54 protein-coding genes, 1 pseudogene and 1 riboswitch (2 of these 56 cut by a window edge) are annotated in these 56,550 nt (G+C 61.0%); of the genes and pseudogenes, 16 read left to right on the forward strand and 39 right to left on the reverse strand.

Annotation, left to right across the window (positions count from 1 at the left end; genetic code table 11):
* From KI617_RS18720 to thiC, 4 genes are all read right to left on the reverse strand, one after another.
* Positions 1-552 carry the beginning of an efflux transporter outer membrane subunit gene (locus KI617_RS18720; protein WP_226448906.1) on the reverse strand. It extends 930 nt beyond the left edge of the window, so the window shows 552 of its 1,482 coding nt (coding positions 1-552); the start codon lies at positions 550-552; its stop codon lies off the left edge, out of view.
* Positions 553-690: 138 nt separating this feature from the next.
* Positions 691-1,218 carry a Spy/CpxP family protein refolding chaperone gene (locus tag KI617_RS18725; protein WP_226448908.1) on the reverse strand — a complete coding sequence of 176 codons (528 nt, stop codon included), beginning with the start codon at positions 1,216-1,218 and terminating at the stop codon, positions 691-693.
* Positions 1,219-1,362: 144 nt separating this feature from the next.
* Positions 1,363-3,333 (reverse strand): DUF2075 domain-containing protein, encoded by a 1,971-nt coding sequence (locus KI617_RS18730; RefSeq protein ID WP_226448909.1) that lies wholly within the window; start codon positions 3,331-3,333, stop codon positions 1,363-1,365.
* A 93-nt stretch (positions 3,334-3,426) separates the two neighbouring features.
* Positions 3,427-5,343: a phosphomethylpyrimidine synthase ThiC gene (thiC, locus tag KI617_RS18735; protein ID WP_226448911.1), complete on the reverse strand. Its 1,917-nt coding sequence runs from the start codon at positions 5,341-5,343 to the stop codon at positions 3,427-3,429.
* A gap of 54 nt (positions 5,344-5,397) precedes the next feature.
* Positions 5,398-5,493: riboswitch (TPP riboswitch) on the reverse strand.
* A gap of 123 nt (positions 5,494-5,616) precedes the next feature.
* On the opposite strand from thiC, the gene KI617_RS18740 reads away from it, so the two are divergent.
* Genes KI617_RS18740 through KI617_RS18760 form a run of 5 tightly spaced genes read left to right on the forward strand, consistent with a single transcriptional unit; the run spans position 5,617 to position 10,145 of the window.
* Positions 5,617-7,074 carry a carbonic anhydrase family protein gene (locus KI617_RS18740; protein ID WP_226448913.1) on the forward strand — a complete coding sequence of 486 codons (1,458 nt, stop codon included), beginning with the start codon at positions 5,617-5,619 and terminating at the stop codon, positions 7,072-7,074.
* A gap of 53 nt (positions 7,075-7,127) precedes the next feature.
* A complete protein-coding gene (locus KI617_RS18745; protein WP_226448915.1) occupies positions 7,128-7,775 on the forward strand; it encodes a TetR/AcrR family transcriptional regulator in 648 nt (215 codons plus the stop codon).
* 60 nt (positions 7,776-7,835) lie between these two features.
* On the forward strand, positions 7,836-8,489 hold the full coding sequence (locus KI617_RS18750) for a protein-L-isoaspartate O-methyltransferase family protein (RefSeq protein ID WP_226448917.1): 654 nt from the start codon (positions 7,836-7,838) through the stop codon (positions 8,487-8,489).
* Positions 8,489-8,812 (forward strand): rhodanese-like domain-containing protein, encoded by a 324-nt coding sequence (locus KI617_RS18755; RefSeq protein ID WP_226448919.1) that lies wholly within the window; start codon positions 8,489-8,491, stop codon positions 8,810-8,812. The genes KI617_RS18750 and KI617_RS18755 overlap by 1 nt, the downstream gene beginning before the upstream one ends.
* A 7-nt stretch (positions 8,813-8,819) precedes the next feature.
* Complete coding sequence (locus tag KI617_RS18760) at positions 8,820-10,145, forward strand: TolC family outer membrane protein (RefSeq protein ID WP_226448921.1); 1,326 nt, start codon at positions 8,820-8,822, stop codon at positions 10,143-10,145.
* Here the strand turns inward: KI617_RS18760 and waaA are convergent.
* The gene (waaA, locus tag KI617_RS18765; RefSeq protein WP_226448923.1) at positions 10,111-11,370 is read right to left on the reverse strand and encodes a lipid IV(A) 3-deoxy-D-manno-octulosonic acid transferase; all 1,260 of its coding nucleotides are present in this window, start codon (positions 11,368-11,370) and stop codon (positions 10,111-10,113) included. The genes KI617_RS18760 and waaA overlap by 35 nt on opposite strands.
* Positions 11,370-12,323 carry a lipopolysaccharide heptosyltransferase I gene (gene waaC, locus KI617_RS18770; RefSeq protein WP_226448925.1) on the reverse strand — a complete coding sequence of 318 codons (954 nt, stop codon included), beginning with the start codon at positions 12,321-12,323 and terminating at the stop codon, positions 11,370-11,372. Before waaC ends, waaA begins: the two co-directional genes overlap by 1 nt.
* A 39-nt stretch (positions 12,324-12,362) precedes the next feature.
* Between waaC and KI617_RS18775 the strand changes: the two genes are divergently transcribed.
* The 4 genes from KI617_RS18775 to KI617_RS18790 all read left to right on the forward strand — a co-directional run bounded on the left by KI617_RS18775 (position 12,363) and on the right by KI617_RS18790 (position 16,929).
* On the forward strand, positions 12,363-13,133 hold the full coding sequence (locus tag KI617_RS18775) for a glycosyltransferase family 2 protein (RefSeq protein ID WP_226448927.1): 771 nt from the start codon (positions 12,363-12,365) through the stop codon (positions 13,131-13,133).
* A gap of 31 nt (positions 13,134-13,164) precedes the next feature.
* Entirely contained in the window at positions 13,165-14,172 is a 1,008-nt protein-coding gene (locus KI617_RS18780) for an NAD-dependent epimerase (protein ID WP_226448929.1), read from the forward strand.
* A gap of 63 nt (positions 14,173-14,235) precedes the next feature.
* Positions 14,236-16,059 carry a glutamine--fructose-6-phosphate transaminase (isomerizing) gene (gene glmS / locus KI617_RS18785; protein ID WP_226448930.1) on the forward strand — a complete coding sequence of 608 codons (1,824 nt, stop codon included), beginning with the start codon at positions 14,236-14,238 and terminating at the stop codon, positions 16,057-16,059.
* 39 nt (positions 16,060-16,098) lie between these two features.
* Positions 16,099-16,929, forward strand: coding sequence for a symmetrical bis(5'-nucleosyl)-tetraphosphatase (locus KI617_RS18790; protein ID WP_226448932.1), 831 nt, complete (start codon positions 16,099-16,101; stop codon positions 16,927-16,929).
* Positions 16,930-17,167: 238 nt separating this feature from the next.
* Here the strand turns inward: KI617_RS18790 and KI617_RS18795 are convergent.
* From KI617_RS18795 to KI617_RS18835, 9 genes and pseudogenes are all read right to left on the reverse strand, one after another.
* Positions 17,168-17,587: pseudogene (locus tag KI617_RS18795) on the reverse strand (lysophospholipid acyltransferase family protein); the annotation flags it as partial.
* A gap of 62 nt (positions 17,588-17,649) precedes the next feature.
* Positions 17,650-18,402: a GNAT family N-acetyltransferase gene (locus KI617_RS18800; protein WP_226448934.1), complete on the reverse strand. Its 753-nt coding sequence runs from the start codon at positions 18,400-18,402 to the stop codon at positions 17,650-17,652.
* A 96-nt stretch (positions 18,403-18,498) separates the two neighbouring features.
* The gene (locus tag KI617_RS18805; RefSeq protein ID WP_226448936.1) at positions 18,499-19,431 is read right to left on the reverse strand and encodes a carbohydrate kinase family protein; all 933 of its coding nucleotides are present in this window, start codon (positions 19,429-19,431) and stop codon (positions 18,499-18,501) included.
* 6 nt (positions 19,432-19,437) lie between these two features.
* Positions 19,438-20,502 (reverse strand): DUF3426 domain-containing protein, encoded by a 1,065-nt coding sequence (locus KI617_RS18810; RefSeq protein ID WP_226448938.1) that lies wholly within the window; start codon positions 20,500-20,502, stop codon positions 19,438-19,440.
* Positions 20,478-21,368: a 50S ribosomal protein L11 methyltransferase gene (prmA, locus tag KI617_RS18815; protein ID WP_226448940.1), complete on the reverse strand. Its 891-nt coding sequence runs from the start codon at positions 21,366-21,368 to the stop codon at positions 20,478-20,480. The genes KI617_RS18810 and prmA overlap by 25 nt, the downstream gene beginning before the upstream one ends.
* Positions 21,369-21,371: 3 nt before the next feature.
* The gene (gene accC / locus KI617_RS18820; protein ID WP_226448942.1) at positions 21,372-22,730 is read right to left on the reverse strand and encodes an acetyl-CoA carboxylase biotin carboxylase subunit; all 1,359 of its coding nucleotides are present in this window, start codon (positions 22,728-22,730) and stop codon (positions 21,372-21,374) included.
* A 10-nt stretch (positions 22,731-22,740) separates the two neighbouring features.
* The gene (gene accB, locus KI617_RS18825; protein WP_226448944.1) at positions 22,741-23,193 is read right to left on the reverse strand and encodes an acetyl-CoA carboxylase biotin carboxyl carrier protein; all 453 of its coding nucleotides are present in this window, start codon (positions 23,191-23,193) and stop codon (positions 22,741-22,743) included.
* 55 nt (positions 23,194-23,248) lie between these two features.
* The gene (gene aroQ / locus KI617_RS18830) at positions 23,249-23,728 is read right to left on the reverse strand and encodes a type II 3-dehydroquinate dehydratase (protein WP_226448946.1); all 480 of its coding nucleotides are present in this window, start codon (positions 23,726-23,728) and stop codon (positions 23,249-23,251) included.
* A 39-nt stretch (positions 23,729-23,767) separates the two neighbouring features.
* Positions 23,768-24,358 carry a hypothetical protein gene (locus tag KI617_RS18835; RefSeq protein ID WP_226448948.1) on the reverse strand — a complete coding sequence of 197 codons (591 nt, stop codon included), beginning with the start codon at positions 24,356-24,358 and terminating at the stop codon, positions 23,768-23,770.
* Positions 24,359-24,408: 50 nt separating this feature from the next.
* Between KI617_RS18835 and mpl the strand changes: the two genes are divergently transcribed.
* Both mpl and KI617_RS18845 read left to right on the forward strand, forming a co-directional pair.
* Positions 24,409-25,755, forward strand: coding sequence for a UDP-N-acetylmuramate:L-alanyl-gamma-D-glutamyl-meso-diaminopimelate ligase (gene mpl, locus KI617_RS18840; RefSeq protein WP_226448950.1), 1,347 nt, complete (start codon positions 24,409-24,411; stop codon positions 25,753-25,755).
* Positions 25,752-26,333, forward strand: a complete 582-nt coding sequence (locus KI617_RS18845; RefSeq protein ID WP_226448952.1) for an SCO family protein — start codon at positions 25,752-25,754, stop codon at positions 26,331-26,333. Before mpl ends, KI617_RS18845 begins: the two co-directional genes overlap by 4 nt.
* Before the next feature lie 56 nt (positions 26,334-26,389).
* Here KI617_RS18845 and KI617_RS18850 read toward each other — a convergent pair whose 3' ends face one another.
* From KI617_RS18850 to nikR, 5 genes are all read right to left on the reverse strand, one after another.
* On the reverse strand, positions 26,390-28,666 hold the full coding sequence (locus KI617_RS18850) for an NADP-dependent malic enzyme (RefSeq protein WP_226448954.1): 2,277 nt from the start codon (positions 28,664-28,666) through the stop codon (positions 26,390-26,392).
* 171 nt (positions 28,667-28,837) lie between these two features.
* Positions 28,838-30,847: a TonB-dependent receptor gene (locus tag KI617_RS18855; RefSeq protein WP_226448956.1), complete on the reverse strand. Its 2,010-nt coding sequence runs from the start codon at positions 30,845-30,847 to the stop codon at positions 28,838-28,840.
* A gap of 90 nt (positions 30,848-30,937) precedes the next feature.
* Positions 30,938-31,747, reverse strand: coding sequence for a HoxN/HupN/NixA family nickel/cobalt transporter (locus KI617_RS18860; RefSeq protein ID WP_226448958.1), 810 nt, complete (start codon positions 31,745-31,747; stop codon positions 30,938-30,940).
* Positions 31,748-31,861: 114 nt separating this feature from the next.
* The gene (locus tag KI617_RS18865; RefSeq protein ID WP_226448960.1) at positions 31,862-33,208 is read right to left on the reverse strand and encodes a PAS domain-containing sensor histidine kinase; all 1,347 of its coding nucleotides are present in this window, start codon (positions 33,206-33,208) and stop codon (positions 31,862-31,864) included.
* Positions 33,183-33,647: a nickel-responsive transcriptional regulator NikR gene (gene nikR, locus KI617_RS18870; RefSeq protein WP_226448962.1), complete on the reverse strand. Its 465-nt coding sequence runs from the start codon at positions 33,645-33,647 to the stop codon at positions 33,183-33,185. Before nikR ends, KI617_RS18865 begins: the two co-directional genes overlap by 26 nt.
* 78 nt (positions 33,648-33,725) lie before the next feature.
* On the opposite strand from nikR, the gene KI617_RS18875 reads away from it, so the two are divergent.
* The 4 genes from KI617_RS18875 to KI617_RS18890 all read left to right on the forward strand — a co-directional run bounded on the left by KI617_RS18875 (position 33,726) and on the right by KI617_RS18890 (position 36,707).
* Positions 33,726-34,055: a metal-sulfur cluster assembly factor gene (locus KI617_RS18875; RefSeq protein WP_226448964.1), complete on the forward strand. Its 330-nt coding sequence runs from the start codon at positions 33,726-33,728 to the stop codon at positions 34,053-34,055.
* Positions 34,056-35,123: a hypothetical protein gene (locus KI617_RS18880; RefSeq protein WP_226448966.1), complete on the forward strand. Its 1,068-nt coding sequence runs from the start codon at positions 34,056-34,058 to the stop codon at positions 35,121-35,123.
* A complete protein-coding gene (locus KI617_RS18885; RefSeq protein WP_226448968.1) occupies positions 35,120-35,512 on the forward strand; it encodes a hemerythrin domain-containing protein in 393 nt (130 codons plus the stop codon). The genes KI617_RS18880 and KI617_RS18885 overlap by 4 nt, the downstream gene beginning before the upstream one ends.
* A 229-nt stretch (positions 35,513-35,741) precedes the next feature.
* The gene (locus KI617_RS18890) at positions 35,742-36,707 is read left to right on the forward strand and encodes an AAA family ATPase (RefSeq protein ID WP_226448970.1); all 966 of its coding nucleotides are present in this window, start codon (positions 35,742-35,744) and stop codon (positions 36,705-36,707) included.
* 15 nt (positions 36,708-36,722) lie between these two features.
* Here KI617_RS18890 and KI617_RS18895 read toward each other — a convergent pair whose 3' ends face one another.
* The 10 genes from KI617_RS18895 to KI617_RS18940 form a co-directional block, all read right to left on the reverse strand.
* Positions 36,723-37,115 (reverse strand): hypothetical protein, encoded by a 393-nt coding sequence (locus tag KI617_RS18895; RefSeq protein WP_226448972.1) that lies wholly within the window; start codon positions 37,113-37,115, stop codon positions 36,723-36,725.
* Complete coding sequence (locus tag KI617_RS18900; protein ID WP_226448974.1) at positions 37,115-37,903, reverse strand: J domain-containing protein; 789 nt, start codon at positions 37,901-37,903, stop codon at positions 37,115-37,117. Before KI617_RS18900 ends, KI617_RS18895 begins: the two co-directional genes overlap by 1 nt.
* 108 nt (positions 37,904-38,011) lie before the next feature.
* Positions 38,012-38,698: a 2-phosphosulfolactate phosphatase gene (locus tag KI617_RS18905; RefSeq protein WP_226448976.1), complete on the reverse strand. Its 687-nt coding sequence runs from the start codon at positions 38,696-38,698 to the stop codon at positions 38,012-38,014.
* Positions 38,699-38,808: 110 nt separating this feature from the next.
* On the reverse strand, positions 38,809-40,134 hold the full coding sequence (locus KI617_RS18910; protein WP_226448978.1) for a type II toxin-antitoxin system HipA family toxin: 1,326 nt from the start codon (positions 40,132-40,134) through the stop codon (positions 38,809-38,811).
* The gene (locus KI617_RS18915; RefSeq protein WP_226448980.1) at positions 40,134-40,382 is read right to left on the reverse strand and encodes a helix-turn-helix domain-containing protein; all 249 of its coding nucleotides are present in this window, start codon (positions 40,380-40,382) and stop codon (positions 40,134-40,136) included. The genes KI617_RS18910 and KI617_RS18915 overlap by 1 nt, the downstream gene beginning before the upstream one ends.
* Before the next feature lie 142 nt (positions 40,383-40,524).
* Positions 40,525-42,285, reverse strand: a complete 1,761-nt coding sequence (locus tag KI617_RS18920; protein WP_226448982.1) for an SWIM zinc finger family protein — start codon at positions 42,283-42,285, stop codon at positions 40,525-40,527.
* Between the two features lie 23 nt (positions 42,286-42,308).
* Positions 42,309-43,727: a nickel-dependent hydrogenase large subunit gene (locus tag KI617_RS18925; protein WP_226448984.1), complete on the reverse strand. Its 1,419-nt coding sequence runs from the start codon at positions 43,725-43,727 to the stop codon at positions 42,309-42,311.
* Positions 43,724-44,725 (reverse strand): NADH-quinone oxidoreductase subunit B family protein, encoded by a 1,002-nt coding sequence (locus tag KI617_RS18930; protein ID WP_226448986.1) that lies wholly within the window; start codon positions 44,723-44,725, stop codon positions 43,724-43,726. The genes KI617_RS18925 and KI617_RS18930 overlap by 4 nt, the downstream gene beginning before the upstream one ends.
* The gene (locus tag KI617_RS18935) at positions 44,722-46,221 is read right to left on the reverse strand and encodes a sigma-54-dependent transcriptional regulator (RefSeq protein WP_226448988.1); all 1,500 of its coding nucleotides are present in this window, start codon (positions 46,219-46,221) and stop codon (positions 44,722-44,724) included. Before KI617_RS18935 ends, KI617_RS18930 begins: the two co-directional genes overlap by 4 nt.
* Complete coding sequence (locus tag KI617_RS18940; RefSeq protein ID WP_226448990.1) at positions 46,218-47,894, reverse strand: hydrogenase maturation protein; 1,677 nt, start codon at positions 47,892-47,894, stop codon at positions 46,218-46,220. Before KI617_RS18940 ends, KI617_RS18935 begins: the two co-directional genes overlap by 4 nt.
* Before the next feature lie 161 nt (positions 47,895-48,055).
* On the opposite strand from KI617_RS18940, the gene KI617_RS18945 reads away from it, so the two are divergent.
* Positions 48,056-48,268: a hypothetical protein gene (locus KI617_RS18945; RefSeq protein ID WP_226448992.1), complete on the forward strand. Its 213-nt coding sequence runs from the start codon at positions 48,056-48,058 to the stop codon at positions 48,266-48,268.
* 4 nt (positions 48,269-48,272) lie between these two features.
* On the opposite strand, the gene hypE is transcribed toward KI617_RS18945, so the two are convergent.
* The 9 genes from hypE to hybA all read right to left on the reverse strand — a co-directional run.
* The gene (gene hypE / locus KI617_RS18950) at positions 48,273-49,325 is read right to left on the reverse strand and encodes a hydrogenase expression/formation protein HypE (RefSeq protein ID WP_226448994.1); all 1,053 of its coding nucleotides are present in this window, start codon (positions 49,323-49,325) and stop codon (positions 48,273-48,275) included.
* A gap of 672 nt (positions 49,326-49,997) precedes the next feature.
* A complete protein-coding gene (gene hypD, locus KI617_RS18955; protein ID WP_226448996.1) occupies positions 49,998-51,125 on the reverse strand; it encodes a hydrogenase formation protein HypD in 1,128 nt (375 codons plus the stop codon).
* Positions 51,125-51,373: a HypC/HybG/HupF family hydrogenase formation chaperone gene (locus tag KI617_RS18960; protein ID WP_226448998.1), complete on the reverse strand. Its 249-nt coding sequence runs from the start codon at positions 51,371-51,373 to the stop codon at positions 51,125-51,127. The genes hypD and KI617_RS18960 overlap by 1 nt, the downstream gene beginning before the upstream one ends.
* Before the next feature lie 53 nt (positions 51,374-51,426).
* A complete protein-coding gene (gene hybE, locus KI617_RS18965) occupies positions 51,427-51,978 on the reverse strand; it encodes a [NiFe]-hydrogenase assembly chaperone HybE (RefSeq protein WP_226449000.1) in 552 nt (183 codons plus the stop codon).
* The gene (locus KI617_RS18970; protein ID WP_226449002.1) at positions 51,971-52,261 is read right to left on the reverse strand and encodes a HypC/HybG/HupF family hydrogenase formation chaperone; all 291 of its coding nucleotides are present in this window, start codon (positions 52,259-52,261) and stop codon (positions 51,971-51,973) included. Before KI617_RS18970 ends, hybE begins: the two co-directional genes overlap by 8 nt.
* Positions 52,261-52,740 carry a HyaD/HybD family hydrogenase maturation endopeptidase gene (locus tag KI617_RS18975; RefSeq protein WP_226449004.1) on the reverse strand — a complete coding sequence of 160 codons (480 nt, stop codon included), beginning with the start codon at positions 52,738-52,740 and terminating at the stop codon, positions 52,261-52,263. The genes KI617_RS18970 and KI617_RS18975 overlap by 1 nt, the downstream gene beginning before the upstream one ends.
* Positions 52,741-52,807: 67 nt before the next feature.
* Positions 52,808-54,520 (reverse strand): nickel-dependent hydrogenase large subunit, encoded by a 1,713-nt coding sequence (locus KI617_RS18980; protein ID WP_226449005.1) that lies wholly within the window; start codon positions 54,518-54,520, stop codon positions 52,808-52,810.
* A gap of 21 nt (positions 54,521-54,541) precedes the next feature.
* Positions 54,542-55,702, reverse strand: a complete 1,161-nt coding sequence (hybB, locus tag KI617_RS18985; protein ID WP_226449006.1) for a Ni/Fe-hydrogenase cytochrome b subunit — start codon at positions 55,700-55,702, stop codon at positions 54,542-54,544.
* On the reverse strand, positions 55,699-56,550 hold the 3' portion of the coding sequence (hybA, locus tag KI617_RS18990; protein WP_226449007.1) for a hydrogenase 2 operon protein HybA. It continues 186 nt past the right edge of the window; 852 of the gene's 1,038 nt are visible here — the last part of the coding sequence; the start codon falls outside the window, past its right edge; the stop codon is at positions 55,699-55,701. The genes hybB and hybA overlap by 4 nt, the downstream gene beginning before the upstream one ends.

Genomic DNA, 56,550 nt, shown 5'->3' on the forward strand with positions numbered 1-56,550 from the left:
ATTTTCCAGACTGGCAGCACTGGCGGCCAGATCGGCCTCGGCCGCCTCGACCGCCCGGCGAGTGCCGCCAAACAGGTCAAGCTCCCAACTGGCATCGAAACCGGCGTCGTACAGCGTGCGCGTCGGCTGGGCACTGATCGCAGCGGCGCTCTTGCTCCGGCTGGCCCCGGTCGACGCCGACACTTGCGGAAAATAGCCGCTCACCGCCTGCGCCCGGCTGGCCCGCGCCTGCCGCAAACGCGCCTGCGCCGCCTTGAGATCGAGACTGCCGCTTTGCGCCGTCGCGATCAGATCATCGAGCGCCGGATCGCCCAGTTGTCGCCACCAGTCGCTTTGCGATTTTGAGCTGATGTTCAAATTGTCGGCGGCGGCCCCTGCATCGGCCACTCCCGGCTTTGCCGCCAGCCATCGACCCGGCATGGCCCACGCCGGTACCTGATAGTCCGGCCCGACCGATGGCAGGCTGGAACAAGCACTCAGCGAGCCGAGCGCCAGCACGACCAGCCATGACAGACGGCAAATTGGCCCTAATAAAAACCGAGAAAATTTCATCCGGATATTTTCGCTGCCCGTGATATTCACAGGTGTTAAACGATGTAAAAGAACCCGCCGCAACCACAAATTGCGCCGCGGCGGGTAAGGGGGTTCGCTCGTTTGGCCGACGCCCTCAGGCAGCGGCCGGAAACTTGATCAGCGGCCGGGCGGCTGGCGGGGCTCGCCACCATGATCGCCACGCTCGCCGCGCCGCGGGCCATCGCCACGCCCCGCCATCGGCGGCTCGTCGAAAGCCTTCCGCTCGGCCACCTGCTTGCGCTGTTCCGGCGTCAACACTTCATAAACCAGACGCTCAGACTTGGCCCGGGCCAGCGACATTTCAGCCATCGCCCTGGCCGCACTATCAGCCAGCACCTGGGCCTTCGACTCGCTGTAATCCGGAGAGATGACCAATTGACGCAAGGCCGCTTCAGCATTGCGCGCTGCCTTGGCCTTATCGCGCATCACCGGTGCCTGCCCGTGCATGACCTCGAAAACCTTGTCGCGCTGCGCCTCACTGAGGCTCACGGAGCGCAAATAGGGCGGCATCTTCCCGCCCTCCATGGCCGGTCCGCCACCACAGGCCGCAGCGCGCTGACTCACGGCCAACGCAAGCAGCGGCACGCACAGGGAAATGCCCGCCGCTATCAAAAATCGCTGCCAACTCAACTTGGGAAAACTCATCACTCGTCCTTTCGCTTCAGCACTCGGGCGCGGCCCGACGACAGGACGAATACTCCTCCGCAACGCAGTTAAGGCCGGTTAACGGGCTGTAAATGAAAGTAAATGGCGAGGAAAGTTGTTACATCACACGGCTTGGGGCAAGCATTAGCCCAAGTATTCCTGTAACCCGCAAGAACGTAGATACTCAAAAGTTTGGTCATAAAACTCTGGCAAACGTGTCCGATCCGCTGCATCACCCCGTGGTATGAAGATCGCCATGCCTTGCCGTGCGCGGGTAAGCACGACCCGATACGCATTCTTCAAATACATTTGCCGCTCTGCAGCACTCATGCGCATCCAGGCTGTACCGCGAAAACCGAAATGTCGCCACTCGTTCTTCACATAGCGAAAATCCGCATCCCAGCAAACAAGCGCCCAATCCAGCTCGAGTCCTTGCACATCGAACTCGGTAGCAACCTCCTCCAGGTAGAAGGATGAACGTACATCGACGCGTTCATTCAAAAACCATGCGGGCGCATCAATTTTTGCCTTAACCCAGACACTTTCCGGTCGGAGTCGATAGCCGCCAGAAGAAGCAAGCAAACCATATCGCTCACTCCCCCGTGCCTTACATCGCACCCAATCCCGGGCCAGGTCGAGATCGCGCACCAAAACGATCGGATACCGCTCAGCAATCGCCGCATGGGCGGCCCGCGCTTGCTCACACCGGTTTTCAACAACATGCCCGATCATTTCGGAAAGTGCCTCCGCGCGAAATGATCGGAGCGAAACGGCCAGATGGAGCGCTTCATCTCTGCGAACACGACTCTCGTTAAGCACTTGTCCAGCAGCCTCTCCCCAAAGGTAGTCCGGACTCTCGACGCGCGGCGAGACATGCACCAGCCAATTCGGAAACTGTTCCTTCAGGACAATCAGCCACTCGCTTAGCCCCGCCTCGCCGGTATTGATTTCCTGCCCACCGCCGACCAAACACACGATGACGCACCAATCTTCATGGCGATCCATCACGCTGATCAGGAATGCCGGCTCGGACATGTCGAAATTCAAATGTCCGCGCTTTTGCTGCATGAATTTGCTGGCCTGCTCGCGACTCCAGGCTCGCTGGGCTTCGTCAAAAACAACAACGTGCTCGACAGGCGGAGCGCTTCCCCTCAACGCATCGTCGCGAAAATGATGAATATTCTGAACAAAGCTCGCCACCTTACGATGCGCATCCTTCTTTGAGATTCCCTCACGTGCCGCCTGATCCCGAGCAAGGGCCTCGCGCAGGACATCAACCAAGGGGCCATTGCCAGACAAAAATACGGCATGCTCGTCGGCGTGCTCATCTGCCCGGGCTGTCGCGATATTCAGCCCGGCCAGCGTTTTGCCGGCCCCCGGAACGCCTGTCACGAAACAGATTGCCTTCCGTCGAGTCAACTTGGCGTCTTCGATGATGGCTGCTATGCAGTCCGATGTCCGACCAAGGTTCTGCGCACTGGCATCCGAACGAGCGATCTCCTGCACGTCGTGGTTTCGGTAAAGTGCCAAGGCTGCCTCAATGATGGTCGGCGTTGGCTGATAGCCTGAAACAGCCCATGCCCAAGGATTTATCGGGATTACTTCTGCCTGCTCAAGCACACCTTGATGAACGAGAGGCAACAAATTGGCGGTGCTCACGCCAATCGGCACGGCAACACTATCGTCAGCCCATTCAAGCGACGGCAGCTCATGAGACTTGACGTTGGTACACACCAAAACAGGGACAATAGGCTGCTGGTGGCTGCCCAAATGAAAATTCTTCAGGTCGAGCGCATAGTCATGCACCTGTTCGATGCCTGAGCGCTCAAAGTGGTGGGCCCCGATCTTGAACTCAATAACAAAAATCACGCCGCCGACAATAAGAACAACGTCTGCTCGCTTGCCCATTCGCGGAATAGCAAACTCGAAAAAGATCTGCCCTTCCAGATCAGCAGGCAGGACCTCTTTCAAGATGCAGATCTGTGCCTGCCAAGCGTGCTTTTGCTGATGTTCAAGACTGAACCCGTGGCGGCGGGTCAGCGCGCCAAGAATCTCGTCATCATTGGCAAGCAGGAATTCCGCGACGCTCGCGTTGAAATAGGAGGCATCAGTCATGATTCCAGGATCATACGGAAGCCCCTGAGCGCACGAAAGAAAAAGGCGGCCAATTTCAGCCGCCTTTTCGCTTTCAGTTGAGTGTCGAGCCTATTAAACCTTGCTGTAAACCTCAGCCCCGGCCTTGACGAACTCGACGGCCTTGGTTTCCATCCCCTTCTCTAGCGCCTCGGCTTCAGCGATACCCTGGGCGGCGGCGAATTCGCGCACATCCTGCGTGATCTTCATCGAGCAGAAGTGCGGGCCACACATGGAGCAGAAGTGGGCGACCTTGGCCGATTCCTTGGGCAGGGTTTCGTCGTGGAAGCTTTTAGCTTTGTCCGGGTCGAGGCCGAGGTTGAACTGGTCGTCCCAGCGGAACTCGAAGCGCGCCTTGGACAGGGCGTTGTCGCGAATCTGCGCGCCGGGGTGGCCCTTGGCCAGGTCGGCGGCATGGGCGGCGAGCTTGTAGGTGATGATGCCTTCCTTGACGTCGTTCTTGTCGGGCAAGCCGAGGTGTTCCTTGGGCGTGACGTAGCAGAGCATGGCGGTGCCGTACCAGCCGATCATCGCGGCCCCGATGCCGCTGGTGATGTGGTCGTAACCCGGCGCGATGTCAGTGGTCAGGGGGCCAAGGGTGTAGAACGGGGCTTCCTTGCAGTGCTCGAGCTGGAGGTCCATGTTCTCCTTGATCATGTGCATCGGCACGTGGCCCGGGCCTTCGATGATGACCTGCACATCGTGCTTCCAGGCGATATCTGTCAGTTCGCCCAGGGTCTTCAGTTCCCCCAGCTGGGCTTCGTCGTTGGCGTCGTAGATCGAGCCGGGACGCAGGCCGTCGCCGAGGCTGAAGGCGACGTCGTAGGCCTTCATGATTTCGCAGATTTCCTCGAAGTGGGTGTAGAGGAAGCTTTCCTTGTGGTGGGCCAGACACCACTTGGCCATGATCGAACCACCGCGCGACACGATACCGGTCAGGCGGTTGGCGGTCATCGGCACGTAGCGCAGCAGCACGCCAGCGTGGATGGTGAAGTAGTCGACGCCTTGTTCAGCCTGTTCGATCAGCGTGTCGCGGAAGATTTCCCAGGTCAGGTCTTCGGCCTTGCCGTTGACCTTTTCCAGCGCCTGATAGATCGGCACCGTGCCGATCGGCACCGGGCTGTTGCGGATGATCCATTCGCGGGTTTCGTGGATGTTCTTGCCGGTGGACAGGTCCATCACCGTGTCGCCGCCCCAGCGGATCGACCAGGTCATCTTCTCGACTTCTTCCTGAATGGAGGAGCCGAGCGCCGAGTTGCCGATGTTGGCGTTGATCTTGACCAGGAAATTGCGACCGATGATCATCGGCTCGCTTTCCGGGTGGTTGATGTTGTTCGGGATGATGGCGCGGCCACGGGCGATTTCGCTGCGCACGAATTCCGGGGTGATTTCTTCCGGAATGCTGGCGCCGAAGTCCTGGCCCTTGTGCTGGCGACCGAGGATGTCGGCCATTCGGTTGCCCATCGGGCCGGTGGCCTTCAGGCTTTCAATGTAGGCGCGGCGATTGTTGTTTTCGCGGATGGCGACGTATTCCATCTCCGGCGTGATGATGCCCTGGCGGGCGTAGTGCATCTGTGAAACATTCTGACCGGGCTTGGCACGCAGCGGCTTGCGGTGTAGGCCGGGGAAGCGCAGTTCGTCGAGCTTCGGGTCGGCGGCACGCTGACGACCGAATTCCGAGCTCAGGTCGGGCAATGCCTCTACATCGCCGCGTTCGGCAATCCACTGGGCGCGCAAGGCCGGCAGGCCGGAACGGATGTCGATCTTGGCGGCCGGGTCGGAATAGGGGCCGGAGCAGTCGTAAACGTAGATCGGCGGGTTCTTTTCGCCACCAAAAGCGGTCGGCGTGTCGTCCTGCGACACTTCGCGCATCGGCACCTGAATATCCGGGCGGGAACCTTCGACATAAATCTTGCGGGAATTGGGCAGCGGCTGTACTGCCGCCTCGTCGACGTGGGCATTGGCGGCGAGGAATTGTTCGTTGGCGTTCATTGAAGCTCCATGCAGGTGTGCAGCAGGTAAGACGGGCAAGGAGCGATCTGGTTCCAACAACAGAGTTCGTTTCCCTAGCGCGGCATGACCCGGTCAGGTTCGAAGGGTTTTTCTCAGCCCGCTTGCTGGCGGGCACCCCTAACGAGTGGGCTGCAAGTTACTGGAAATACAGGCAAAATGCAAGGAATGACAAACCGCGCTCAAGATTTTCAGAAATTGGCCGAAATATCACCGACAAGCCGCGGAATGCTAAAGAAAAATGAGGGAATCAAGATGCGCCACCTGATCATCGCCAGCCTGCTGGCCGCCCTGCCATGGGTTGCTTCAGCCGCCCCAACCTGGCAAACGATATCCTCCGAACCCGGCAAGCGCATCGAGATCGATCGCACCAGCCTGAAGCGCGATGGCAACACCGTTCAGGCCCAAGGGCGCGTCGTCCTCGAAAAAGAGCTGACAGATGCCAAGTCCGGCGCCGGCTATCGGGTGATCGAGGCAATTACCCGCTACGACTGCAACACGCGCAACGCCAATACGATCAAACGCATTTTCAAGAAGAACGAAACCGACATCATCCGCGAAGAGGAAATCAAGGGTGCCGAGCTGCCGGTACGCACTGGCACGCTGGACGACAAGGTATTGCGCGAAGTCTGCCGCCCGCCCAAGGAAAGTCCGGCCGAACTGGCCAAGAAAGCCAATGAAGCTGCCGGCGAACTGAAGGCAGCCAACGAAGCAATGCTCAAGAAGGAAATGGCCAAGGCTGAAAAGCCGGCAGCTATCAAGGCTAGCGATGCACCGGCCAAGGAGGCCGAGCATGCGGCAATTCCTTCGATCCGCCCGAACCTGAAGGCGGCCATGGAAAGCAGCAAGGAAGCCGCCCCCGCTCCGGCCCACACCCCAACCAAGGAGGCGCCGCCGGCCAAGGCAGCAGCACCGACGAAAGCCGCAACCATCGTCGTACACACCGCCCCGGCCCCGGCACAAAAAGCCAGAAAGCCCGCCAAGGCGGAGGGCTACATGCTCGAGTTGACGCACACTCAGGCTGCCACCCAGCATGCCCACATTCACTGGGCCTACGATGGCGCCGGCGCCCCGGAAAACTGGTCGAATCTCGACCCCAAGAACAAGGTTTGCGCCATCGGCGAGCGTCAGTCTCCGATCGACATCAAGGATGGCATCAAGGTCGACCTCGAACCGATCAAGTTCAAATACCAGCCCTCCACCTTCAGGATCGTGGACAACGGCCATACCGTTCAGGTCGAAGTAGGCGAAGGGTCGATTTCACTGACCGGTAAAACTTACGAACTGGTCCAGTTCCACTTTCACCGTCCATCCGAAGAAAAGGTGAACGGCCAACGCTTCGACATGGTCGTTCATCTGGTGCACAAGTCCGATGAAGGGCAACTCGCCGTTGTCGCCGTGCTGCTTGAACGTGGCACCGAAAACCCCTTCATCCAGACGCTGTGGAACAACATGCCGCTGGAAAAGAACATGCCGGTCGCCCCGCCGACCGCGACGGTCGACCTGAACACGCTGCTGCCGGCCACCCGTAGCTACTACACCTACATGGGCTCGCTGACCACGCCACCGTGCTCCGAAGGGGTGTTGTGGCTGGTCATGAAACAGCCGGTGCAGGTTTCACAGGATCAGATCAATATTTTCAGCCGCTTGTACAAAAACAACGCCCGGCCGATCCAGCCCGCTGGCGGACGCCTGATCAAGGAAGGCCGTTGACCTGAAATGAAGCCCGGTGGTAAATTAATGACCAACAAGTCATTAATTTACCCATGCTCGCAGCCCCCCCCCTCCCCCGAAAACGCCGCAAGGAAGCCCGCCCGTCGGAACTTCTTGGTGCAGCCCTCCATCAATTCGTCGAAAAAGGCTTCACTGCCACCCGATTGGAAGATGTCGCGGCCCAAGCCGGGGTCTCGAAGGGGACGCTCTACCTCTATTACGAGAACAAGGAAGCGCTGTTCAAGGCGGTAATTCAGGAAGGCGTCATCCCGATCATTGCCGAAAACGAGGCCATCGCCGCCAAACACACCAGCACCAGTTTTGACCTGCTGGAAAAACTGCTCGACAACTGGTGGACCAAGATCGGCCAGACCACTTTCGCCGGTATTCCAAAATTGATGGTGGCCGAAGCCCGGAACTTCCCTGAACTGGCTACTTTCTATTACGAAAATGTCATCAACCGCAGCCGTGCGCTGGTCGGATCGACGCTGCGCCGCGGCATGGAGAGCGGTGAATTCCGCCAGATGGACGTTGAAACGACGATTGACGTACTCATCGCGCCGATTCTGATGCTGTTGATCTGGCGTTATTCGATGAATTGCTGCCAGGGCAGCCAAACCGATCCGCAGCATTATCTGCAGATCCACATGGATATCCTGCGGCAAGGTTTGCGCAGGCTGGAAAAAGAGAGTCAGGTATAATTTTGATTTGTCGGAACCAATATATTAGCTTGTGCTAATATTCTGCCTGCGGAGACCCAAATGAACATCGAGCAAGCGCGCTTCAATATGATCGAACAGCAGATCCGGCCCTGGGAGGTTCTGGATCCGCAGGTTCTCGACCTGCTCTTCGTCGTCAAGCGCGAAGACTTCACCCCCCCGGCCTATCGCAACCTCGCGTTCGCCGACATGGAAATCCCGCTGGGCGGCGGTCAGGTCATGCTGGCACCGAAGATCGAAGCCAAAATGCTGCAGGAACTGGTGCTCAAGAAGACCGACAAGGTTCTCGAAATCGGTACCGGCAGCGGTTACATGGCTGCCCTGCTGGCCGCCCGCGCCGAGCATGTGGTCACCATCGAATCTCGCCCCGAACTGGCTGCCATCGCCAAGGAAAACCTTGAGCGTGCCGGTGTCGCCAATGCCACCGTCGAAATCGGCAACGGCGCCGAAGGCTGGTCGCAGCGCGGCCCCTACGACGCCATCGTCGTCTCCGGTTCGCTGCCGAGCGTTCCCGCCTCGCTGCTCAAGCAACTGCGCGTTGGTGGCCGTTTGGCCGTGGTCGTTGGCGAAGCACCGGTCATGGAAGCCCAGCTGATCACCTGTACGGGTGACGGCATCTATAACACCGTCAACCTGTTCGAAACCGTCATTCCTGCTCTTGACGGTACCGAAACCAAGGCCAGCTTCACCTTCTGATGAAACAGGTTCGCGCTCAACAACTGGCAGAATGGCTGGCCGACGAAGCCCGGCCCAACCCCGTTCTGCTCGATGTGCGCGAACCGTGGGAACTTGAGCTCTGCCAGTTGTCTGGTTCGCAGCACATCCCCATGCATCTGGTCCCGACGCGCTGCGATGAAATCGACTCCGGTCAGGATATCGTCGTTATCTGCCATCACGGCGGCCGCAGCATGCAGGTCGCCATGTTTCTTGAACGCAAGGGCTTTGGTGCTGTGTACAACCTGATGGGCGGTGTCGAGGCCTGGGCAGGCGAAGTCGACCCGAACATGCGTCGTTATTGAGGAAGGCATGAAAAAACTCGCCTGGTTGATCGTTTCGCCCTTGTTCGCCTCCCCGCTCTTCGCGGCTGACCTGATGCAGGTCTATCGCGAAGCTCAGGATAACGATCCGACCTTTGCCACTGCCCGCTCGACCCTCGATGCCGGGCGCGAGAAGTCGCCACAGGCCCGCGCCGGGCTGTTGCCCAGCCTGACCTTGTCCGGTAACACCGTGTGGAACGAGAATGAAATCTCAACCCACAATGGCCCGACCATCGCCAAGCCGCATTACAACTCCAACGGCTACCAGCTGACGCTCAGCCAGCCGCTGTTCCGCTGGCAAAACTGGGTTTCCTACGACCAATCGAAGCTGCAGGTAGCCCAGGCTGAAGCCAATTTCGTCCAGGCTCGCCAGGATCTGATCCTGCGCGTTTCCCAGGCCTATTTCGACGTGGTTTATGCCGTCGAAAACCTGAAGGCAGTGCGCGCCAACAAGACCGCCATTGCTCAGCAGCTTGAGTCAGCCAAGAAGAATTTTGAAGTCGGCACCGCGACCATTACCGATACGCACGAGGCGCAAGCCCGTTACGATCTGGCGAACGCTCAGGAAATCGCTGCTGAAAGCGATTATGAAATTCGGCAACGTGCCTTGCAGGCCATCATCGGCAAGGAAGCCGGCCCCCTCGCAACAACCCGCAAGGATGCCGAACTGACCCCCCCGCAGCCCAACGACATGAAACAGTGGGTCGCGGCCGCCGAGAAAGACAGCATCACCGTGCAAGTTCAGCAAGCCAACGCTGAAATTGCTGCACGCGAGGTCGACAAGCAACGGGCCGGACACTACCCGACCGTAGACCTGGTTGCCAACCAGGGGTATTCGAAGAACTACGCCTCGACTTTTGGCGTCTATGACACCGATTTCAAGAATATCGGCATTCAGGTCAACATTCCGCTGTTTCACGGTGGCCTGACCGTTTCACGCCAACGTGAAGCGGCTGCCAACCGCAGCGCCGCACAGTCCGCGCTTGAAACCGCACGCCGCGGTGCCGCGCTTTCCGCCCAGCAATACTATCTGGGTGTGGCCAATGGGCTGGCTCAGGTCAGAGCCCTGAAGGCTGCGCTGGTTTCATCGCAATCGGCACTGGAATCGAACAAGCTCGGCTACGAAGTCGGCGTGCGCATCAACATCGACGTGCTGAATGCTGAAAATCAGGTCTACGTGACTCGACGCGACCTGGCCAAGGCCACGCTGGATACGCTGATGTCGCAACTGCGCCTGAAGGCGGCAACCGGCTCACTGGGCGAAGACGACGTTGCCCAGATCAACGCCCTGCTCGACCCGTCCAGCGCTCAATAAGCGTCAGCATCCGCCCGGCTGCGCCTTGATGGGCGCAGGCAAACGCGCTGGCCGCAGCGCGCATTGCCGCCAATTCAGATTTTTCTTTTAACAGACGTTCGACTGCAAGCCCTAGTGCTTCCGGGCTATCGACGCGCTGCGCCGCACCGGCGGCAATGGCATCGTCAGTGGCCTGCAGGAAATTGAAGGTATGCGGCCCGACGATCACCGGACAGCCGCAGGCTGCTGCTTCGATCAGGTTCTGCCCGCCCAGCGGCAGCAAACTGCCGCCGATGAAGGACAAGTCAGCCAGCGTGAAGTAGGCGGCCATCTCGCCCATGCTGTCGCCAAGCCAGACCTGCGCATCCGGTGCCGGCAGACCAGCGCTGCGCCGTGACGTGCGAATGCCTTGCTGCCTCAGAATATCTGCGACCTCGTCGAAGCGCTGGGGATGCCGCGGCACCAGCACCAGCAAGGCATCCGGAATATTTACGCGGCGCCAAGCCTCCAGCACCAACGCCTCCTCACCTTCACGCGTGCTGGCAGCCAGCCAGACCGGTCGATGGCCGATCGCCTGTCGCCATGCCTGACCCAGCGCAATCTTTTCGGCCGAAGGCGTGACATCGAACTTCAGGTTGCCGCAGACTTCGACCGTCGGCGCCCCCAAAGCAGCGATCCGTTCAGCATCCCCACTGGTCTGTGCTGCCACGCCACTCAACGACGCGAATGCCGGACCAAGCAAGGCCGAAAAACGACCATAGCCACGGGCGGAACGAACCGACAGGCGCGCATTGGCCAGCACGACCGGGACGCCATGCCGTTGCGCCCCCGCCAGCAGGTTGGGCCAGATCTCGGTCTCCATCAACACACCGAAAGCCGGTGAGAAGTGGCGCAGAAATCGAGCCACAGCACCGGGGTAGTCATAGGGCAGATAAGCCTGTATGACCTTGTCGCCATAGACCTCCAGCCCCGCTGCCCTTCCAGTCGGCGTCATGCCGGTCAGCAAGACCCGATAACCCGGCCAGCGAGCCTGCAGCCCTTCGATCAAGGGCTGGGCGGCACGGGTTTCGCCCACTGACACGGCATGCACCCAGATCAGTTTGGCCGGAACAGGCTGCCGATAGAAACCGTAACGCTCGCCAAGATTTTGCAGATACTCGGGTTGCTTGCGGCCACGCCACAGCAGGCGCAGCCAGATCAACGGCGTAATCAGGTAAAGCAGCAGCGAGTAGGCGATACGCGCCATCAGCCAAGCGCCACTTGCAATTCGCCGAGCACGGCGTCGGGCGAAGGGTTCTGGTCCTGGCCGCCGAGATTGCGATAGAAACCGGCCCCAAGAACCCCCGTCAGGCCGGGATCGGTCGCGGTATAAAGGGCCACCGTAGGCACTTTCAAGGCCACCGCCAGATGCGTCAGGCCGGTATCGACACCGACGGCAGCCCTCGCTCCAGCGAGCAGCGAGGCCAGATCGGGAATGTTCATCGATGGTGCCGCCACCGCGCCGGGAATCCCGGCTGCCAGTCGGCTAGCTCGTTCCCGTTCGACAACGCTGCCACCGGGCAGTACGGCGCTCAGGCCCAGGGAATTCAAACGCTGCCCCAAAGCCAGCCAGTTCGCTTCCGGCCACAGCTTGTCATCGCGGCTGGTCGCCGTCAGGAAAACGACATAAGGTCGATGCGGCAACCAGTCGAATCCTGCGGCATGAGCCTCGATACCGTAGTCGGGTTCAGATGCTGCGGTATAGCCCAGCGCCGCTCCAGCCAGACGAAGATTGCGTAGGACGGCGTGCAGTTCCCGCGAAACGTGAAAACGACGGTCATAGCAGCGCGCTGCAAGCGGCTCCCGGGCCGAGTCTGCCGCATAGCCAAGGACAGGCCCGGTCGCCTGGCTGGCGATCAGCGCACTCTTGAGCAAGCCTTGCGTGTCGACCACGGCATCGTAAGCACAAACCTGCAAGAGACGCCGAAATTCGGCAATCTCCCGCCAGGTCGCAGCCTTCAGCAGGTTCTTCCGCCAGCGCCGGATGGCGACGGGAATAATCGTCCCAACGCCGGGATGCAGTCGCGGAATGGCAGAAAAACTCTCTTCAACACACCAATCGATCTCGGCATCCGGAAAGTGCCGCCGAATGTCGCTGAGCACCGGCAAATTATGGATGACGTCGCCGAGCGAGGAAGTTTTCACGATCAGAATGCGCATCGGCGGATAAAATCACTGCTTTCGAAGCTGCAATTATAAATGCCCGCCACGCGCCAGCCGCTTTCCGTTGCCATCATCACGCTCAATGCAGCCTCCCAACTGGAAGACTGCCTGAAGCGCGTACGCTTTGCCGATGAAATCGTTGTCGTCGATTCCGGCAGCACGGATGGCACACAAGCTCTGGCTGAACGATATGGTGCCCGAGTCATTGAGCAGGCATGGCTGGGTTTCGGGCCGCAAAAGCAGTTTGCCGTCGAAGCCGCCAAGCACGACTGGGTACTCTGTCTGGATGCCGATGAACAGCTGAGCCCGGAACTGCAAGCCGCTATCGAAAACGCGCTGCAGAACCCATCACCAGCCGCCTTCCGCTTTGCCCGCTGCAACCGCTTCCTGGGCCGCTACCTGAAGTACGGCGAAGGCTACCCGGATTGGTCGCTGCGCCTGTTCGATCGCCGCCAGGCACGCTGGTCTGATGACGCAGTGCATGAAAAAGTCGTCGCCAATGGCCGCGTCGACACGCTGAATGGCGACCTGCTGCATGACTCGGCCGAATCCCTGGCCACTTACCTGAGCAAGCAGAACCGCTACACCTCGCTGGCCGCCGACATGGCACTGGCCGCCGGCAAGCGGGCCTCTTTTGCCCGCCTGGCTTTCAGCCCGATCATCCGTTTCATCAAGTTTTACCTGATCCGCCAAGGCTTTCGCGATGGCCTGCCCGGGCTGATTCACATTGCCATCGGCTGCTTCAACAGCTTCATGAAATATGCCAAGCTGCTTGAAAAACAGCGATCAAATGCTGCACTGCAGTAAAATCTTATGACTCTTCCCTTAAGGTGATTTCGTGAAAATTCTTGTGACCGGTGCTGCCGGATTCATCGGTATGACTACTTCGCTCCGCCTGCTCGCCCGCGGTGATGAAGTCGTCGGCCTCGATAACATGAACGACTACTACGAAGTGTCGCTCAAGGAAAACCGCCTGAAGCGCCTGACCGCGCTCCCCGGCTTCCGCTTCGTCAAGCTCGACGTGGGCGACCGGGCCGGCATGGAAAAGCTGTTTGCCGACGAGAAATTCGACAAGGTCATCCACCTCGCCGCCCAGGCCGGCGTTCGCTACTCGATCCAGAACCCGCATGCCTACGTCGACAGCAACCTGGTCGGCTTCATCAACATCCTCGAAGGCTGCCGCCACAACAAGGTTCAGCATCTGGTTTACGCCTCCAGCTCCAGCGTCTATGGCGGCAACACCAAGATGCCGTTCTCGGAACACGACAGCGTCGATCACCCGGTCAGCCTGTACGCGGCCACCAAGAAGGCCAACGAGCTGATGGCGCATACCTACAGCCACCTCTACGGCCTGCCGACGACCGGCCTGCGCTTCTTCACGGTCTATGGCCCGTGGGGCCGCCCGGACATGGCGCTCTTCCTGTTCACCAAGGCCATCCTCGAAGGCCGGCCAATCGACGTGTTCAACCACGGCAACATGAAACGCGATTTCACCTATGTCGACGATATCGTCGAAGGCGTCATCCGCGTCATGGATCGCAATGCGGCAGCCAATGTCGACTATGACCCGATTGCCGCCGACCCGGCGACCAGCAACGCCCCATACCGGGTGTTTAATATCGGTAACAATAACCCGGTACAGTTGCTCGACTTCATCGGTGCGATTGAAAGCGCGCTAGGCATGAAGGCCGAGAAACGCTTGCTGCCCCTGCAGGATGGCGATGTCCCGGCCACCTACGCCAACACCGATCTGCTCAACGACTGGGTCGGTTTCGTCCCCGGCACCACCGTGCAGGAAGGCGTCGGCCGATTCATCGCCTGGTATCGCGAGTATTACAGCATCTAATTGCTAGTCACTGTTTATTAGCGATCCCTTCCTCTAACCTCCAACCAGAAACAAACAACTACTATGTGTGGCATCGTCGCGGCAGCAGCCGGCAACAACATCGTTCCCGTTCTCGTCGAAGGGCTGAAGAAGCTTGAGTACCGTGGCTATGATTCGGCCGGGCTGGCGGTCATTGCCGCCAACAACATCGAACGGGTCCGCTCGGTCGGCCGCGTGGCGGAACTCGAAACCGCCTCGGCATCGACCCAGTCCGTCACCGGCATCGCCCACACCCGTTGGGCAACCCATGGCGTCCCTTGCGAGCGCAATGCCCACCCGCACGTTTCCGGTTCCATCGCCGTCGTCCACAACGGCATCATCGAGAACTACGAATCCCTGCGCACCGAACTGAGCGCCCAGGGCTATGTGTTCACCTCGGACACCGACACCGAGAGCATCGCCCACCTGATCCAGGCGACCCTGAAGCGTGAGCCCGATCTGTTCAAGGCCGTGCAACTTGCCTGCCAGCGCCTGATCGGCGCCTACGCCATCGCAGTCATCGACCATACCCAGCCGGGCAAGGTCATTGTTTCCCGCGAAGGCTCGCCGCTCCTGCTTGGCGTCTCCGACAGCGGCAACTACGCTGCCTCCGACGCCTCGGCCCTGCTGCAAGTCACCCGCAACATGGTCTATCTGGAAAATGGCGACATTGCCGAGCTGACTGCGGCCAGCGTCAGGATCACCCGCCTGGATGGCACACCGGTCGAACGCCCGGTGCATGTTTCCCAGTTGTCGGCCGCCGCGGTCGAGCTTGGGAACTACCAGCACTACATGCAGAAGGAAATTTTCGAACAGCCGGAAGCACTGGCCAACACGCTGGAGATCGTCGGTGGCAGCAAGACCATCCAGCCCGGCATTTTTGGCGCCGAAGCCGCCAACTTGCTCGCCGATGTAGACTCCATCCTCATTCTGGCCTGCGGCACCAGCAGCCATTCCGGCTACACCGCCCGTTACTGGCTCGAAGCCATCGCTGGCGTACCGTGCACCGTCGAAATCGCCAGCGAATACCGCTACCGGACCTCCGTCGCCAACCCGCGCCAGTTGATTGTCGCTATCTCCCAGTCCGGTGAAACCGCCGACACGCTGGCCGCCCTGCGTCACGCCAAGTCGCTTGGCCAGACCAAGACCCTGGCTATCTGCAACGTACCTGAATCCGCCATCGTCCGCGAATGCGCACTCCGCTTCATCACCCGTGCCGGCCCGGAAATCGGTGTTGCCTCGACCAAGGCCTTCACCACACAACTCGCTGCGCTCTTCCTGCTGACGCTGGTCATGGCCAAGGTCAAGGATCGTCTGACTCAGGATCAGGAAAGCGCCTTCATCGACCAGTTACGTCACCTGCCGGTGGCCGTCAACAAGGTGCTTGAGCTTGAAGACGAAATCAAGGTGTGGGCCCAGCGCTTTGCCGACAAGCATCACGCCCTGTTCCTCGGTCGCGGTCGCCACTACCCGATCGCCATGGAAGGCGCCCTGAAGCTCAAGGAAATTTCCTACATCCATGCCGAGGCTTACCCGGCCGGTGAATTGAAGCATGGCCCGCTGGCGCTGGTCGATGCCAACATGCCAGTCATTTCCGTCGCCCCCAACGATCAGTTGCTCGACAAGCTGAAGTCGAACCTGAAAGAAGTTCAGGCGCGCGGCGGTGAGTTGTATGTCTTTGCCGACGCCGACTCCGAAATTCCAGAATCGGAAGGCGTGCACATCCTGCGCCTGCCGGAACACTATGGCGAGCTGTCGCCGATCCTGCACGTTATTCCGCTACAACTGCTGTCGTACCACGCTGCTTTGGTCAAGGGTACCGACGTCGACAAACCGCGTAATCTGGCCAAATCGGTCACCGTGGAATAACCCGCTAGCAGCTAACGACTAACAGCGAATATCTAAAACATGGCCACTTACGCCATCGGCGACATTCAGGGCTGCTACGACTCTCTGCAGCGGCTTCTGGAACGCTGCGCCTTCGACCCCGCCAGCGACCGCCTCTGGCTGGTCGGTGATCTGGTCAATCGCGGTCCGAAATCGCTGGCAACGCTGCGCCTGATCAAATCACTGGGGCCGGCCGCCTTGACCGTTCTCGGCAATCACGACCTCTACCTGCTGATGGTCGCCGAAGGTGGCGCCAAGTTTCGTGGCAAGGACGACACGTTGCAGGAAATCCTTGATGCACCGGATTGCACCGAGTTACTCGACTGGTTGCGTCATCAGCCGATCTGCCACACCGAAGGCGAGTACTGCCTCGTTCATGCCGGGCTGCTGCCGCAATGGACAGCTTCGCGCGCCCGCGAACTGGCCCGCGAAGTCGAAACAACGCTGCAAGGGCCGGATTTCCGCGAATTTATCCTGAATCTGTGGGGCAGCGAACCGGCCGGCTGGTCGGACAAGCTCTCCGGCTGGGCCCGCTTGCGCGTCATCGTCAATGCGATGACCCGGATGCGTTTTTGCACGCTGGACGGCATCATGGAATTCAAGGTCAAGGGCAAGCTGTCGAACGCTCCCGCCGGCCATCTACCCTGGTTTGACCTGCCTTGCAGGAAAAGCGCTGAATCGGTGCTGGTCACTGGCCACTGGTCGGCACTCGGCCTGAAGATCACGCCAAAGTTGTTGGCACTCGACTCCGGATGCTTGTGGGGCGGACATCTGACGGCTGTTCGGCTGGAAGACCGTCAGGTGTTTCAGGTAGATTGCTCGCCAACGGAAGCCCTGCCGCTAAAGCGATAGCTTCGCGCGCCTCTGCCGCCACCTGCTTGCGATCCTCACCATTCAGGCCGCGCAGCGGTGTGGTCACCAGTCGGGCAATCAGGCGCTTGCGGCCGAGAATTGCCGAGGTACATTGGCCCATGGAGATGTCGCCATCGTAGCGCGGCGCCAGACTACGCTGACCATCAAGTTCCCAATAGGAAATCGCTACCGGTAGCACCGGCCGGCCGGCAGCCAGCGCCGGCTGAATCAGTGCCGCATGAAAATGCAGCAGGCTGCGGCCATCGGTCGTGGTTCCTTCAGGAAAAACGGCCACGTGCTTTCCCTGATCGAGAATTGTCGCCACTTGCTCATTGATGACTTTCGCGTGACCACGGCTACCCCGCCGCAGGAAGACCGTATCGTTCTTTGCGGCCAGCCAGCCGATCAGCGGCCAGTGGCGTACCTCTTCCTTCGAGACGAAGGCGGCAGGCAACGCAGCGTTGATCACGTAGATATCGATCCACGAAATATGGTTGGCGACGAGCAGCGCGCCGGGAACGGCATGCGTCAGATCGGCCTCGACCTCGACTCCGAGGGCATCAAGCAAGGCGGCCGACCAACTGGCTTTCAGAGCCAGACGCTTGCGGTCGCTGCAAAGCGGAAAGACGCACAGCGAAAAGAGCGCCCCGCTGATCACCAGCAGGGCGATACGAAAAATCCGGAAGGTGCGAATCGCTAAATTGGTTTGGTTCAGGCTACTTATCCCAGATAGTGCTTGGCGTAACGACCGGAAACCTTGGCCATCGGCATCAGGATCGGCAGGTCAGCGGTATTGAAATCAGGATCCCATGCCGGCTCACCACAGATCCAGGCGCCCGCACGGAGGTAGCCCTTGATCAGCGGCGGCGTTTCGGCCGGGCGATCCTGCTGCAGGGCAGCCAATGGCAGCGGACAACGCGGAAAGACGCGATATTCCTGCGGCCCGAGGTGATCGGCAGCCAGACGATTATACAAGCTGGCCGCAGCATGCCCGCCATCAGCCATGCTGATCGAGGCACAGCCCATCAGGTAGTCATAGCTATTCTCGACCATGAACTGGGCCAGGCCAGACCAGAGCAGGGTGATCGTTGCACCGGTCCGGTAGTCCGGATGAACGCAGGAGCGGCCGATTTCAACCAGGCGCGAACGCAGGTGCTGCAGGCGGGTCAGGTCGAATTCGTTTTCGGAGTAGTAACCCACCTGACGTGCACTTTCCGGCGTCAGGATGCGGTAGGTACCAACGATCTCGCTGGTCTGCGTATCGCGCACAACGAGGTGTTGGCAATACGGATCATAAATATCGTGATCGACGCCAGGCGTACGGCTCGGCAGATTGGCGCCCATTTCGCCGGCAAACACGCGATAGCGCAGGCGCTGTGCGTCAAGAATATCGCTCTGGCTGCGGGCAAAGCCGACAGCCAGACTCTTCTTTTCGGGACGGCTGCGACCCGCAGCCTTATGGATATTTTCCATCTTTGTTCTCCTTGTCTTCGTGGAGAACAAGTCTGGATGAGCCTTGTTACAAGCGCTTTGCCCAAAAATGACAGCGATGTTTCATTCCGGAATGACTTACCAGGGCAGCGTGCCGAAGGCCTTCTGGAAACGCTCGGCAATTTCTTCGCGGCTCGGCTGGTGGTTCTGGCCACCGCGATGGGCGATCTTGATCGCGCCCATCACCGCAGCCAGACGACCGGTCGTCGGCCAGTCGAAACCGTTGGCAATACCGTAGAGCAGGCCGGAACGGTAGGCATCGCCGCAGCCGGTCGGGTCGAGAATTTCATCGGCCGCAACACAAGGAATATCGTGGCGCACGCCACCGGCGTAGATTTCCGAACCCTCGCCACCACGGGTCACGATCAGGGCCTTCAAATTACCGGCTAGCTGTTCGAGACTACGACCCGTGCGATCACAGAGCAGCTTGGCCTCGTAATCATTGAAGCAGGCGTAATCGGCCAGCTGGATGAAATCGAGCAGTTCATCACCGTTGAACATCGGCAGGCCTTGGCCCGGATCGAAGATGAAGGGCACGTTGGCATCGGCAAAATCTCGGGCGTGCTGCATCATGCCCTCGCGACCATCCGGGGCGACGATACCGAGCTTGGCATTGGCAGTCTGAACCTTGTTCAGATGTGAAAAAGTCATCGCCCCCGGATGGAAGGCCGTGATCTGGTTGTCATCGAGATCGGTCGTGATGAAAGCCTGCGCCGTGAAGCTGCCGCCAATCTGGCGAACATGGCTACGCGACAGGCCGAGCTTGTCGAGACGATCGAGATAGGGCGCCGCATCGTCACCCACGGTGGCCATGATCATCGGCTCGCCGCCGAGCAGCATCAGGTTGTAGGCAATATTGCCGGCACAGCCACCGAATTCACGGCGCATCTCGGGAACCAGGAAGGCCACATTCAGGATGTGGATCTGCTCAGGCAGGATGTGGTTCTTGAAGCGGTCCGGAAAGACCATGATGTTGTCAAAAGCCAGGGAACCGCAGATCAGTGTTGTCATGGGGAATCAGGGATAGAAAATGTAAAGGCGATAGCCGGAGGCACCGATTTCCTTGGCCTCGATCCACAATCGGACGGCAACTTCGCCATTCGCCGGGAAAGCATCGGAGGTGGTTCCGGGAGGAAGATATTCAGCGGCAAACATCACCCGCCGGGAAACAACAGAATCGTTGGTGTCGGTCAGGCTCAGTTCAAGCGCCGGCCAGGCCTGGGCGTGATCGGCCCGGTTTTTCAGGGTTGCCTGCAACACGAACAGGCCACGGGCATTGTCGGATTGCAGGTCGGAGGTTTCGATGGAAACCAGCGCCGGATTGCGCGGCAGCGGAATATCAACTGAAGCAAGTTCATAGAGGCCTGCGACGCTCGGCATCCGCAACACGATCTCGGTACGGAAGTAGTAGAGCAATTGCCCAAGCAAAGCGACGATCAACAGTATTGAAACCAGCACAAAAGGCCAGATCGTCCGCTTGGCAGGCTCGCCGCCAAACCCACCCAGACCGTCGCTGGCCAGCGTTCCGGCGGCCCAGCGATTGTAGGCCGTCGTATCATTCAGCTCCCGCGCGGCAACAAGGCCGGCATCACGGGCTGCCTGGGTCGACTCTTCGGGAGTTTCCTGACTATTTTCGGGCAGCGCATCGTCGCGGGGAGCTTCCCTCGGCATGCCTTCGAACTCGGCCTCGCTGGGCACCGTCAGCTCGGTTGGCCCGGCGGGCGCTTCGCTGTCGATGATCTCAAGCGGCAGGGATTCAATCACCTCTTCAGACGGCTCATCGACCAAAGTCTCGAATTGTTCCGCCAACTCCGCTTCAGGTTCGACTAGCGGTTGTTCAGGAACTGCTTCCGGCTCAGTCTGCAGTTGCTCGACAGGCAGGGTTTCTACCTCGGGCGCCTGCAAACTGACTTCCGGCTCGTCGGTGTCAGATTGCCATTGATCAAACGCATTGAAGACGGACTGGCAATGTCCGCAACGGACCTTGCCGGCCTTGCGACGCAACTGCTCGGATGTGACCCGGAAAACCGTGCCGCAATCCGGGCAGCGAGTCCGCATCAGGGCTTGATCCCGGCCAGACATACCCAGTCTTCACGCACATCGGCCACTTGCAGCGGAATCCACTGCGCGTAGATGGCGACGATTTCGTCGATCTGCTCACGCAGAATGCCGGACAAGGCCAACTTGCCACCCGAGCGGACGTGCGCACAAATGGCCGGCGCGAGCACACGCAAGGGATTGGACAGGATATTGGCGACAACCACGTCGTATTCGCCAGCGACCGGTGTCGCCGAGTCGGCAAACAACGCTGTCACGCCATTGCGCTCAGCGTTCGCACGCGCGGCCTCGACGGCCTGCGGATCGATATCGACACCAGCGACATGGCCGGCCCCCAGGCGCACCGCAGCAATGGCCAGAATGCCTGAGCCACAGCCGTAATCAAGCACGGTGCAAGCCTCGGAGACATTGCGCTCCAGCCATTCCAGACAAAGCCGGGTGGTCGGGTGCGAGCCAGTCCCGAAAGCCATGCCGGGGTCGAGAATCAGGTTAACCGCAGCCGGATCGGGCGTTTCATGCCAGGAGGGAACAATCCACAGGCGTTCCGAGACCCGGATAGGATCAAACTGCGACTGGGTCAGCTGGACCCAGTTCTGCTCAGCCACATTCTCAACCGAATACGCAGGAAGCTCGGTCAGCCCGATGGCCGCCCCTGCTTCAGTGAGGAGCGCCTCGATATCGGCATCCGGTTCCAGAAGGACAACTACGCGCGAATGCATCCAGCCCGGCGTGTTAACCGAACCCGGTTCACCGAACTGCGGCTGCTCATCCGGCGTTCCCGCATCGGCATCCTCGATGCTGGCCGACAGGGCTCCAGCCTCGAGAAGCGCGTCGCACATCGGCTCGGCATGCGACACATCGGTCAGGAAACTGACGTTTTGCCAGCCCATCGCTTAAACCTTCACTTCGCCCTTGTCGGCGAGTTTCTGTTCAAGGTAGTGGATACTTGTGCCGCCCTCAATGAACCGGGCGTCCTGCATCAGTTCCTGGTGCAGCGGAATGTTGGTCTTAATACCCTGAATGCTCATCTCGGACAAGGCAATGCGCATGCGGCGAATGGCCTGCTCGCGGGTATCTCCGTAGGAGATCACCTTGGCAACCATCGAGTCGTAATGCGACGGCACCTTGTAGCCCTGGTAGATGTGCGAATCGACGCGAATCCCCGGGCCACCCGGCGGGTGATAAAATGCGATATTGCCGGGAGATGGCACAAACGTGAAGGGATCTTCGGCGTTAATGCGGCATTCGATGGCATGGCCGCGACAGACGATCTCTTTCTGCTTGTAGCGCAGCTTCTCGCCAAAGGCGACGCGAATCTGTTCCTGCACAATATCGACACCGGTAATCATCTCGGTCACCGGATGCTCGACCTGAACACGGGTGTTCATTTCGATGAAATAGAACTCGTTGTTCTCGTACAGGAACTCAAAGGTGCCCGCGCCACGGTAGCCGATCTTGCGACAGGCTTCCGCACAACGCTCGCCAATACGGTTGATCAGGCGCGGCGCAATGTGCGGTGCCGGTGCCTCTTCGATCACCTTCTGATGGCGGCGCTGCATGGAGCAGTCGCGCTCACCGAGGTAGATCGCGCCGCCATGCTGGTCGGCCAGCACCTGGATTTCCACGTGACGCGGGTTTTCCAGGTACTTTTCCATGTAGACCGCCGGATTGCCGAAGAAACTGCCGGCCTCCTGCTTGGTCATCGCGACGGCGTTAACCAATGCAGCCTCGGTGTGCACGACGCGCATGCCGCGACCACCGCCACCACCCGCCGCCTTGATGATCACCGGATAACCCACTGCGCGGGCGATCTTGACGATTTCCTTCGGGTCGTCCGGCAACTCGCCCTCAGAACCGGGAACACAGGGCACACCGGCTACTTTCATCGCATCCTTGGCCGACACCTTGTCGCCCATCAGGCGAATGGTTTCTGCCTTGGGGCCGATAAAGACAAAGCCGGAAGTCTCGACGCGCTCGGCGAAATCGGCATTCTCGGACAGGAAACCGTAGCCTGGGTGAATGGCCTGGGCATCGGTGACTTCCGCCGCTGAAATGATCGCCGGAACGTTCAGGTAGCTGAGCGCAGAAGACGCAGGGCCGATACAGACCGACTCGTCGGCCAGTTTGACGTACTTGGCGTCACGGTCGGCCTCGGAGTGCACGACCACAGTCTTGATGCCAAGCTCGCGGCAGGCGCGCTGGATACGCAGCGCGATTTCGCCGCGGTTGGCGATGAGGATTTTTTCAAACATGATGGGCCGCTCAGCCGATCACGAACAGCGGTTCGCCAAATTCGACAGGTTCGCCGTTATCGAGAAGGATGGCCTTGACCACGCCCGAGGCATCGGCTTCGATTTCGTTGAGCAGCTTCATCGCTTCGATGATGCACAGGGTTTCGCCCTGTTTGACGCTCTGGCCGATTTGCACGAATGCCTCGGCACCCGGCGACGGCGAGCGGTAGAAAGTACCGACCATTGGAGACTTGACGACGTGGCCTTCCGGCAGTTCATCTTCGTCATCGAGATTGACCGTCGAAGCAGCCGGCGCACCGGCCACCATCGGCGGCGGTGCGGCGTAGTACTGCTGCGGCGCGGCGACGGCAGCACCGTAATGCTTGGCGATACGAACCTTTTCTTCGCCTTCGGTCACTTCCAGTTCGGAAATACCGGATTCCTGAACGAGGTCGATAAGTTTCTTGAGTTTACGCAGATCCATGGAGACTCCCTTCTGTTTTGCGCCCGTTGGGTGCAAGAAGCTGGCCGAAGCCAGACTATTCAATATTAAGCTTGTTAAGCAAGTATTCGAGGGCCAGCAAGTAGCCCTCATGACCTAGCCCGCAGATGACGCCGACAGCCAGGTCCGAAAAATACGAGTGATGCCGGAATGGCTCCCGGGCATGCACATTGGAAAGATGCACCTCGACAAACGGAATCGAAACAGCCGCCAGCGCATCGCGCAACGCCACGCTGGTATGCGTATAGGCCGCCGGATTGATGATGATGGCGCGCACGCCCTGATCACGAGCCGCATGGATACGCTCAATCAACGCACCTTCATGGTTGCTCTGGAAGGACTCCAACTCAACGCCGGCGCCTTCGGCCATGCGGGCCAGCGCCATGTTGATATCCGACAGGGTAACCCGGCCATAATGCTCCGGCTCACGGGTGCCAAGCAGGTTCAGATTCGGCCCGTGCATTACCAGAACGCGGGGCTTTTCGACCGACTTGGAAGCAGTTTTTCGCTTCGTCATAGCTGCAAGTTTGCCGCAAATGGCAACATTTTGTCCAGTCTATTCATTTAACAGGGCACGCAGGGCATCGGCCCGGATACGCTCATGCGGACGACCATCACGATGCTTCATACTGACCCGCTCCATGTGCGGCGGCAAGATCACCAGATTGGCATCCGCCGTATCCGTTTCCATTTGCAGCACGGCCTCGACCCGTTCATTACGCGCTTCGACATGGGAAACATCGATCCCGCGGTTGAGCAGGAAGATCTCGACTTCCTTGGCGCTATCGGCAAAAAGCAGGATGTCGATATGCGAATGCTCGCCCGCCGTTCCATCCAGCACGGAACCCGTGAGGTAAGGCTGAAAATCAGCCAGCAGGTCGAGCAGTTCCAGCGCGGTATGGCGCAAGGCGGCGATCAGCTCGACGTGATCCTCGCCCTGGTAAAGCGTCCGATAGGCGCGCAATTCGGCCTCGACCTCAGCATTATCGGGAAACGCCGAATGTTCGGGCACCCCCAGTTGACGGGCGGCCTTCTTCTTGGCGTGGTGATAGTCGGTAATGCCATCCTCGGCCATCAGGCGAGCGGCGGCGCTGGCGATGCTGGCCCGGATACCGGTACTCGGGCGTTGCTTTTCATGACGGGTCATGGGGACTCGATCAAGGTAAAATCGTCCCCATTCTAACGGCTCGATCTGAAATGCACATTCATATTCTCGGCATCTGCGGCACCTTCATGGGTGGCGTCGCACAACTGGCGGTCGACGCCGGCCACAAAGTCACCGGCTGCGATGCCAATGTCTATCCGCCGATGAGCGACCAGCTGCGCGGCGCCGGCATCGAACTGATTGAAGGTTTCGACCCGACCCAGCTCGCGCTTGCCCCCGACATGTTCGTCATCGGCAACGCCATTTCACGCGGCAATCCACTACTCGAAGCCATTCTCGATAAGGGGCTGCCCTACGTTTCCGGCCCACAATGGCTGGCCGAGAATGTGCTGCAGGGTCGCTGGGTGCTTGGTGTTGCGGGCACACACGGCAAGACGACCACCGCCTCGATGCTGGCCTGGATTCTGGAAGACGCCAACATGGCGCCCGGCTTCCTGATCGGCGGCGTGCCGCTGAATTTTGGAGTTTCGGCCCGCCTGGGTGACACGCCATTCTTCGTCATCGAAGCCGATGAATACGACACCGCCTTCTGCGACAAGCGTTCCAAATTCGTTCACTACCGGCCGCGGACGGTTGTCCTGAACAACCTGGAATTCGATCACGCTGACATCTTCAGCGATTTGGCAGCCATTGAAACGCAATTCCACCATCTCGTGCGCACCTTGCCGCAATCCGGACTGATCGTTTCCAACGCTGCCGAAGCCAGCCTTGACCGCGTACTTGAACGTGGCTGCTGGACACCGGTTGAACGCTTCAACGATCCAGCCGGCTATCGCGTCACCGGCGACGATGCTCGGGGGGAGTTGGCACTGCATGGCCCGGAGGGTGTGATTGGCCGGACACGCTGGAACCTCTCCGGCGAACATAACCGCGCCAACGCCTGTGCCGCCTTGCTCGCCGCCCGCCATGTCGGCGTCTCACTGGCCCATGGACTGGATGCGCTGTCGCGCTTCGTCAATGTCAAACGACGCATGGAAGTGCGCGGAGAAGTCCGCGGCGTCATTGTTTACGATGATTTCGCCCACCATCCGACAGCCATCGCCACCACCGTTGCCGGCCTGCGCCGCAAGGTGGGGAAGGCCCGCATCCTCGCCGTGCTGGAGCCACGCTCGAACACCATGAAGCTGGGCACGATGAAATCGCAACTACCGGACAGCCTGCGCGAAGTTGATGCGGCCTTCTGCTACGCCGGCAATCTGGGTTGGGATGCCCACGAGGCACTGGCGCCGATGGGCGAACGCGCCATCGTCGAAGAAAACCTGGATCGACTGGTCGACCAGATCGTCATTGCCGCACAACCGGGCGACCATATTCTGGTCATGAGCAACGGCGGCTTTGGCGGCATCCACGGCAAATTGCTGGCCGCACTGGCCGAATGATCAGTCGGCGGCGCCTGCTGATTGCAGCGCCCCTGCTCTTGGCAGGTTGCGATCAGGCGCCAGTTTTCCGTAACACGGACATCACCGGCAAGAAAATCGGCGGCGAGCTAGCGCTGAACGATTGCTACGGCCGCCCACGAAAACTCGCCGATTTTCTCGGCAAGGTGGCAATCCTGTTTTTCGGCTACACCAGTTGTCCGGATATCTGCCCGACGGCACTGGCCAAATTCGCCACGCTGATGCAGCAAGCTGACATGAACGCCGGGCGCATTCAGGTCATTTTTGTCAGCCTGGACCCTGAACGCGATTCACCGGAACGTCTGTGCGAATACGTACCCTGGTTCCACCCCAGCTTTCTCGGCCTGACCGGCGACGTCGGCAAAATCGCCGAAATTACGCGCAACTTTCGCGTTACCAGCATCAAAAAAGAGGTTCCGGGCAGTATGGGCTACGTGCTCGACCACAGCGCGGGTGCCTACGTCTTCGGCCCGGATGGGCGGCTTCGGCTATATCTGGCCGAGAACGCCAGTATCGAGGATATTTCCGCGGACCTGCGTTTGCTGCTGGCCGGGCAATAAAAAACCGCCGGACTGACCGGCGGTTTTTTATCGGACCCGCCGCAGCGGGTTGGCAATCAGCGCTCCATCGACTCGACCACAGCCAGCGCCGTCATGTTGACCAGACGACGAACCGTTGCCGTCGCAGTCATGACATGCACCGGCCGGGCAGCACCCAACAGGACGGGGCCGATGGTGACGCCTTCGCCACCGGTCATCTTGATCAGGTTGTAGCTGATGTTGGCGGCGTCGATATTCGGCATGATCAGCAGATTGGCTTCACCCTTGAGCGGCGAATCCGGATTGGCTTCACGACGGATGTCTTCGTTCAGCGCGGAGTCACCATGCATTTCGCCATCAACTTCCAGCTCACCAGCCGACATCGCATCGATCAGGCCGGCAGCAACACTCATCTTGCGGGACGACTCGGAACTTGAAGAGCCGAAGTTGGAGTGCGACAACAGCGCCACCTTCGGATTCATGCCGAAGCGCTTGACCTGCTCGGCCGCCATCAGCGTCATTTCGGCGATTTCCTGGGCACCCGGGTTTTCGTTCACATGCGTGTCGCAGATGAACAGCGAGCGGCCCGGCAACATCAGGTAGTTCATCGCGGCCAGCGTATTGACGCCATTGCGCTTGCCGATGATGTTCTGGACCACACCCAAATGGTGGCTGTACTGACCGGTCATGCCGCAGATCAGGCCGTCGGCGTAGCCGAGCTTGAGCAGCATGGCGCCGATCACGGTCGGCTTGCGGCGCAGGGCATCCTTGGCGATACCCGGCGTGACGCCGCGGCGGACCATCAGCTTGTGGTAAGCCTGCCAGCACTCACGGTAGCGTTCGTCGGATTCCGGATTGACGATGTCGAAATCGACACCCGGCTTAATGCGCAGCTTGGCCTTTTCCAGACGGCGCTCGATGACATCCGGACGGCCGATCAGGATCGGACGGGCGAATTTTTCTTCGATCACAACCTGAACGGCACGCAACACGCGCTCTTCTTCACCTTCCGAGAAGATGACGCGCTTGCCCTTGGCCTGACGGGCAGCCTGGAAGATGGCGCGCATGCCGACGCCAGTGTGATAGACGAATTCGGACAGCTTGGCGCGGTAGGCGGCCCAGTCGGTGATCGGACGCGTCGCCACGCCCGAATCCATCGCAGCTTGCGCAACCGCCGGCGCGATCTTGACGATCAGGCGCGGATCGAAGGGCTTGGGAATCAGGTATTCCGGGCCAAAGGACAAATCGGCGCCCGGGTAGGCCATGGCCACTTCGTCGGTCACTTCGGCTTCGGCCAGTTCGGCGATGGCGCGCACGGAAGCCATCTTCATCTCTTCGGTAATGCGCGTCGCCCCAACGTCGAGCGCGCCACGGAAGATGAACGGGAAGCACAGCACGTTGTTGACCTGGTTCACGTAGTCGGAACGGCCGGTGGCGATGATCGCATCCGGGCGAACTTCCTTGACCAGTTCCGGCATGATTTCCGGAGTCGGGTTGGCCAGCGCGAAGACCATCGGCTTGTCGGCCATGGTCTTGACCATGTCCTGCTTGACGACGCCGGCAGCAGAAAGGCCGAGGAAAATATCGCAGCCAACCATGGCGTCGGCCAGGGTACGCTTGTCGGTGTCCTGAGCGTAGCGGGCCTTGGTCTCGTCCATGCCACCCGGGCGGCCGACGTAGATGACGCCCTTGGAGTCACAAATGGTGATGTTCTCGCGCTTGACGCCGAGATCGCACCACAGATTCACACACGAAATGGCGGCGGCGCCGGCACCGGAAACCACCACCTTGACTTCGTTGATCTTCTTGCCGACGACCTTCAGGCCATTGAGCATGGCGGCGCCGGAAATGATCGCGGTACCGTGCTGATCATCGTGGAAGACGGGGATGTTCATCCGCGCCTTGAGCTTCTCTTCAATATAGAAGCACTCCGGCGCCTTGATGTCTTCGAGGTTGATACCGCCGAGCGTCGGCTCAAGGGCGGCAATCATGTCGATCAGCTTGTCCGGGTCGTTCTCGGCCAGTTCGATGTCGAAGACGTCAATACCGGCGAATTTCTTGAACAGGCAGCCCTTGCCTTCCATGACCGGCTTGGAAGCCAGCGGGCCGATATTGCCGAGGCCGAGCACGGCGGTACCGTTGGTGACGACACCGACCAGATTGGCGCGCGAGGTGTACCAAGCGGCAGTCGCCGGGTCTTCAACAATCGCATCGCAGGCAGCGGCAACACCCGGAGAGTAGGCCAGCGCCAGATCGCGCTGGTTGGTCAGGCCCTTGGTCGGGCGGACGGAAATCTTGCCCGGGGTGGGCCAGCGATGGTATTCAAGTGCGGCTTCGCGCAAATCCTTTTCCACGGATTCTCCTTGGCAGTCGGGTATAGGGAAAACCCTGTAGGTTACTCCAAAGGTTTATTCGCTGGAAGCGTAATTATGAATTACGGCACAAATTACGTGATATCCGAGAGACGGATCAATGGCCAGCGGCGCGGGGCAGCCTGACCTGCTTCGCCGCCTGCCGTTTGCCGCTCAGAAGCGGTGCGATACCGTCACCCGGAAGGTGCGCGGCTCGGTCGGGTGGATGTGACGGTCGTAAACGGCCGCCCCTTCACCCGCCAGTTGCGAGTCGTACCAGTATTCGATGTCGTTCACCTTGCGGTCGGACAGGTTATAGACGTCGAGGGCCAGTTGCGTGCGAGGCGCTATCTTGTAGCCAAGACGCAGGTTGGTCAGTGCCGACGCCCCCGAACGCACCGAGTTGTCCTCGATCAAGGGCCGTGGGCCGAAATAGCGCAGGCGCAGGGCGCCGAACCACGGGCCGAGATGATCGAGGGTGAGCCCGATATTGGCCGTCGTCGACACCGCCCCCGGGATGTAGTCGCCGACCAGCGGATCGTGATCGCGGAAACGGGCATGCGACCAGGCGAGGTCGGCATCGATGGCCAGCCAGTCGGCCAGCACATAGAGATTGGTCCATTCCACGCCGTAGCGACGGGATGGGCGAGATGGCTCGGTAGTACCGGCATCGCCGACAAAGAGCAGCTCCGAGGCGGAATCGAGTTGCCACAACGACAGCGTTGATTGCCAGCCAGAGACAATCTCGGAACGCACGCCGAGCTCGTAGCCTTTGGTACGGACCAGTGGCTTGACGGCCTGCACCGGCGTCACGCCATCGCTCGGATCGACCTTGATGGTAGTGCCGCGTGCGTCGTTGGAATGGAAGCCGTGGCCGTAGTTCAAGTAGAGCTCGGTCTTTTTCCATGGCCCTAAGATCAGTGCCAGCTTTGGTGTCAGCATCTGGTCGCTGGCCTTGCCGGAGTTGGCAGCGAGGCTGGAATCGACGTTGAAATCGTAGGCATCGGCGCGCAGCCCCTGGACCGAGCGGAACCATTCAGTCCACCGCGTTTCGTTCTGCGCCCACAGCGACAGGCTGCGCTGGGTGACCTTGTCCTCGCGCACGGTCGATTGCGTCTGCCGGCCGCTTGTCCAGTACAGCCCAACCGGGTTCAAGTGATCGATCCGCCCCTGCAACCCGATGCTGTTTTCGACCTCGAAGCCTCCCCAGCGGTCGAACATCGCGTGCGATGCTGCAAAACCGCCGGCTTGTCGCCGCTCGGCCTGCTTGAACTGGTCACCCGGCGGACAGCCGTTGCTGGCGCAATACTGGAAGTTGGACCACAGATCGAGACCGGACTTGAGCCACCAGACATTGGCCTTGCTCTGGGCGCCATCCCAGCGCTTAGCCCATTCACCGGACAGGCTGTAGCGATGCGTCTCACCGCCGGTCGTTGGATCCAGCGTGCCGAAACGCCCGACTTGGCCACTGTCGATGGCACGCTGAGCGATCTGGTCGGTGGACGTCCATTGGCCCTGGTAGGCCATGCCGGTCAGTGAAAAGCCGTTGCTGCGGCTGCCCCGGCTGTAGCGCAGCACGCCGTTTAGTTTGCGGTAGTGCTCGTCGACTTCCCACGGGCCGTCGTTGTGGAACAGTTCCAAACCGTAAAGTAGTTGGCCGCCCCCCAATTCCGGTGAACCTGCCAGCAGGCTCCGTGCATAGCCGTTCTGGCCCATGGTCAGCTGCACCAGCGACGCATCGAGGCTGCGAAAGTAGTCGATGTGGGCCGCACCAGCGGATGAGAAGTCACCCTCTTCGGCAAAATACGGCCCCTTGCGGAAACTGATCCGATCGACCAGTTCGGGAATCAGGAAATTGAGATCGGTGTAGCCCTGGCCGTGCGCATGGGTCGGCATATTGACCGGCACACCGCCGACGTAGGTCGCGAAATCGGTGCCGTGGTCGAGGTTGAAGCCGCGCAGAAAATACTGGTTGGCCTTGCCGTCACCGGCATGCTGCGTGACGATCAGTCCGGGCACCATTTCGAGCGCCTCGCCGGGTCGAAGAATCGGCACGGCAGCGAGTCGCTGACTGGAAACCACGCCTTCGCTGCCTGAAGCCGCAATACCTTCCAGATTCTCGGCCCTGGCGCGGACTTCGACAGCGGAGAGCTCGGGCGATTCATGCGCCAGAACGCCAGTCATCGCGACCAACAAATATGAATTAATTAAATTTCGTCTTAATTTCATGGCTTAAAAAAGCCGGTTGCCCGGCCATCCCCCGTCTTGATGTACTCAAACCGTTGCAGGCCGGCGCGTCAGGCGCACCGCCGCGATAAAGCTGAGGGCGATGATCGCCACCAGCGAAAATCCGAAGATCAGTTCCTTGCCCTCGCTCCATGCATCAACCGCTGGCGACAGCATCTTGGCGGCGCCGAAGGCTGCCACCAGCAGGCTGACGCCGGACACGACCAGCCCCATGACCCGCGAGGCGATCAGTGCCACCTGGTCGGCACGGGCGATCAGGCGGGCGATCCAAAGCCCGTTGATGCCATCGGTCAGCAACATGCCGAGCATGAACAGCAAGGCCAGCACCAGCGCGTGTTCCCAGCCACCAAACTGCGTGGCGGTCAGCGCGAAGAAGGCGGCCTGCGACAAGGTGTCGAAAGACAGCGCAAAGAGCGCACCAACCAGTGCAATCAGTGCCGGGTGTGAAACGTGCCGCAGGTTGCCGAGCAGGCGCCCCTTGAGGCCGACCGGCTGAACCATTTCATGCGGCTCGGCCGCCAGCACGGCAGCCAGGTTGAGGCTGCCCAAGGCGACGAGGAAGGCAATTGAGATCACCGCCCCTAGCGTGCCGAACCATTCCGGGACATCCCATTGCCCGGCGAGTGCGGAAACGCCAAGCGCGATGGCCATGACCACGGCGCCGTGACCCAGCGAGAACAGCGTGCCGCAATAGCGCGCCAGACCGGGCCGGGTGCGGGCGTTGTAGCGGGTCAGACCGTCGATGGTCGCCAGATGGTCGGCGTCGAAACCATGCTTCATGCCGAGCACGAAGGTCAGGATCAGCAGCGACAGCCAGTCAGTGGGCAGGGTTTCCATGAGGCACCGTATGAAGGATTTTCACATCTTCATACAAAGACCGTGCCAGATCAATAAGTCATTGTTCGTATTGATTTCATCGTCCGCACGGCCCACGAAAAACAGGCCAAGTGATCAGTGACTTTCCACCGGAAGTGCAAGGATGAATTCCGCCCCGTTGCCCGGCACATTGCGGGCACTGAGCTTGCCGCCATGCCGTTCGACGATGCCGTAACTGATCGACAGGCCCAGGCCGGTGCCCTGGCCAACCGGCTTGGTCGTGAAGAAGGGCTCGAACAGGCGACTCAGATGTTCTTCCGGAATCCCCGGGCCGTTATCGGTAAAACGCAGGGTCACCATGCCGTTTTCGATGCTGCCGGTCACACTAAGCCGGGGATCTGCCCGATTGGCGACGGCATCGCTGGCGTTCTGCACCAGATTCATCACAACCTGCTGCAACTGGCCCGACGAACCCGAGCATTGCAGATCCGGCGGCAAATCGACATCGACCGCGAACTTGGCCGAGGCGCTCTGCACCACCCAGCGCACCGAGCGCTCGACCACTTCGTTGAGACTGACCCGCTCGGGCGTCATTTTGTCCACGGCCGAAAAGCGTTTCAGGGCATCGACGATGTCGCGGGTCCGCTCCGCCCCTTCGATCATGCCGTCGATCAGATGCGGCATGTCGGCCAGGATGCGGTCGATGCGCAACTCCTGCCGCATCGCCTTGAGCGCCCCGTCGTCCGCGGCATCGCTGGCATGAACAGCACCGAGATAGCTTTCGAGCCGGCTGGCGTAGCGCTTCAGCGACAGCACGTTGCCGAGCACAAAGCTGATCGGGTTATTCAGTTCATGCGCCACACCGGCCACCAGGCGGCCCAGCGAGACCATTTTTTCAGCATGCAGCAACTGGCCCTGCGTCCGTTTCAGGTCGTCGTGCGCCTGACGCAAGGCGGAATAGGCGCGGCGCAGTTCACCGACCGGCCGGCCGGTGACCACCATGCCCATCAACTTGCCGGTCTGCGACAGTCGGGGCGTGCAGTTCATCGACACCGGCACGGTCGAGCCGTCACCGGCGCGCAGGAAGAACTCACAGTCATGAACGCCTTTGCGGCCGTAGCGGGCAAAGATGTCGCGAGCCTTGGCACGCTCGACATCGTCGGCAAAAAGATCAAAGACCGGTGTCTTTTCCAGCTCACCGGCCGTCTTGCCGGAAAAATGCTGCAAGGAAGAGTTAACTTCCTCGATGCCACCATTGCGGTCGCAGACAATCAGGATGTCCGACATCGAAGCCAGCACACTTTCGATGAATTGGTGCGACTCCTCAAGCGCGGCGTTCTTTTCTTCCAGCGCGACTTCGTATTGCAGGAGGTCGTTGTAGACCTCGTCCATCTTCTGGATGACTTCGATCCAGGCCTGTTCGCCGCCCGGTGGCAGCGGCGAGTCAGCCGACAGATCAGCGGGCGGGACGATAGTGGACATGCGCTTCACCGTGCTCGTCGTGGGCGTGGTGGTGTTCCGCCTCCAGCGCAATCAGGTTCAGCTTGCCGTGGCGCACGCCGCGTTCGGCCATCAGGGCGTCGGCAAACTGGCGGACATCGGCGGTCGAACCTTTCAGGATCACCGATTCAAGACAATTGTCGTGATCGAGGTGGCTGTGCATCGCCGCCACCGTCAGGTCGTGGTGATCGTGCTGCAGGCCAGTCAGGCGCTCCGCCAGTTCTCGTTCGTGATGGTTATAGACGTAGGACAGGTTGCCGACGCAATGGCCGGACGGCGTTTCGCGCTGGCGGTCGCTCTCGATGGCGCCGCGAATCAGGTCGCGCACGGCTTCCGAGCGGTTGCTGTAGCCGCGGGCCGCGATCAACTGGTCGAATTGTTTGGCCAAAGCTTCGTCCAGAGAAATGGTGAAGCGTTCCATGTTCTTTGCTCCCTGCTAAATACGGCCGGTAAACGTGGTGCTAGGATGGTCTTTTTTGCATTCTAACGTCTCGCTCCAATGACCGCTGCCCTCGATACCGAACAGATCCGCGCCGCCCTGCGCAAGGTGGTCGACCCCGAGGTCGGCGCCAACATTGTCGATCTCGGCCTGATCTACCGCATCGAATTCGACGGCCCCGCCAAGCTGCTGATCGAGATGACCATGACCTCGCCGGCCTGTCCGATGGGCGAAATGATCGTCGATGATGCCTACGCCGAACTCGACCGCGTGCTGCCGGCCGACTGCCAGCCGGAAATCCGCCTCGTCTGGGAACCGCCTTGGGCACCGTCGATGATGAGCGAAAAGTGTCGCCTGAGCCTGGGTTGGAACGAGGCAGACAGCGAATAAATGGCTGATCTGAAACCCGGCGGCCGGCTGCCGCTCCTCTTTTTTGGCATGCTTTCGCTGCTCGGCGGCGTCATGGCCGGCTTGGCCCGGCTTGGCTGGGAGGTGCCCGCCCCCGCCGTTCAGGCCGCCGGTGTGCATGGGCCGCTGATGATCGCCGCCTTTTTCGGTACGGTAATCAGCCTCGAACGCGCTGTCGCGGCAGGCCGGAACTGGGCCTACCTCGCCCCCCTGGCGGCCGGGGCCAGCGGTATCGCCCTGCTGGCTGGCGCCCCGCTGCTGCTTGGCCAAATCCTCGGCAGCCTTGCCGCGTTCGGCCTGATCGCCGCCAGCGCAGTCGCCCTGCGCCGTCAGGTGGCCGTCTTCACCATCATCCTGACGCTGGCCGCCGGCTGCTGGCTGGTCGGCAATCTGCTCTGGCTGGTCACCGGCGAGGTCAGTGCCGCGGTGGCGTGGTGGCTGCTTTTTCTCGTTTTGACCATTGCCGGCGAACGCCTCGAACTGACCCGTTTTCTGCCCACGCCGCCGCTCGCCCAGAAGCTGTTCATCGGCATCGTCGGCCAGCTGCTCGTCAGCGCTGTCGCTAGCCTTTACCCGCTCTTTTCCGTCGGCTTGATTGCCTTGGCGGTCTGGCTACTGCGTTACGACATCGCCCGGCGCAATATCGCGACCGAGGGACTGACCCGCTTCATTGCCGCCTGCCTGCTTTCCGGCTACGCCTGGCTGCTCGCGGCCGGCCTGCTCGGTCTGGCCGGCGCTTTCGTTCCCGGCCATCCCTGGCGCGATGCGGCGCTGCACGCCATCGGGCTCGGTTTCGTCTTTGCCATGGTTTTCGGTCACGCGCCAATCATTTTCCCGGCCGTCACCCGAATCAAAATCCCCTACCACCCAGCCCTTTACCTGCCGCTGACGCTGCTCCATTTGACGCTGGCGCTGCGTGTCTTCGGCAGCCTGGCCGACAATTTTGACCTGCGCCACAACGCCGCCCTGTTGAACGGCCTAGTGCTGGTGGTCTTCATTGCAACGCTGGTAACGCTTGTCCGCCGTAACGCCAAACGAGGTGCCCGATGAAACGTCACGCCGCCCTGCTGCAACTCTCACGCGAACACCACCAGGCACTCAAAATGGCCCGCCAGGCCCGTTTCGCCTGCGATGCCGGGCTCGGCCCAGCCATTGCCCAGGCCGCCGAAACCATCTGTGAACGCTTCCAGGAAGAACTGGAACCGCATTTCCAGACCGAAGAAATAGATCTCCTGCCCGCGCTGGCTGCTGCCGGTGCCGGCGATCTGGTGCAGCGCACACTGGCTGAACACGCCGAACTGCGCGACCTTAACCGGCGCCTGGCCAAACCGGACGGCGAAACACTGGCCCGCTTCGCCACCTTGCTCAACGACCATGTCCGCTTCGAGGAGCGCGAACTGTTCGAAACCGCGCAGCGACTGCTCTACCCCGAGGCCTGAACGCGCCCCAATCAAGGGCAAAAATTGTCGGATGGCTGCGCGCGGCGTCGCAAAACCGGCAACCCCAGGATCGCCCAGCGGACTCCAGGCACGCCTGAAGACGCCCTTCTGACGGGCATCTTCAGGCCATCAAGACGCACTTGAAACATTCGGGAACGGGAGTTGCTTGATTCAAGCTGTAGCCCGCTTGATCCGTTATCCGGTTTAAGAGCGTAAGGAGGAAGTCATCATGGCCCACAGTGAAATCCGACTCTCGGTCGCTGAAGAGCGCACCATCTACGACGTAGGCGCCATCGAGCGCGCCATGGAAGAAGCCGCCGGCAATCGCAACGAAGCGCTGGCCACCCTCTACGACAAGATGAAGCAGCGCGGCGGCGGCCGCTTCCTGGTCCGCCCGACCGGCGCCGACATGATCGATGAACTCTACGACAGCTGCCCGAACTTCAGCGAGGTCGTCGACGACCTGAAGAAATACGTCGCCCTCTCCGTCGCCGGCAACGAGCCGATGAGCTTTACGCCCATCCTGCTGCTTGGCGAACCCGGCATCGGCAAGACCCATTTCGCCCGCGAACTGGCTTCGCACCTGGGTACCGGCCACGAATTCATCTCGATGAGCTCGCTGACCGCCGGCTGGGTGCTGTCCGGCGCCTCGTCGCAGTGGAGCAACGCCAAGCCTGGCAAGGTGGCGCACACCCTGGTCCATGGCGACTTCGCCAACCCCATCGTGGTCCTCGACGAAATCGACAAGGCCGGCGGCGATTCGCGCTACGACCCGATGGGCTCGCTGTACGGCCTGCTCGAACGCGACACGGCGCGTGCCTTCAAGGACGAGTTCATCGACATCGACATCGACGCCTCGCACATCCTGTGGGTGACGACGGCCAACGATGAACGCTCGATTCCCGAGCCCATCCTCAACCGCATGAACGTCTACGAAGTGCCACGCCCGGACCACGATGCGGCGATCAGCATCGCCGCCGCGCTGTACCGCGAAATCGTCGGCCAGCACGACTGGGGTTTCCCGCCGGAAGCCGACGAAGCGGTGCTCGAACGGCTCGGCTCGCTGCCACCGCGCGACATGCGCAAGCGCCTGCTGGCCGCTTTCGGCACCGCCAAGCTGGATGGCCGCAACTGGCTGGAAGGTCGGGATTTCGAACAGGCACGCATGGGGCGAAGCCGGAAGATCGGCTTCTGACGACGAGGAACCCGCTCAGTCCAGCCGCTTGAAAACGGTGGTCTGGCCGTCACGCTCCTTGAGGCGAAACTCGGCGGGCGTGACGGAAAGGACAGGGGTCGGATCATCGATAATCCGCCCGCCTTGCTTGATGCTCCAGATGATCTGCTTGCCCTCGTAACGCCAGACCCCGTATTGCAGGACGGTGCCGTCGTCCTTGCGGAGCTCCCATTCGCCATTGGCGGCCAGGTGAATGGGGGTGACGGCACGATCGGACTGCCATTTGCCGACAAAGTCGCGCTCGCTGATTCGCTTGCCACCCGTCAGGAAATGGATGCCGAGCCCGACCAGCAGCGCCAGCACGATCAGCCTGAATCGATTTCCGGAGAAAAATCCCATGGCAGCAAGGTGGCGAGCGCTAGCCGCCATTACTCCTCGTTCTGAAAAGTGCGCCCGCGGAAGCGGTTGATTTCCTGCTCCCGGCGGGCCCGTTCGGCCTCTTTATCGGCGCGCTCCTTCTCTTCCTTCTGGCGGATTTCTTCTGCCTTGGCGCGCTCGGCCTGCTGCTCGGCATAGCGGAGATTGGCCGACACCTCGGCGCCGAGTCGCCTTGACTCCTCCTCAAAGCGGCGCTGCTTGCGCTCCTCATCTTCCTGCAAGCGCTGTTTCTGCTGGTCCTCACGCTCCGCCTGCTCCTTGCGGCGCATGTCGGCCAGCAACAAATCGGCCTCGGCCCGGCTGGCGGCGCGGATACCGTAGGTCTGGTAAAAATCCTGGAGATAGACCTTTTCAGCGGCCGGCGATGTCGGATCTTCGCCCATCACCGCCTTGGCCCGCTGGTAGGACATGAACATCACCGTGACCTGCATGACCATGCCAATCACCATGACGGCGGCGATCACCGTCAGCAGTCGCCGGATCGGGCTCGACTTCGACGACTCCAGCGCCACCTCGACATGCAGCGACCGATCCAGCCCGGCCGTCTCGCCACCGCGCATGACCAGGCCGGCATCGTAATCCGAACGGCGCGACGGATTGGAGAGCACATCGTAGGCATGCTTGAGCAACTGCTGCTTGAGTTCAGTTTCGGACTCGGGCAGCGGGCTGTTTTCGGCGGCCAGCGCCCGCGAAATTCTCAGGTAGGCCGAGCTGATCTCGATCAGATCAGCATGCGGCGAAACTTCCAGCAAGTCGTAGTAATTGGTGGTCTGCTTCATGGGGCGGATTTTCAATCGGAATTGCCCCGGAGCATACCAAAGCCCTTATGCGGGCACCATCAATCAGGGGGCACTGCGAGACCCACCCGGCGGCGCGAACATCTTCGGTCAGCGAATGACCAGATGCTCTCCTTCTCGCCGCACCGGCATGGCAAAGTCAAAAAGATCGGCCTGAGCGGCGAGATCGAGATCGGCCAACGGCAGATTCGGCCAGGTGCCGGCGCTAAAGCGCTGGCCGAAATCGGAGGTCCGCACCCGCTGAGCGTAGGCCTCGGGTGCGGGATTATCGCCCCGGAGCAGGGACTCTATGTAATCGGCACAAGCGATGTCCTCGTCACCATCGCGATCGACCCATTCGCCGGTAATGACAAAGCAAACCTCCCTGGCCTCTGCCGCCCGGATCGCCTCGGCCGTTGCCCGCGCACAAACGAGGCTGGCAGCATAGAGTTGGCGTGCCTGGCGAAACCGCTGCAGGCCGCGCACCCCGGCCGCCGTGCTCATCACGACGTTCTTGCCGGCCAGGTCAGCCTGCATCAGCCGGGAGGGTGAATTGCCGAAATCGAACCCGGGCGCCGGATCGCCACCACCCACGGCGCCCACCGACACCGGGTCGGGGATTCTGCCGATCAGGGCAATCGCCATGGCGAGCCCCTCCACCGGATAGATCGCCCGCGCGCCCTTGGCGAGCGCCACCGCCGCCGTCGTGAATGAACGCAAGGTATCAATGACGACCACCGTGTCATTGGCACTCGCCTGGTTATGCAGACGATTCAGGAAGATGCGGGAAAATCTCATGGCACTCGGGCAAACATAGGCTCAAAGGCTCGGCACGACTTCAACTTCTTGCACACTTCAAAATAGCCGCCCTGAACCTTCCCGGCAACCGTCACGCGGAGAACGATGCGCTACTCAACAAGCGTCGGGCAGCCCAAGGCAGTAGCGGCCTGGTTCAGGCCTTCAAATATGGAATTGGCCAAAGCTTCCGGGAAACTCTTCGGTAATTTGGCGGCCACCTCGGCGATAGCTTGAGGGGTTCTGGCGACCAACTCGTCAATCAGTGCAGGAGCATCAGGCAGATGGCAGCATTGCGCCGTCTGTTCAAAGTGTTCGCGACGAATTTCCGACCATTTGTAATGGCGGTTCTTGCCTTCAATCGCCATGGCCATTTTGACCTTGTGCGCAGAAAGGCGGCCGGCCCCATGCCCCATGACCGGGTGCGCGGAAAGCACGTCGTAGCGCGGGGTCAGGTGGTAAAAGCCCTTCGGCTCAATGAATACGCTGAAATTCTTGGCATGACCATCGATTGCGGCCAGCATCCAGAATAAAACCTGGGTTCGGAAGAAGTCGTGCCGATCGGCTTGTGCCTGGCTTGATCCGTTAAGCTGATCGAGAATCGGACGAATCCCGGGGCCACCCTGGCTTTCGTATTTGATGTCCGGCGGGACGCCAAAGACTTGCGCAAAGTCTTCCTGAGGGAGACGGAGCAGGCGACCATCCGCCATCCAGCGGCGGTCGAAGCGTTCGACACAGAGCGCTTTCATTTCCCCAAACTGCACAATCTCGGCGTTGGCGACGGGGATATCAAAAGCCTGCAATAGGCGGTGGCAAAGCCACTCGTTTTCAACTGAGGTCGATAGATCAATGCCGCCTGGCATTTGCCCCATCGGCAATTTGAAAATATGGGTCGTCGGTGTGGCACCCAGCGGGCGGCACCAATTCTCCTTGTGCCAAAGGAGGGCCGTTTTTTCCTGTGCGCCGGCAATGGAAATCCGGAAGCTGTCGTCCGCTTGGGTAAAGGCAGGCGCTGTTAGGGTGCCGGCCAGATGTTCCGCGACTTGTTCATCGGACAGCGGCTCGCACTGGATGGCGTCGGTTGATGGCGGGTTTTCGCCATCGGGCATGATCTGCAGGGCACCCACGCAATCTCGACCGATTTCGGCGAGTAAGCGGAATGCTTCGGTTCCGGTCGAGAAACGCTTGGCCAGCCGTTGCCGAATGTTGTCGTTGTCCGGCAGCAGATTCTCAAAGTAGTTGCGGACGAGTTCGCCCTTGTACGGCGCGGTGGCTGGCCGCAGGGGCATCGACAAGGAAATCGGACGCCCGAGCGGCGAAGCGAGCCATGTTTCATCGTAATGAAGTTGATGCTCGCCCTGCGCTGTGACGACCCACGTGCCAACCCGCTGGCCGTTCATCCAGAGGCTGAGTGCGCCTGATTTCTTGGGGCGCCGCATTACCACTCCTCGCTACTGCTGCTGCGCATGGCGGCGATGAAATCGAGGCTCATGGCGACATCGACCGCAGACATGTAGCGCAAGAGGCTATCGACGCTGCAGCGCCAAGGCTCGGTTTCCAGTAGTGAGATGGTTTTTTGGCCAAGGCCGCTCAGCTTTGCCATCTGAATTTGCGTCAAACCTTTTTGCTTGCGCAATCCTTTTAAAGTGGGGCCGATCTGCTGCTGGTTTGTAATGACGAAGGCCACTGCACACTCCGCAAAAACGTCGTATAGGGGATATTACACAAATACGCCCTTTAGGGCTTATTTAATATTTATACCTCATAGGGCGTAAACCATAATTCCAGTTACAGTGGAGTTTTCTGGCGGAGCGAAAAGTCAGAAAACTCTAACGGGCCGAATTTTTTCCTGAATACATCTCGCCATCCAGCAGCTTGATGAAATTCCGTTTCGGTTTGAACTGCACGCGCAGCTCGGCCAGATAGTCACCGTACTGGGCAAGCTGGTTCTGCGTTTTCATCAAGCTGCCAATCTTGCGAACCAGTTTGATTGCCTCGCTGTAAGCGGCGTTATTGGTCTGCTCGACGATGGGCGGCACCAAGCGGCGGTAAAGGCTGACGGCATCACTTGGGCGCCCGGATTCGAGCTTCCCGGCCAACGCTATCAGCAGGCTGCGATTACAGCTACCCTGATGCACCGCCGACCATGCCGTATCCAGGTCCTCTTCCCACAAGGCAATCTGCAGGCGTAGCGAATAGTCGGGAGCCATCGGTTTCGGCCGCCAGCGGCTCGTTGCCGCCGCCTCGCGAGCAATGAACTCATCAACCTTGATCAAGGCCCGCTCCCGTTGCTCCGGCCAGGTGCCGAGCTGGCCGGCGACATCATGCAGCTTGAGGTAGTGTTCGAGAGTCGGAGATTCGTCGAACTGAATCCAGGAGAGTTGCAGCGCCTCGTCGTTTCGCTGGCACTTGAGGTAGGCCGCCACCAGAAAATCCCTCAGCCGATTATCGGGCCGCTCGGGAAAAGCCTTCAGGCCGCGCTCCGCCCAATCCAACGCCTTTTCCGGCTGCTCGGCCTTGGCATAGATTTCGGCGATGCTGAGATAGCAGTAACCGGCCGAAAGATCACGCGACTTGATCGCGACCAATTCCTCGATGTCGCCACTTGCCTTGGCCAGTTGTTCCATGATGTGGGTGATCCGGTATCGATGACCGTCGTAGCCATCCTGGCTGTCGCGTTGCTTGATGTTGTACCACTCGGCTTCGGCCAGCTCACGGTAGCGGCGCAATCCCACGTCGCCAAGGACATCGCGGTAGGTGGCGGCATCGAAGCTGCACACATTGAAGGGCAGCGTGGTTTCAAGGCGAAAAAGACGCTCGGCCAGTCCGCCCGGTTCAGGCCGCGCCATGGCGCAAGCCTTCAGGTGCAATTCGCCGAGGCCATGGAGCGTGTCGCCGACTTCGCCATTTGAGTCGTCGATTTGTTCGAGCGCATTCTCGACACGTTCGATGGCGTATTCAGCCAGTTCCACCAGGACCGCCGCAGTATCGGGTTTCAGCAGATCGGCGAGCGACTCCACCACTTGGTCGATATTGCTGGCATAGGTGCTCACCTCACGCCAATCAAGATAGCCGTGGAGACGCGTCGCACCGTCGATGGCCTGCCGGAATGCCTTGGCTATCTTGCCACCACCGCCCGAGCACTCGGTCTTGAGCAATAGCGACTGATAGAGCCGGTCGTCGCGTTGGGCTACATCCAGCAGCAATTCGATCAAGGTTTCCGGTGATTGCGTGGCCAGGAACTCCTTGATGTCCTGCCATGGATCGCGCCGCTTCTTCTGGCCGGAAACCACACCCGCTTGCACCGCTGCAGAATTTTCAGCAAGCCATGCCAGCCCGACGGCCACGCAATGTTTGCAAAAATATCCGTCGGCAGCACGCGGACAAGAGCAGTCGTAGGCCAGATCACCTTCGTCATCCCGGAGTTCAACCTGATAGGTTTCGCTGCCTTCGACCTTAGCGGTGATCTTGTCGTCAGTTAGCCGCAGGCGGCGAACCGCGCCGACGGAAAAATACTGTTCCCCACGCTGGAGAGCTGTGGTTCCGGCGAATTCTTCGAGAGTAGCGCGTGAGATGAGGTCATTGAGCATGTTGCGAGAAGTCCATGGCTTTGCTAATGCACCGTACACACCATGCAAGGGTCGAACGAACGAACGACATGCTGCACGGTTGGCGGGGCGCCTTCTCCGGCCGGCAGGCCGACCAAGGCCTGTTCGAGCGGGCCGGGCAAGGCGTTGCTGTCGCGCGGGGAGAAGTTCCAGGTGGTCGGGGCGATGATCTGGTAGCGCTCGATGCGGCCGCGTTTGATGCTCAGCCAGTGCCCGAGGCTGCCGCGGGCGGCTTCGACAAGGCCGGTTCCGGTGGCGTCGTCGGGCATGTCGCCGTGGGCACAGAAGGCTTCGCCGGGTTGCAGGGCCTGAACCCAGGATTCCATGGCGGGCAGGACGAGGGCCAGTTCGAGCAGGCGGGCGACGACGCGGGCCATGACGCTGGCCCCTTCGCGCTGCACCAGGTCGAGCAGGAGCGGGTGGCCGGCGATGACCTGGCGGGCCAGCGCGCCGACTTCGTAGGGCTGACCGGCATAGCGCGGCGCCTTGCACCAGGTGTAGGCTTCCGGCTTGCCGGAATCGACCACCGTTTCACCCTGCGCCGGATGGCGCGGCTGACCGGTCGCCAGCCAGGCGCTGGTGGTGTCTTCATCGATGGCCACGGGATCGAAGGCCGCCGCTTGACTGCCTTGCCAGGTGCCTGCGGGAAAGAGGTCGTAGGCGCCATAGGAGAGGAAAGCATCGTAGGCGCGCCCCATCTGGTCGAGGCCGAGATCCGTGGCCGCGTCTAGAAACGCCGGGAAGTCGCCAGCCCGGCCGGCGGCCCAGGCGAGCAATTGGTCTTTGCTGGCCAGTTGGGAAACTGCGGCCAGCGAATCGCCAAACAGGCGCTTTTCGAGAAAGCCACGAAATTCGCGGAGCAGCGCCAACAAGCGAATACGCTCGCCGGCAGTAATCGCCCGCGTGCTGCCGCCGGGCTGAATGGCCAGGGTGTGCGGCCAGCGACCGGCGAGAAAGCCCATCAGCTTGAGGAAGCTAGCGCGGGCTGACAGGACTTCGGCGGCGGCATCCCCTTTGACCGCCGCGAAGCGCTGGGCGACCGGACCATGCCAGTGACGCCCGGCATAGGCCGGACGGGCAAAGTCGGGCATGAAAAAGAGGTAGAAGTGCGTCAGGTGATCGGCCAGGTTTTCGGTGGCCTGGATCAGATGGCGGGCGAGCAGGCCGTTCGGCGTTGGGACGATACCCATCGCATCGGCCAGCGCCGAGGCTGCCGCCGCCGACTGGGCGACCGAACAGATGCCACAGATACGCGGCACGATGGCCAGCGCGTCGAGCGGTGCCCGGCCGACCATGATCTGCTCGAATCCACGAAAGAGCGGCGAATTGACCTGTGCCGACTGGATTCGCCCGTTTTCCAGATCGAGGCTGATTTCGAGGTCGCCTTCAACCCGATTGAATGGCCCGACGAGGATGCGCGTCATTTGCCGCCGCCTTTTTTCCGGATCGCCGGCAGAACCACCGGGTGGTCGGCCACCGAGTTGTTGCGCACCCGCTTTGGTGTCGCCGATTTGGAGAGCGCGGCCAGCGCGACGAACCAGGCTTTTGGCATATCGGTCGGCAGACCGATTGGAATGCCGGCCAGCTTGGGCGTTTCCTGGAAGGCGTGGCCGGGTGACTCGAAACCCGGCTCGGTGCAGGCGATGCAGGCAAAGCCGCCGCGCAGGCAGGAGCCGCTACCATTCCACGGCCGCAGGTTGCAGTCGGCGTGGGCCTGCGTGCCCTTGCAGCCGAGGTTTTCCATCAGGCAGCCAAGGTCGGACTGCTTCTCGGCGCTGGCCTTGAATTCGTAATACTCGTTGCGGGCACAACCGTGGTGGACCAGGCCACCGGCGTAAAGCAGGGGCCGGCCGAACTCATCGAGATCATTGGCGGCAATGCCTTCCAGTGCTGCCTTTTCCAGGGTATCGACCACCCAGCCGGGATGCGTCGGGCAGCCGGCAATGTTGATCACCGGTAATTCGGCCGACGACTGGAAACCGGCGCCAAGCAGGCCGCCCGGTGTCTGTTCGTCGAATTGCAGGCCGCAGGCTTCCAGCGGATTGCCCGGCGTATTGGCCGAAAAACCGCCATAGGCCGTGCACGAGCCAATCGCAAAGACCCATTTGGCGTGGCGGGCCAGACGTTCGACCCATTCCGTCAGCGGTCGGCCACTGCCCGCCATCAGGTGGAATTTGCCGGTACCGTTCGGGCCACGCAGCATGGCACCTTCGATACACAGCGCGTCGAAAGCCATGCGCCCTTCGGCACAGTCTTCGAGAATGCTCAGTGCCTCGTCGCCGCTTTCGACCGACAGCGCCGGGTGCCAGAGGAATTCGATGCCAGCATCACGCAGTTCGTCGAACAGCGAACGAGGCTCGGAGCACAGCATGGACTGCGTGCAACCGCCGCAGCCGCCGCTCTGCAGCCAGAGCACCTTCATTCAGCCTGCTCCAGTCCGTGGCGAACCAGCTTGGCCCGCAGGCCAACCCGTGACAGGCCCAGCTCCCGGGCCGCCCGGGATTTGTTCCAGCGATGGCGGATCATCGCTTCCTTGAGGACGTGCATTTCCAACTGATCCATGCGCTCCTTGAGCCCCCCGCTCAATCCGGCGGCCCACGCCAGTTCGTCGTCCGGGCGGGCTTCGTCGAAATCGCCGACCGGTGTGCGCAGGACGCGCGGTGAGAGCAGGTCGGCGCCGAGCAGTGGCGTCGTGGACAAGGCCACCATGCGCAGAATTTCGTTCTGCAGTTCGCGTACGTTGCCCGGCCAGCGATAGGCGGCAATGCAGGCAAGCGCTTCGTTGGTAAAACCTTCGACCGATTTGCCGAGCGCGTTGCAACTGCTGTCGAGCAGGCGGCGGGCAAGCAGTGGCAGGTCCATCGGCCGCTCGCGCAGCGGCGGTACATGCAGGGCGATGGTTGCCAGCCGGTAGTAGAGATCTTCGCGGAAACGGCCGGTGCGGACATCCTGCTCCAGATCGCGATTGGTCGCGGCAATGACCCGGACATCGACATGGACCGGACGATTGCTGCCGAGCGGGCGAAACTCGCCTTCCTGCAGCACACGCAGCAGCTTGACCTGGAACGCCGGACTGGTTTCGCCGATTTCATCGAGGAAAAGCGTGCCGCCATCGGCCTGCTGGAACAGGCCGACGCGATCCTCCACCGCCCCGGTGAAGGCACCGCGCTTGTAGCCGAAGAGTTCCGATTCGAGCAAGGTATCAGGCAGGGCGCCGCAGTTTTCGGTAATGAAGGGCTTGCTGGCCCGACGGCTTTCGTAGTGGATGGCGCGGGCAATCATTTCCTTGCCAGTCCCCGACTCGCCGGTGACCATCACCGACAGGTCGAAAGGCGCAACACGCCCAACCATGTCGCAGACGGCATTGATCGGACTGCCCGGTGCCCGAATGAAGCCGGCCAGGCCGAAACTGCTCTTGACCTTTTCCTGCTTGTGGTCGACATGCCGTTTCAGCACCGGCTCGGCCGTGCGCAAGTCGAGCGACAGGCGCTGGTTTTCCTGCTGCAGGCGCCAGACCTCGGCGGCGCGCTGCATGGTCAGCAGCAGTTGCTCGGGCTGCCAGGGCTTCAGCAGGTATTGCCAGATGCCTGCCTCGTTGACGCCGGTGATGATGTCCTCGGCGTCGGTATAACCGGACAGGATGATGCGCACGATGTCCGGCCAGCGGTTCCGCACTTCCCGCAGGAACTGCACGCCGGTCGTCCCCGGCATGCGCTGGTCGCAAAGCACGATGCGAATGGCCGCGGTGGCCTGCTCCCGCTCGAGGATTTCCATGCCCTCGTCGGCGCTGGACGCACACAGCACGTCGAAATCTTCTTCCAGCGTTCGGCGCAAGGCCTCCTGCGAACGGACTTCGTCATCGACGACAAGGATGGCCGGTAGTTTGCGCAGGCTGCGGTTGGAAGCCGGGTGGCTCATTCGGGAATCTTCCAGTCAAGATCGCGGTGACGGGCAAGGTGGCGCGGGGTCCACGAATGCGCCGAGCGGGAGACAAAATGATAGCGCGCGACGTGGTACGAAGGATCGAAACCATAGAAATTGCGCCGCATTTCCTTCAGTTCTTCATCACGGTAGGCCGAAAGCGGCTTGATCGCTTCATCGGCCTGCCGTTTGGCCTGCTTGGCCGCAAGGCGCTCGGCCAGGTCGGGCGCTGCCGCCAGTTCGGCGGCCCGCCGGGCGATATCGACCGTGAAACCTGGGGCTGGAAGACAGGCATCGTAGAAACCGAGTTCGACCGCCTCTTTCGCGCTCATCGGCAATCGGTGGCGCATGATGGCCCGCGCCCCTTCCTCGCCAACACGTGGCGGCAACAGATAAGTCCAGAATTCCGAGCCGTACAGATTGCCCATGTTCTTGTAATGCGGGTTGAGCACCGCGCCGTCGCGTACCCAGACAAAATCGGCTGCCCGGGCCAGGAAACAGCCGCCCGCCCCGGTGTTGCCGCCCACAGCCGCCACGGTCAATTGCGTTTCGCAGCGCAATATCGCTTCGGCCAGATCATCGATCGCGTTGATGTTGGCCCACGACTCGTCCGACGGACTTTCGGCCGCCTCGATGGTGTTCAGATGGATGCCGTTCGACCAGAAATCGCTGCCGCCACGCAGCACGATCACCTTGGTCGGCTGTGTTGTCGCCCAGCGAAAGGCCTCGGTCAGTCGCCGGCATTGCTCGGTACTCATCGCGCCGTTGTAGAACTCGAAACTGAGGAAACCGACCCCGGCCGCCTCTTCATAGGCGATTTCCTGCCAGGTCGGCGTCGCCGATTTCCGGTAGCCGGACAAAGGCAACTCCGGCAGTTCGAGCGCCTCGGGGAAAGCCTGTGTCGCCGGCAGCTTGATGCCCCCGGGTCGCTTGATGTGACCGATCCAGGCGGCACCATCGACAGTCGCCCGACAAATGGCGCTTTCACGACGGCCGAGCAGACTGCCCGGCGCGCCTTTCAGGGCACTTTCCGGCCAGGCATCGAACAGGTGGCAGGGCTGGCCGAACAGTTCGTCGGCCACGCCGGGAAAACCATCGGCGGCGTTCAGTTTGGCAATGATGGCCGCGCTGCTTTCGGCTTGCCAGTCGATACGCCGGTCGGCTTGTCGCATCAGGGCATGAGCCTGACCCGGCACACGTACCGGCACGAAATTGCCGGCGCATTTGCGGTCGACGGCCTGCAGCACCGCCAAGACGGCTGCTTCGGTCACTTCATTGCGATAAATCGAGGCTTTCCTCGCCGCCCGCATCGGGAAAGTTGCCGAAGCCCAGACCGGGCCGGCATCCATCTCCGCTTCGGCCTGCAGCACGGTGACACCCCATTCCTTGACGCCGCCCTGGATCGCCCAGTCGAGCGCCGATGGGCCACGGTCGCCGACGATGCCGGGATGCACCACCAGGCACAGCTGACGCGACCAGATCGATTCGGGAATGGCTCGCTTGAGGAAGGGCGCGATGATCAGATCGGGCCGGAAAAGACCGACCGCCTCCTCGCTCACCGAGTCGGCAATATCGAACTCGATACTGATTTCATGGCCGCGCGCCGCCAATTCGTAATACAAGCGCTGCGTCAGGCTGTTGAAACTGTGCGTAATGAAGAGAATTCGCATGTTTTACACTTCTTTACAATTTATTTGGTGGCGACGATGTCAGGCAGGACAAGGCTTTGCGGGATGCATTTTCCCATGCTGCATTGCACTATCACCTTCGCGATATTTTTGATGTAACACCGTTTGACTACGATGCGCTGCAACAAAAAAGGAACTTGGAAATGACAACGCAAGCCCAAAGAAAGCCCGCCAAGCAACGCAACATGCCCGTCAACCGTGCCCCGCGTCCGGAATACGTCGCCGCCATCCGCTACCCGGACGGCCGTCGTGACCTGTTCCACATCCGTAACGCCGACAACCTGGCCGACGCCCGCGAACTCGTCATTTCTGAAGTCGGCGACGTCCGCTCGGTAATGATTGCGCTGCGCCACTGATCGCTTAGCAAATCCGCGGCAACTGCTCGCCGCTCAACCAGTCCACGATACGCTTGCCGCCGAAACCAGTGGTCATCTGGACAAAATGATGGGGATCTTCATGCACGCGGCCAATGATCGCCGCGTCCGCCCCCAGCGGATGGCCCCGCATCGCAGCCAATAAATCTTCAGCATCCCGTTCGGCACAGATCGCGACCAGTTTGCCTTCGTTAGCCACATAAAGCGGGTCCAATCCCAGAAATTCGCAGGCTGCATTGACCGCCGGCTTCACCGGCAGTGCCTTTTCCTGCAGCATCATCCCGACGCCGGATTGCTTGGCGATCTCGTTCAGCGTCGTCGCCAGCCCGCCCCGCGTTGGATCGCGTAGCACGTGAATATCCGCGCCGCTCGCCCGCATCGTGGCGATCAGGCCATGCAAGGCCGCCGTGTCGGAAACGATGGGCGATTCGAAGCCCAGGCTCTCGCGCTCAGCCATGATCGCCATGCCGTGATCGCCGAGCGTGCCGGAGACCAGAATCACATCACCCGGCTGCGCATTACGCCCGGACAGTTCGTTCCCCGGCCGCACCACGCCGACGCCGGTTGTCGTGATGAACACCCCGTCCCCCTTGCCGCGCTCGACCACTTTCGTATCGCCGGTTACCACCGGCACCCCGGCTTCTTTCGCTGCAGCCGCCATACTTTGCACGATGCGCGCCAGATCGGCGAGCTTGAATCCTTCTTCAAGGATGAAACCGGCAGAAAGGTAGAGCGGCTTCGCCCCCATCATCGCCACGTCGTTGATCGTGCCATGCACCGACAGGCAACCGATATCGCCGCCGGGGAAAAACAGTGGCGAGACGACATGCGAGTCGGTTGCCATGACCAGACGGCCTTCGCCCGGTGCTGGCAACAAGGCACCATCGTCGCCTTGGGCGAGATATTCGTTGCCGAGGTATTTGGCGAACAGTTCCTCGATCAGTTGTGCCATCGCCCGACCGCCGGAGCCATGGGCCATGTCGATCTGGCCGTGTTTGATGTCGAGGGGACGGACGTAGGTTTTGCGGGTTTGGGTCATGGAATTGGGATGATGGATTTTGGGGAGGGTTCCTGCTTCAAACCTTGCTTTCCGCCTTGAGGGCGGGCGTACTTTCTTTTGCTTCGCCAAAAGAAAGTAGCCAAAGAAAAGGCGACCCCCGGGTCGGCGCCGGCTACGCCGGTCCCTTGCGCTACTCGGCAGGCCGGGCGGCTGGCTAAACTCGCCTGCGGCTCAAACACCGCCAGCCGACTACCCCCGGCCCGCCTGCGTTGCTCAGCGTCTCTCAGGGGGACCCGAAAGGCCTCCGGAATCGGGCAGAGGCGCCAGAAATGGAATGCTACGGTCGGCCCGAAAAAAAGGCCAAAATCGAAAGACCCCTCGTCGGCCACGGATGGTTTAGCGGGCCCCTTGGGAGGCGCCGAGCAACGCAGGGGCTGGCGGAAAAAGGGCGAGCACTGTCTGAGGGCGTAGCCCGAGTTGCGCAGCCCCCGCCAGAACCGAGTAGCACAGGGAACCGGCGTAGCCGGCGCCGACCCAGGGTCGCCTTCTTTTTGCTTACTTTTTCTTGGCGAAGCAAGAAAAAGTGAGACGCGCCTCAAGCGCGGAAAACAACGGCCGAACGAGCGCAAAACCTCAAAGGGAACTGGGGTCTGACCCCAATTAAGCAGCGCTCTGGATTCCCGCCTCCGCGGGAATGGCAGGCAAGCAACCTCAGGCCACATCCTTGTACCGCCCATAGGTGTAATGCGCCGCACAAGCCCCCTCCGACGACACCATGCACGACCCGACCGGATTCTCCGGCGTGCACACCGTCCCGAAAATCTTGCAATCCTGCGGTCGTTTGACCCCGCGCAGGATCGCCCCGCACTCACAGGCCTTGTGATCGGGCACCGAGGCATAACCGAGCGGAAAGCGCTTTTCGGCGTCAAATTCGGCGAACTGGCTGCGAATGCGCAGCGCCGAGTAGGGCAGGATGTTCAGGCCGCGCCATTCGAAGTTCTTCCGCATCTCGAACACCTCAGCGACCAGTTGCTGCGCCTTGAGGTTGCCATCACGGCTGACGGCGCGAGCGAATTCGTTCTCGACCTCGGCACGGCCTTCGTTGACCTGGCGGATCAGCATCTTGATCGCCTGCATCACGTCGAGCGGCTCGAAGCCGGCGATGACCACCGGCTTGCGGTATTCCTCGGCAAAGAACTCGTAGGGCCGGCTGCCGATAATGGTCGACACGTGGGCCGGACCGATGAAGCCATCGAGCGGTACGGTGCCCCACTGGCGAACTTCCGGCGATTCGAGGATGCTGGAGATAGCTGACGGCGTCAGGACATGGCAGCAGAGTACCGAGAAATTCTTCAGACCGAGCGCCGCCGCCTGCTTGATCGCTACCGCAGTCGGCGGCGTCGTCGTCTCGAAGCCGATGGCGAAGAAGACGACCTGCTTGTCCGGGTTCTTCTGGGCCAGCGTGACTGCATCGGCGCTCGAATAGACCATCCGGATGTCGCCGCCCCGCGCCTTGGCCTTCATCAGTGACAAGGCATCGGAGGCCGGCACGCGCAGGCAGTCGCCGTAGGTGCACAGCGTGACACCCTGCTCCAGCGCCAGGCGGATCGCCTGATCGACGCGGCCGATGGGCAGCACGCAAACCGGGCAGCCCGGGCCGTGGATCATCTTGACGTTGGCCGGCAACAGGTCGGAAACGCCGTAGCGCGAGATGGCGTGGGTGTGGCCGCCGCAGAATTCCATGAAATGGTAGCTGCGTGCCGGATCGGCCTCGGCGCGGATCGCTGCCGCCAGCGTTTGCGCGACGTCACCGTCGCGGAACTCGTCGATGTACTTCATCAGTGGATGGTCGGGTCGCCGTCGGCCAAGGCGTGCTCGCCCATTTCGGCGAACAGCTTTAGCGTCTTCGCAGCCTCTTCCGGGTCGAGTTTGTTCAGCGCGTAGCCGACATGGACGATCACGTAATCGCCCACCGCCACACCCTCGACCAGGGCCAACGAAATTTCCTTTTTTACCCCGGCCAGATCGACCAGAGCATTGTCGTCGGGGCGCAGTTCAACGACCTGCGCGGGGATCGCGAGACACATCCGCGTTGCTCCTCAATATCGTTTTTATAGTGGCAGAGTCTAACCCGCCGGAATCAATTTCGCTTGCCTGCCAGACGCCGAAAAAAGCCACGCCGTGAAACCGCCGGCTTCTCTTCTGCCGCAGCTGCCGGCACCGCTTCCGGGGTGGCCGCCGGCAGGGCAAATACGGTCTTGATGGCATCCACCGCCACCACGCGCGCCTGCGCCATGTCGGCCAGATTGGTGACCGGGGCGATCAGCGGACAATACTGGTAAGGGCCGATATCGGGATCGTCATCGGCAATAAACTGCATGGTGCCGCAGGGCAGGTTCAGGTAGCGCCGTTCGCCGGCCGGAATGTCGCCCCACAACTGGCCGCCACCGGAGACCAGCACCAGGTTGAGGAACCACGGCGTGATCACGACACCCAGCCAGTCGCCTTCGTAGCGGGCAAAGCCGATCGCCTCGACGCCCAAGGCCGCGTTGACGAAAGGCATGTCGCGCATGCGCGTCTGCCAGACGTGACGGTAATGCTTTTCCAGGAAGGCGGTAGGATCGTCGTCGCGCGGCACGGCCGGACGAATCGGCGGTGGCGCCAGGGCGGGAGTACGAATGCGTTCAGTCATGCGGGCGGTTCAAGTCCTGAAAATGCAGTGTCGGATCGAAATCGCCCTCCAACGAGGCGGCCAGCGCCGAGAGCGCATCCTCGATCAGCGAGCGCTGCTCGTCTTCAACCACTTCCCGCGCCAGCCCCAACGAGGTCAGCACCCAAGTGCCGACCGGCTGCGGGCCGATCAGCATCATATTGATGCGTTCGCGCTCACCATCCCGCTCGACCCAGGCGAAATCGCCGGCATTTTCGCCCGCACCTTCCCATTCGACAATGCGTTTCGGAATCGACAGGCACATCAGGTGCGGGCCTTGGCTTCGATGCCGAGCAGGCGCAATTCGGCCAGCGTCATTTCGATCAATTCCGGCACCCGCGCCGCGACCTCGGGTGACAGTTTCATGCCTAGGCTCATCGACACCGGCTGCATGCCGACGATGGCAATCGACTTCGGGGCCTTGTCCGTGAATTCCAGACTGGCCAGCACATCGGACAGGCTGACCTGATGCGGCGACAACTTGGTCTTGAAGAAGACCGGCACGTCGTCGCCCTTGAGCAGGATGGGGGTGGCCGGCGGCTGATTGGCACGGACGCAATCGACAACGATCAGGCCATCGAGGTCTTCCAGCTGCTCCAGCATCTCCATGCCGCAAGTGCCGCCGTCGATTACTTCGACGTCCGGCGGCAGCACGTAGTCGCGCTCCAAGGCTTCGATGGTGCGAACGCCGACACCCTCATCGGTCAGCAGGATGTTGCCTATACCCAATACGACGATACGCATGTTCAATTCCAAAAAAACGGGGCGCGAGCATTGTCGCGCCCCCAACGCAGAGTTCATTTGCGGTCGATCAAACCGCCTTCACCGTGACCACCGGATTGTTCTCCTGATCGACCACATGCACAGCGCAAGCCAGGCAGGGGTCGAAGGAGTGCACCGTGCGCAAGACCTCAAGCGGTTTCTCGGGATCGGCCACCGGGTTGTCGATCAGGCAGGCCTCATAAGCGCCCGGCTGGTCTTTTTCGTTGCGCGGCGCGGCATTCCAGGTGGTCGGCACGACGCACTGGTAGTTCTTGATCTTGCCGGAATCGATGACCACCCAGTGCGACAGCACGCCGCGCGGCGCCTCGTGGAAGCCGACCCCCATCTGCTCGCCCTTCGGGAAGACCGGACGGTTGAAAGTCTTCAGGTCGCCCTTGGCCATGTTGGCGAGCAGCAGATCCCACTGGTTGATCAGTTCATCGACCTGCACCGCGCAGCCGACCGCCCGCGCCGCATGGCGGCCGATGGTCGAATGCAGCGCCTCGACGCCAACCTTGGCGCCGGCGACCGTGGAGACCAGATCGAGCGCTGCAGTGGCGTACTTCTTGGTCGGCTCGTGACCGGCGGCCAGCATGTTCATGACGCGCGGCAGCGGGCCGACCTGCATCGGCTTGCCGTAGAAGGTCGGCGACTTCAGCCACGAATACTTTCCGTCATCCTGGAAGTCGGTGTAATTCGGCGTCGTTTCGCCCTTGTACGGATGCAGCGACTTGTCGTTGCCACCGCTGTAGTTGTACCAGGAATGCTTGATCGCCTCGGACACGCCGTCGGTGAAGTACTTGTCGTTGAAGGTCGTGATCGCCTTGAAGCTCTCCAGCTTGCCGCCTTCGATGTAGCCGCCGGGCAGCGCAAACTTCTCTCCCTTGCCGTCGAGCGGAATATCCGGCACGCACAGGTAGTCGGTGATGCCCTTGCCGTACTTGGTCCAGTCGGCGTAGAAGCCGCCGATGGCGCCGACGTCGATCAGATAGACATTCTTGACGAAGTCTTCCAGCTTCAGCATCCATTCCTTGATCGCCAGCAGGCGCTCGACCGTCAGCACCGACTGCGAATCGACCGACAGCGGGTTGGCGACGCCGCCAACGGCGACGTTCTGGATGTGCGGCGACTTGGAGCCGAGCACGGCAACAATCTTGCTGGCGTAGCGCTGCACTTCCAGCGCCTGCAGGTAGTGCGAAACAGCCAGCAGGTTCACTTCCGGCGTCAGCTTCATGGCCGGATGGCCCCAGTAGCCGTTGGTGAAAATGCCGAGCTGGCCGGTGCCGACGAAGCCCTTCAGGCGTTCCTGTACCTTGGTGAATTCAGCCTTGCTGTTGCCGCTCCAGTTGGAAAGGCTTTCGGCCAGGCTGGCGGTCTTGGCCGGATCGGCCTTCAGCGCGCTGACCACGTCGACCCAATCGAGCGCCGACAGGTGATAGAAATGGACGATGTGATCATGCACGGCGTGGGCCAGGATGATCATGTTGCGGATGTATTGCGCGTTGACCGGGATTTCCAGCTGCAGCGCGTTCTCGACGGCACGCACCGAAGCAATGGCATGCACGGTGGTGCACACGCCGCAGATGCGCTGGGTGATTGCCCAGGCGTCGCGCGGATCGCGGCCGATCAGGATATTCTCGACGCCCCGCCACATCTGGCCGGAGGCCCAGGCCTTCTTGACGCGGCCGCCGTCCACTTCGACGTCGACGCGGAGGTGACCTTCGATACGGGTGACCGGGTCGATGGTGACACGTTTGTTCATGTTGTTCTCCTATCCCTGAATTCAGTGTGCGGCGCCTTCCCGGGGCAGAACCGGGAAGCGACGGGTGATGATGATGTAGCCGAGCACTTCGAGCGCGAACATGCCGAGGGTGACCAGCAGTTCGGCGATGCTCGGGAAATAGTTCCAGCCGTGGTCGACGCCGAGACCGGTGTCGTAGCCGATCAGGAAGCCGTTGATGCGGAGCAGGATGCCGCCGAGCATGATCGAGCAGCCGGCGACGAACAGCCGGGCCGGGTTGCGCCGGGCGCCCGCTGTGCCGACGATGAAGTACGGCGCGACGAAGCAGGCCATTTCCAGCCAGAAGAAGAAGGCTTCAAGGCTGGGCTTCAGCGCATGGCCAAGCGCGCCACGCACCACCAGATCGCCGAAGCGCACGGCCAGGAAAGCGGCCAGCACGCCGAGCATGATCTTGGCCATCGGCTGCAACAGGTGCATCTCAATCTCGCGCCGGTAGGCCGAAGCCGCGATGCAGGATTCGAAGAGCACGATGCCGTAGCCGATGGTGATGGCCGACAGCAGGTAGAGCAGCGGCACGATGGGCGTCTGCCACAGCGGATTGACCTGCGGCCCCATGACCACCAGCATGGTGCCGAGCGAGGACTGGTGCATCATCGGCAACAGCGTGCCGAGTGCGATGAAGAAGAACAGCACCTTCTCCAGCTTCTGCTTCTGCACCTTCAGGCCCCATTGCTCCATGAAGACCGGCGAGAATTCAATCCACATCACCGTGATGTAGGCCGAGATGCACACCGCCACCTCGAACATCACCGAATTGGGATTGGCGTAGCCCGGCCACAGGATGTGCCAGAAATTCCACCAGCGACCAAGGTCGAACAGCACGCCGACACCGGCCAGCGTGTAGCCGAACAGCGAGGCAAGCAGCGCCGGCCGCACCAGCGGATGGTAATGGCCGCGGTTGAAGATATAGACCAGCATGGCCACCGAGAAGCCGCCGCAGGCGAAGGCCGAACCGATGACCACATCGACCACCACCCAGATACCCCACGGGTAGCCGTCGTTCAGGTTGGTCACCGCACCGAGGCCGAAGATGAAGCGGACGAAGAGCACGGCAAACATCGCCGCAATCAACAGGCCACAGATCATCACCGGCAGATTGAACAGCTTGCCGCCAACCGGGGCGGCGGGATGATGGGCGCTCATGATTGCCCTCCCTTCTGGTTTTTACTCGCTTCATCGTCTTCCGGCACGACGTTGCGCTTGGCGACCCAGGTCAGGCCGGCGAGCACGGCGAGCGGCATGATCAGGCCGCCGTACAGCGTGTGCTGGATGGTTTCCGAGGTGGCAGCCGAAGATTTCGGCGGCAGGTCCGGCAGGCCGGCCTTCTGGAAATTGACCGCCGACAGCTTCAGCACCTGAGTACCGCCATATTCGGTTTCGCCATAGACGTGCTGCAGGTAGTTGCCGACCTTCGCCTGATAGCTTTGGTCGACCAGGCCTTTCCACTGGGCTGCCTGCTCGGGTGTTTCGCCCTTGGCCGGCAGGCGGCCACGCGGAATGGTCGTCCATTCGCCCGGCTTGACAGCCAGACGGCGCTTGGCTTCGGCCAGCAAATCCTCGGTGCGGCCGAACAGCGTGGCGCCGGTCGGGCAAACCTCGGCGCAGGCCGAATAATGACCGTCCTTGTGACGATGCCGGCACAGCTCGCACTTGCCGATCTTGCCGGTCGGCGAATCGTACTGGTACTTCGGAATGCCGAACGGGCAGGCGGCGACGCAGTAGCGGCAGCCGATGCAGGCGTCGGGGTCGTAGCCGACGACGCCGGTCACCGGATCCTTGGTCATCGCCGACACCGGGCAGGCCGAGACGCAGGACGGGTCGGCGCAGTGCATGCACGAAGTCTTCATGAAGGAGAAGCCGTTCAGTTCGCTGTCCTTCGTTTCCATCGTGCCGTTGCGGTACATCTTGATCAGGTTGAAGGTGTGGCCGCTGGTGTCGAGCGGCGTATCCCACAACTTGTCCATGGCCGTGAATTCAGCCGGGTTCTCGTT

It is taken from the genome of Ferribacterium limneticum (genome assembly GCF_020510625.1).
Taxonomy (GTDB): domain Bacteria; phylum Pseudomonadota; class Gammaproteobacteria; order Burkholderiales; family Rhodocyclaceae; genus Azonexus; species Azonexus limneticus_A.

Coding starts and splice junctions, on each gene's coding strand:
- KI617_RS18725 (WP_226448908.1), bottom strand. CDS start 1,218: ATGAGTTTTCCCAAGTTGAGTTGGCAGCGATTTTTGATAGCGGCGGGC.
- KI617_RS18730 (WP_226448909.1), bottom strand. CDS start 3,333: ATGACTGATGCCTCCTATTTCAACGCGAGCGTCGCGGAATTCCTGCTT.
- thiC (WP_226448911.1), bottom strand. CDS start 5,343: ATGAACGCCAACGAACAATTCCTCGCCGCCAATGCCCACGTCGACGAG.
- KI617_RS18740 (WP_226448913.1), top strand. CDS start 5,617: ATGCGCCACCTGATCATCGCCAGCCTGCTGGCCGCCCTGCCATGGGTT.
- KI617_RS18745 (WP_226448915.1), top strand. CDS start 7,128: ATGCTCGCAGCCCCCCCCCTCCCCCGAAAACGCCGCAAGGAAGCCCGC.
- KI617_RS18750 (WP_226448917.1), top strand. CDS start 7,836: ATGAACATCGAGCAAGCGCGCTTCAATATGATCGAACAGCAGATCCGG.
- KI617_RS18755 (WP_226448919.1), top strand. CDS start 8,489: ATGAAACAGGTTCGCGCTCAACAACTGGCAGAATGGCTGGCCGACGAA.
- KI617_RS18760 (WP_226448921.1), top strand. CDS start 8,820: ATGAAAAAACTCGCCTGGTTGATCGTTTCGCCCTTGTTCGCCTCCCCG.
- waaA (WP_226448923.1), bottom strand. CDS start 11,370: ATGGCGCGTATCGCCTACTCGCTGCTGCTTTACCTGATTACGCCGTTG.
- waaC (WP_226448925.1), bottom strand. CDS start 12,323: ATGCGCATTCTGATCGTGAAAACTTCCTCGCTCGGCGACGTCATCCAT.
- KI617_RS18775 (WP_226448927.1), top strand. CDS start 12,363: ATGCCCGCCACGCGCCAGCCGCTTTCCGTTGCCATCATCACGCTCAAT.
- glmS (WP_226448930.1), top strand. CDS start 14,236: ATGTGTGGCATCGTCGCGGCAGCAGCCGGCAACAACATCGTTCCCGTT.
- KI617_RS18790 (WP_226448932.1), top strand. CDS start 16,099: ATGGCCACTTACGCCATCGGCGACATTCAGGGCTGCTACGACTCTCTG.
- KI617_RS18800 (WP_226448934.1), bottom strand. CDS start 18,402: ATGGAAAATATCCATAAGGCTGCGGGTCGCAGCCGTCCCGAAAAGAAG.
- KI617_RS18805 (WP_226448936.1), bottom strand. CDS start 19,431: ATGACAACACTGATCTGCGGTTCCCTGGCTTTTGACAACATCATGGTC.
- KI617_RS18810 (WP_226448938.1), bottom strand. CDS start 20,502: ATGTCTGGCCGGGATCAAGCCCTGATGCGGACTCGCTGCCCGGATTGC.
- prmA (WP_226448940.1), bottom strand. CDS start 21,368: ATGGGCTGGCAAAACGTCAGTTTCCTGACCGATGTGTCGCATGCCGAG.
- accC (WP_226448942.1), bottom strand. CDS start 22,730: ATGTTTGAAAAAATCCTCATCGCCAACCGCGGCGAAATCGCGCTGCGT.
- accB (WP_226448944.1), bottom strand. CDS start 23,193: ATGGATCTGCGTAAACTCAAGAAACTTATCGACCTCGTTCAGGAATCC.
- aroQ (WP_226448946.1), bottom strand. CDS start 23,728: ATGACGAAGCGAAAAACTGCTTCCAAGTCGGTCGAAAAGCCCCGCGTT.
- KI617_RS18835 (WP_226448948.1), bottom strand. CDS start 24,358: ATGACCCGTCATGAAAAGCAACGCCCGAGTACCGGTATCCGGGCCAGC.
- mpl (WP_226448950.1), top strand. CDS start 24,409: ATGCACATTCATATTCTCGGCATCTGCGGCACCTTCATGGGTGGCGTC.
- KI617_RS18845 (WP_226448952.1), top strand. CDS start 25,752: ATGATCAGTCGGCGGCGCCTGCTGATTGCAGCGCCCCTGCTCTTGGCA.
- KI617_RS18855 (WP_226448956.1), bottom strand. CDS start 30,847: ATGACTGGCGTTCTGGCGCATGAATCGCCCGAGCTCTCCGCTGTCGAA.
- KI617_RS18860 (WP_226448958.1), bottom strand. CDS start 31,747: ATGGAAACCCTGCCCACTGACTGGCTGTCGCTGCTGATCCTGACCTTC.
- KI617_RS18865 (WP_226448960.1), bottom strand. CDS start 33,208: ATGTCCACTATCGTCCCGCCCGCTGATCTGTCGGCTGACTCGCCGCTG.
- nikR (WP_226448962.1), bottom strand. CDS start 33,647: ATGGAACGCTTCACCATTTCTCTGGACGAAGCTTTGGCCAAACAATTC.
- KI617_RS18875 (WP_226448964.1), top strand. CDS start 33,726: ATGACCGCTGCCCTCGATACCGAACAGATCCGCGCCGCCCTGCGCAAG.
- KI617_RS18880 (WP_226448966.1), top strand. CDS start 34,056: ATGGCTGATCTGAAACCCGGCGGCCGGCTGCCGCTCCTCTTTTTTGGC.
- KI617_RS18885 (WP_226448968.1), top strand. CDS start 35,120: ATGAAACGTCACGCCGCCCTGCTGCAACTCTCACGCGAACACCACCAG.
- KI617_RS18890 (WP_226448970.1), top strand. CDS start 35,742: ATGGCCCACAGTGAAATCCGACTCTCGGTCGCTGAAGAGCGCACCATC.
- KI617_RS18895 (WP_226448972.1), bottom strand. CDS start 37,115: ATGGCGGCTAGCGCTCGCCACCTTGCTGCCATGGGATTTTTCTCCGGA.
- KI617_RS18900 (WP_226448974.1), bottom strand. CDS start 37,903: ATGAAGCAGACCACCAATTACTACGACTTGCTGGAAGTTTCGCCGCAT.
- KI617_RS18905 (WP_226448976.1), bottom strand. CDS start 38,698: ATGAGATTTTCCCGCATCTTCCTGAATCGTCTGCATAACCAGGCGAGT.
- KI617_RS18910 (WP_226448978.1), bottom strand. CDS start 40,134: ATGCGGCGCCCCAAGAAATCAGGCGCACTCAGCCTCTGGATGAACGGC.
- KI617_RS18920 (WP_226448982.1), bottom strand. CDS start 42,285: ATGCTCAATGACCTCATCTCACGCGCTACTCTCGAAGAATTCGCCGGA.
- KI617_RS18925 (WP_226448984.1), bottom strand. CDS start 43,727: ATGACGCGCATCCTCGTCGGGCCATTCAATCGGGTTGAAGGCGACCTC.
- KI617_RS18930 (WP_226448986.1), bottom strand. CDS start 44,725: ATGAAGGTGCTCTGGCTGCAGAGCGGCGGCTGCGGCGGTTGCACGCAG.
- KI617_RS18935 (WP_226448988.1), bottom strand. CDS start 46,221: ATGAGCCACCCGGCTTCCAACCGCAGCCTGCGCAAACTACCGGCCATC.
- KI617_RS18940 (WP_226448990.1), bottom strand. CDS start 47,894: ATGCGAATTCTCTTCATTACGCACAGTTTCAACAGCCTGACGCAGCGC.
- KI617_RS18945 (WP_226448992.1), top strand. CDS start 48,056: ATGACAACGCAAGCCCAAAGAAAGCCCGCCAAGCAACGCAACATGCCC.
- hypE (WP_226448994.1), bottom strand. CDS start 49,325: ATGACCCAAACCCGCAAAACCTACGTCCGTCCCCTCGACATCAAACAC.
- hypD (WP_226448996.1), bottom strand. CDS start 51,125: ATGAAGTACATCGACGAGTTCCGCGACGGTGACGTCGCGCAAACGCTG.
- KI617_RS18960 (WP_226448998.1), bottom strand. CDS start 51,373: ATGTGTCTCGCGATCCCCGCGCAGGTCGTTGAACTGCGCCCCGACGAC.
- hybE (WP_226449000.1), bottom strand. CDS start 51,978: ATGACTGAACGCATTCGTACTCCCGCCCTGGCGCCACCGCCGATTCGT.
- KI617_RS18970 (WP_226449002.1), bottom strand. CDS start 52,261: ATGTGCCTGTCGATTCCGAAACGCATTGTCGAATGGGAAGGTGCGGGC.
- KI617_RS18975 (WP_226449004.1), bottom strand. CDS start 52,740: ATGCGTATCGTCGTATTGGGTATAGGCAACATCCTGCTGACCGATGAG.
- KI617_RS18980 (WP_226449005.1), bottom strand. CDS start 54,520: ATGAACAAACGTGTCACCATCGACCCGGTCACCCGTATCGAAGGTCAC.
- hybB (WP_226449006.1), bottom strand. CDS start 55,702: ATGAGCGCCCATCATCCCGCCGCCCCGGTTGGCGGCAAGCTGTTCAAT.